The following is a 57,671-nucleotide window of genomic DNA, read 5'->3' as shown; positions in this document are numbered from 1 at the left end:
CTGAGAGCGGTGTTGCCGCTTTGAGGCGCTCCTAACGAAGACCAGGAGAAGCAGGCAAATGGAATTTAAAAGCATATTCAGTGTGACGGGTGCTGATCATTCTGATGAGGACCTCACAACAGCTGCCGGACTGTGTGCCGAGGTCGGCGCGCACCTATCGGTACTCATTATACCGCCTCCATTGCTCTTGATGTCGTCTCCGCCCCCCGAATGGAATACAGGACGTGCACAGGCAATTGCAGTACCGAACTATCGATTTCAGCAAATCGAGAAATTTTCACAGGACGTGACCAGAATGGAAAGACGGTCCGCGGATATCCTCAAAAGGCTGAAAGCTATGTCGCTTTCCTGTGACGTTGACACCGACTATTGCGATCCGGCTAGCCTCGGTGAAGTGGCACGACAGCGGGCGCTCTGCGCTGACCTGACGATCGTTGGAGGAGACCTCCTCAACGATGAGACTCTCGGACCTCCTGTTGTCAACGGCTGCTTGTTCGATAGCGGAAAGCCGGTGCTCATCGTGCCGAAGGGCGTTAAGGCGACGCTGTCGCCTCGACGCGTGCTGGTCGGCTGGGATTCGCGTGTAGAGGCCTCGCGTGCGGTTCGGGAAGCTCTTAGTATCCTATCCGCTGCCAAGGAAGTCTGTGTCGCTATGGTCGATCCAAAGGCGCAAAACAACGGGAAAGGCGCGCAGTCTGGAGCTGACATCGCTGCCTATCTTACTCGGCACGGTGCTCGGGTCTCCGTTGACCTGCTTAAGAGCGCCGGCAAATCGGCGGGCACAGTGCTGACCCAGCACGCGAACGACATCTGTGCTGACATGATGGTTATGGGTGCTTATGGCAGCCGTGGGCTGCGTGAGCGGATTTTCGGCGGTCCGCCGAGCTGGAGCTTTGGGAAGACCACATTGCCGCTGTTTTTGGCTCGCTGATCAGCTCCGTAGGAACACCGATCAGGTCGTAGGACCGCCAACCAGTCCGAAGTCGTCGTCGGTTACCGGTCGGATTGCGGAGACATGGCTGGATCCGCGAACATCTTGCGACGCTTGTCAGAGCCAAACCGGACGCCTCGACTGCTTCACGACGCTCTCGTGAACCAACTCGTGCGAGATCGTCCGCAACGGGCAGTAAAGACGAACGGCTGCAGCAGACCGCAGCCAAGCCACAGGGCGGGTGTACCAGGAGACCCCGCCTCGTGCGCGAACCCTGTTGGAAGGCCCCTTATCAGTACCCGGACGCGCGTCAAATCGGCGGCTGTCCCTGTCAGCCTGCGGTGTGCAAGGGCCGCTGCCGCGGAGCTTCCCCTGCCCGATCGTCGGGCGTGCGACAATGTCGGATTCCAGACGAGCTGGAACTGCGCGAACTCGTTGGTTTGACAGGTCTTTATCCGGCACGCCGCATGCATGGGAGTCTCCGAAAGCATTAAGAGCCGTTATCCATGGTTACGCCCCTCGAAAGAAAGAGCCGCTTCCGTCGTGGCAGGGAAACAGCCACTCCTGGGGTGGAGGCCGGCGCTAGAAGCCGCCGTAAGATCCGGAAGAGCCGCGCGACAGCATCACACACTTTCCTTCTGCTCTTGGGTTCGGATCACGCCGCGCCGCTGTCGATGCCGCCGACATTGAGCCCAAGACCTGGAAGGCGGCACACGCTTTTGCTGTCCTCTCAGTCGGGACCGCGGCTCAAGCATGCCTGTGAGGTTCGCATTGCTCAATGCCCGGCAATCGACGTCAACATGCCGCTGAGTTGGAAAACACTCCTAGAGGAGTAAGGATAAGTGGACCTCTTTTGTATTGGTGTGGGTGCTGGACCATCTAATTTGAGCCTTGCGTGTCAGATACAGGAAGAGATTGCGCAAGGGGCACTGTTCCTGGACCGGGAGGTCGATTTCCGAGGACATCCAGGCAGCGCTTTCGATTGCGCGGAGCTCCAGGTCGGCCACTTCCAGGATCTGGTTACTCTGGTCAATCCGCGATCAGCCTACACATTCGTAAACTACCTCCACGAGAACGGGCGTCTTTACAATTTCCTCAATGCGCAATTTCACGGGGTGCTTAGAGCCGAGTTCGCCCAATATCTCAACTGGGCGTTCCAGAAGAATCCGCTTGTCCGTGGCGGCGAGGCCGTTCGCGAAATCCGCTTTGACGGCGAGTTTCGCGTGCGGACGGACAACGCGGTCCTTGATGCAAGAAACCTCGTCATCGACATAGGCAAGCAGGCGCAAATTCCGCCTCAGTTTCATGGCTGGACTGGACCCAACCTGTTCCACTCATCTGAGTTGGCCCACATCAATCCTGAGGTGCAAAAAAAGCATGTCTGCGTTGTTGGCGGCGGACAGTCGGGAGCCGAGCTGCTACTGCACCTTGTCGGCCGGCCGAAAGAACGGCGGCCCGCGGCGATCACATGGGTCTTGACGCGCGAGATGCCTTTCGACGACCACGCGTTCACAAACGGGCTGTTCACGCCATGCTTCTCGGATCGTTTTGCTGCGATGAGCGAGGTGCATCGACAGCTGTTCCTGCGGCGTTTCGCGCTTGCCTCCGAGGGCATTTCAGAAAGCAAGTTGCGCGCGGTCTATCAGGCGCTCTACCACCACGCCTTTCTCGAGCCACACCAATGCGAGATCACATTGCGGCCAAGTTGCAACGTGTCGCGCTGCATCAATGCCGGAGCAGGGCACAGGCTCACGCTGCAACGCGGCTTGGACAACATCGGAGAAGTAACCGCCGATATCGTCATCCTGGCCACCGGGTACGAGAAACCGCTGCCGGGTTTCCTAGAACCGATCGCAGATCGCCTCGAACAGATCGGCAATGAGCTCGCCATCGGCGAGGATTTTTCGGTGTACTGGGACGGACCGCGAGACCGACGCCTTTTCGTTCAGAACGCCTGCCTTGGACAGCGCGGGCTGGCTGATCCGAACTTTGGGCTGCTGGCCTGGCGAGCGCGCCGCATCCTTGACAGCCTTCTGCGGCGCGCGCCATGCGCCAATCCCGAGCATCTAGGGTTCATCAACCGTCCCTTGACGGAGTGCTGGCCCGACCTCGGAGTCGAACAAATGGGCAGCGGGATATGATTCGTCGATATTGATGATCGGCGGTGGCATTCAGGAAAGATTTCCGCCTCTGGCGGCAAAAGCGGGACGAGCAATATTCCTACGGCGTCAGATCGCTCTGCTCGCGCTTGAGCAAGGTAGCGTCGCGCGACTCCTGCTTGGCGTGAAACAGCAAAGGGCATTCAATCACGATGCAGCTTTACGTGCTGTCGGGCTCAACGCCACGTGGATCGAGCCCAACGCCGCCGTTGGCAACCGCGACGCGAATTATGACGCCGGGCCACATGCGGCGGTGGCTGCAAGGGTACCGAGCCTCTCCCGCACTTTCGACCCCATCGCCGAAGTGCGACTACTCCAGGACGCCGAAGCCGGTCTTATCGCCAGCGGGCCAGCCAAACTCTCACCTTCCTAAACGGCAGCCGCTAAGGTGAGCCGTCGAAAGCCGACATTCAGGTTAACGTCAGCTGGCCGTGTTAGGGCTCGCTTATTCAAGGCGGTACCGGCGCTTGCCGAAGCTAAGAAGGGTTGGCATGCCCTTTGCCGTGCTTGATGTGCGGCAACACGGTGAGAGCTCCGCTGAAGCAAGCGAGAGGGAGCAATGCCCTCGAGACCGTGTCCGATTTTGACTGGAAAATATTCCGCGACAAAAGAGACGAAAGGTGTGGAATGACTTTGGACACCAAGATGGAACTGCGTATGGGGTCCCCGGCTCCTGCGCTGAAAGTGGAGAACTGGCTGCGTGGCGAGCCCCTCACGAGCCTTCGGCCCGGCAAGGTCTACCTCGTTGAATTTTGGGCGACTTGGTGCCGACCATGTGTCCACGCCATGCCCCATTTGATCGAACTGCAGGAGAAATATAAAGACAGCGGATTTGAGATTATCGGAGTCGCAGCTTGCGAAAAGGCTGCAACCGCGGACGAAGCGCGGACCAACGTGGATGCCTGGCTGACCGAGAAGTTCCCGAATCTGAATTATCGGACAGCGTTCGATTGCACTGGCGAAATGAAAAAGCTCTGGCTGGAACCCAGCTCTTCGTTCGGGATTCCCACCTCGTTCGTGGTCGACCGCGACGGCCACATCGCTTATATCGGCCACCCGGCACCTCTCGATGACGTTTTGCCGAAAGTCCTTAACGGCAGCTGGCGCAGCAGCTATGAAGCGAAAGCCGTCGATGCAAAGCGAATCTCGCGTGTGCGCGAATCGTCGCTGAGTCAGCCGATATACGCCAAACTTGGGCCGGCGATGCAGGACGAGGATTGGGCAGCGGCACTATTGGCCATCGAAGAAGGCCTCGCCGTGATGCCAGACTCTTTTGATTTTCGGCGGGTTCATGCGGATATTCTGCTTCACAAGCTGCGCGACATCAAAACCGGCTTGCCGCTTATGCGCGAATTGGTCGAGGACGCGATCAACAAAAAGTTCGAAGCGATGTCTTGGGTGGTGATGGCGCTGAACCAACTCTTCCATCCCACGATCGACAACTCCCATCTTCCGCATGATGATCGCTTTGCGATGGGCAAGGAGCTCTCCGAACAGATCCTGGAACTTAATCCTCCGCAAGGCGATGGAGACTTTAAATTCGGGTGTTACTTTCCGGTCGCTCAGTATTATTACGAGAGCGGCAACAAGGACCGGGCGATCGAGTTGATCGAGGTGGCAATCAAATCGCTGGACCATTCGGAGCCAGTGCCGGACCAAACCAAACAGCGCTACCTCACCTCGTTGCTCCAAGCCCTGGCCAACTACACGGGTGAGCCTGCCTGTCACGCGGGTCTCTGTGTGGCTCCGCAAAACAAGACTTCCGAAACTCAAAACGCTGTCACTTCCTGAGCAAGGATCGCGAAGGGCATGACAATTGGAATTGAACACCGGCAAATCCGCCCGCCCAGGCGCACTTCGCAGCAATAACGTCGATGCCGCAAAAGTGCGCGGCTTGCGGCAGGTGGAATTTCCATTGCGTTTACCTCGGGTCGAACCGCGGCGCAGGCGTTCGCGCCGCGGTGAAAGGTCTCGCATTGGTGGACGTGCTCGAGGTCGGCCACGGGACACTGTTGCGTGGGATCGGCTCGCCCAAGCCATTCCCCGCCCACGCAAGCGCCCGAACCACACATCGCAGAAAAAGAGATCGTCCTTCAAGAGGAGTACTGAAATTGGGGAAAAGCGAAATTCCTCATGAACCGGTTGGCCCTGCTGTCCACGGGGACGACGAGGCCCTTGCTTCCCCGTTCGTCAAATGCCTCCTGCGGCTCATTCGTACTCAGGATTCCTTCGGCTTATGGGAAGGCCATTCGGATGCCGAGCTGCTGGCCGAGTTCATCATCACCAAGCAACAGCAACGTGCGGTACCCTTTGGCGGCGATCCCGATCCTGACGCGCTGTGGAGGCTCGACATGTTTTACACCGCCGTAGCGCTTGCGATCGAGGAGCGCTCCGGCGTGTCGACGTCGCCGACAATAGAAATGAAACCCGTGGGGGCTTCCGGCGGTTGGGCGTTCTGTCGAGACGTCCACCGGTTCGGCTTCGAGACTTTCCGCAAACTTGCTGAGGCCGGTACGAAACTGGTCGACGATGCGACTGCAGCCATTGAAGCCTAGCCCGAGATGGAGCGCATCAAGAAACCATTGTTCCAGGAAGGATCTATGTCAGACCTAGATAGGATGAGGAAAAAAGTCTGAAAGCTCCAGTTGCGTGCAGCTATTGCCAAGATGGCATTGCAGGACCTCGTCGAGGGTCTGCCGGGCAAGTGGGCCGACATACAGGAAGTCGCCGAGAAAACCCAAGCCGTTTATGCCGAGTTGGATGTTGCCAAGAGAGAACTCGCTTCAATGAAGAATTTAGGATGATGCGCACATTCACCACCCGTGACGGCTCCATTTGGATGCCGCCGTACCTGACCTCCATCGATAGCAAATCTGCATCGGCTGCTGCCGTTGTTTCAAGGTCTGCTCGCGCGATGTCATGCATCTTCACGGCGTTGATGATGCGGGTGAAATCCTCGCCCCTGCGATGACGAGGACGACGATTTCGACGGCAAGCTCAATCGCATGATCATGGTTGTCGATGATGCCGGCCGCTGCATAGGCTGCGGAGCCTGCGGCCGCGTCTGCCCCAAGAACTGCCAGACGCATGTTCCGGCCGACGAGCTCGCAACATGATCTGGCGAAAACCAGGGGAGCGGCGTGCACTTCATCTTTTTGTCGGCTCGTGGGGCTGGTCCTGTGCAGCAATGCGTCGATGGTTTACTTCGCTTTGGATTCGCTCCGTGTGGCAGTCGTCACGACGCTGGCCTGTTCGCTGCTGCTTCAGGCCGGCTACTTCGGCCGCGTGCTCTTTCTGATCTGGCAGTCCTCTAGCCGCGCTCGTGGAACTCGCCACAGGGGCCAGCATGCCGATGGTTACAGGAAAGCTCGGGTACCAGTCGTCTGACTCTGATCAACTGCGGAATGCAATTTTCAGCTGTGTCCCGGCTTGGTCGAATGCCCAGCATGTGCTGCTGCTTTGATGCGCGGATGACAGGATCAGTGCTCAGACCCACACCAATTTTGGTCACCCTCTGATGACTGAGCTGATCGTATAGGGAATCTGTGTTCGGCTAACACGCGACCATACCCCTGGGCTGACCGGTGCGTAGCAGGTTCAGGTACTTTTTTGCTGGAGATAGCATGCTGGAAAAATTCGAACGTTATCCGCTCACCTTTGGACCCACGCCGATCGAGAGGCTCGACCGCCTCGGCAAGCATCTGGGCGACAAGGTGGAAATCTACGTCAAACGCGAGGACTGCAACTCCGGTCTCGCGTTCGGCGGAAACAAGCTGCGCAAGCTCGAATACATTGTGCCCGACGCGATCGCGTCAGATGCCGATACGCTCGTCACAATCGGTGGCGTGCAGTCCAACCATACGCGCATGGTCGCTGCGGTCGCCGCCAAGATCGGCATGAAATGCCTCCTGGTCCAGGAGAGCTGGGTCCCACATGATGATGCTGTCTACGACCGGGTCGGCAATATCCTCTTGAGCCGCATCATGGGGGCAGAGGTGCGCCTGGTTGACGAGGGCTTTGACATCGGCATCCGCCGCAGCTGGGAAAAGGCACTTTATGAAGTCAAGGCAAGGGGCGGCAGGCCATATGCGATACCTGCCGGCGCCTCTGTCCACAAATACGGCGGCCTGGGCTATGTGGGGTTCGCTGAGGAGGTGCGTGCCCAGGAAGAGCAGCTTGGGTTTGCCTTCGACTATATCGTCGTCTGTACGGTGACTGGTTCAACCCACGGCGGCATGCTCGTCGGGTTCGCCAAGGATGGTCGACAGCGCAACGTGATCGGTATCGATGCCTCCGCCATGCCCGCCAAGACCAAGGCGCAGGTGCTTGGCATCGCCCAAAATACAGCGAAGCTCGTCCACCTCGGAGCGGAAATTGTCGAGGCAGACGTGGTGTTGTTCATGGACTACGCGTACCCGGGTTATGGCGTTCCATCGGAGGAAACCAAAGAGGCAATCCGTTTGTGCGCGCGGCTCGAGGGCATGATTACGGACCCCGTTTACGAGGGCAAATCGATGCAAGGGATGATCGACCTCGTCCAGAGGGGCTTCTTTCCACAGGGATCGAGGGTCCTCTACGCACATCTAGGCGGCGCACCGGCGATCAACGGGTACGGCTACACCTTTCGCAACGGCTGACGTTCGGCAGTCTGCGATTCCGCGGTCGCGCTCGAACGTGGGTAGGTAGCGTCGTTCGAGCGCTTGGCTGGAGAAGTGGAGGCAGCGACGGGCATCCACTAATTGGTACCATTACGTGCTGTCGGTGCTCAACGCCACGCGCATTGAGCGCATGCCGCCGTTGGCAACCGCGAGGCGAATTTTGACTCCGGGGCAAGAATCCACACGCGGCGGTGGCGGCACGAGGACCAAGCCGGCGAGTTCGCGCTTTCGAACTGGCGCCAAACTGCCACTGCTCGAGGGCCGAGGCCAGTCTAATCACAGGCGAGCCGTCCAAGCTCTCAAGAGTGATAGGGCGAAACCCGACAGCGGCAGAAGACATGTCGGGTTCACGACAATCGGCCGCATTTGGCCTCGTGGAGAATTTCAAAGCATTTCCCGCCGCTTACCGGAGCTGAGGGAATTGGCACCTCCGTTGCAGCTTGATGTGCGGCAACACGGTGAGAGCTTCGCTGAAGCAAGCCAGAGGGAGCGATGCCCTCGAGACCGTGTCCGATTTTGACTGGAAAATATTCCGCGACAAAAGAGACGAAAGGTGTGGAATGACTTTGGACACCAAGATGGAACTGCGTATGGGGTCCCCGGCTCCTGCGATCAAAGTGGAGAACTGGCTGCGTGGCGAGCCCCTCACGAACTTTCGGCCCGGCAAGGTCTACCTCGTTGAGTTTTGGGCGACTTGGTGCGGACCATGTGTCGACGCCATGCCCCATTTGATCGAACTGCAGGAGAAATATGAAGGCAGCGGATTTGAGGCGGTCGGAGTTGCCGCCTGCGAACAGGGTCCTACCGCAGACGAGGCGCGGACCAACGTGGATGCCTGGCTGACCGAGGAGTTCCCGAATCTGAATTATCGTATCGGGTTCGATTACATTGGCGAAATGAACAAGCTCTGGATGGATCCCAGCTCTTCGATTGGGATTCCCACCTCGTTCGTGGTCGACCGCGACGGCCACATCGCTTTTATCGGCCACCCGGCGGAACTCGATGACGTTTTGCCGAAAGTCCTTAACGGCAGCTGGCGCAGCAGCTATGAAGCGAAAGCCGCCGATGCAAAGCGCATCGCGCATAACCAACTTGCAGCGCGCGAAATGTCGCTTACCGGGCCGATATACGCCAAACTTGAGCCGGCGATGCAGGCCGAGGATTGGACGGCGGCGCTCTTGGCCATCGAAGAAGGCCTCGCCTTGATGCCAGACTCTTGTGAGTTCCGGCAGATTCATGCGGATCTTCTGCTTCACAAGCTGCGCGACATCAAGACCGGCATGCCGGTCATGCGAGAATTGGTCGAGGACGCGATCGACAAAACGTCCGACGCGGTGTCGTGGATGGCCTTGGCCCTCAACCAACTCTTCGATCCCACGATGGACAATTCCCATCTTCCGCGCGCGGAGCGCTTTGCGATGGGCAACGAGCTCTCGGAACAGATACTGGCACTCAATCCCCCGAACGGCGATGGCCCGTTTAAATACCTCCGGTACCTCCCGGTAGCTCAGTATTATTACGAGAGCGGCAACAAAGATCGCGCAATCGAGTTGATCGAGGTGGCACTGAAATCGGTGGACCGGCTGGGGCCAATTCCGGACCACACCAAACAGTACTATCTTACCCCATTGCTCGAAGCACTGGCCAACTACACGGGTGAGCCTGCCTGTCACGCGGATCTTTGTGTGGCTCCGCAAAAGAAGGCACCCGAAACTCAAAACGAAGTCACTTCCTGAGCAAGAATCGCGAAGGGACTGACAATTGGAATTGAACACTGGCCAATCCGCCCATCGAAGCTCTCTTCGCAGCAAGTATGTCGATGCAGCAGGGCGGCGGCTTGCGGAAGGTTGGATTTCAATTGCGTTGACCACCGGTCGGATCGCGGCGCAGACGATGTGCGCCGCGAATTCGCGCCGCAGGTCTCGCACTCGTGGACATGTCGAGGTCGGCCACGGGGCACTCTTGGGGTTGGCCCGCCCAAGCCATTCGTCGGCCACGCAAGCGGACCCGGAGTGGGCATCGCAGGAAAAGGAAATCGTACCTCGAAGACGAAGACTGAAATGACGAACAACGAAATTCCTCCGGTTGGCCCTGCTGTCAACAATGACGACGAGGCCCTTGCTTCCCCGTTCGTCAAATGCCTCCTGCGGCTCATTCGTACTCAGGATTCCTTCGGCTTATGGGAAGGCCATTCGGATGCCGAGCTGCTGGCCGAGTTCATCATCACCAAGCAACAGCAACGTGCGGTACCCTTTGGCGGCGATCCCGATCCTGACGCGCTGTGGAGGCTCGACATGTTTACACCGCCGTAGCGCTTGCGATCGAGGAGCGCTCCGGCGTGTCGACGTCGCCAATAATTGGAATGAAGCCCCTGCGGGCTTCCAGCGGTTGGGCGTTCTGTCGAGACGTCCACCGGTTCGGCTTCGAGACTTTCCGCAAACTTGCTGAGGCCGGTACGAAACTGGTCGACGATGCGACTGCAGCCATTGAAGCCTAGCCCGAGATGGAGCGCATCAACAAAACCATTGTTCCAGGAAGGATCTATGTCAGACCTAGATAAGATGAGGAAGAAAGTCCGAAAGCTCCAGTTGCGTGCAGCTATTGCCAAGATGGCATTGCAGGACCTTGTCGAGGGTCTGCCGGGCAAGTGGGCCGACATACAGGAAGTCGCCGAGAAAACCCAAGCCGTTTATGCCGAGTTGGATGTTGCCAAGAGAGAACTCGCTTCAATGAAGAATTTAGGATGATGCGCACATTCACCACCCGTGACGGCTCCATTTGGATGCCGTCGTACCTGACCTCCATCGATAGCAAGACCTGCATCGGCTGCTGCCGTTGTTTCAAGGTCTGCTCGCGCGATGTCATGCATCTTCACGGCGTTGATGATGCGGGTGAAATCCTCGGCCCCTGCGATGACGAGGACGACGATTTCGACGGCAAGCTCAATCGCATGATCATGGTTGTCGATGATGCCGGCCGCTGCATAGGCTGCGGAGCCTGCGGCCGCGTCTGCCCCAAGAACTGCCAGACGCATGTTGCGGCCGACGAGCTCGCAACATGATCTGGCGAAAACCAGGAGAACGGCGTTGCACTTCATCTTTTTGTCGGCTCGTGGGGCTGGTCCTGTGCAGCAATGCGTCGATGGTTTACTTCGCTTTGGATTCGATCCGTGTGGCAGTCGTCACGACGCTGGCCTGTTCGCTGCTGCTTCAGGCCTGCTATTTCGGCTGCGTGCTCTTTTTCGCGGACGTCGATGATCTGTAGAACTGTTCATTCGCTCCGCAGAGGGCCGGCGAATCCAATCTCTTCCTAAGCCCGTTGGCCGTAATCGAAAGACACGGGGCCGGCGAGTTCGTGCTCAGCTGCCACTGTGCTAGCAAGGGAACGGAATCCAATCCCGGAGCAGATGGCCAGAGTTGAGCGAAGACTGCGGTCGGAGCTCCTGCGCTTCCGGGTCTCCAAGGGGACGACTTTGCGAACCGAAGGGACTTTGAACCGTTGACGTGGCCAGCGTGCGGTAGGTTGGGCCAGCGACAGGGATCCCGGCCGGCCGGGAAGCACCGCCCTCTCAATGTGCGTTGACTTCGCTTCCTTTGGCGAAATGTGGGTAACGGCGAGGGCCGCACTCTTCCCGGGCCGTCGACATTCCCGCCCTTTTGGTGCGTGCGCCGTTAGGCGCGACAATTCGGTGCCCGCGTGTAACTGCGCGCATTCGCCGAAGCTTAGACGTGGTGCATTCCCGCTCGCCCGTTTGGCGGACAGTTCCGGCCGTGCTGGTTTTGCCGCCTAACGCCCGCCGCTCGTCACTGCCACACCCCTCTCCGGCAACGGCTCGGCGCATCGCGCAAGCCGGTTTAGCGATCAGGCCAGGCCCTTCGCGAGTTCCAACGCCTGCCGTTCGAAGAGGCGGCGGTAAATGCCACCATCGAGATTGATCAGGGCGGCATGATCGCCGTCCTCCATGATGCGGCCACGGTCGAAGACGAGCAGCCGATCGAGCGAGCGGACCGTCGACAGCCGGTGTGCGATGACGAGTGTGGTTCGGCCCACCATCAACCGATCCACCGCTTGTTGAATGAGCACCTCGGATTCCGAATCGAGGCTCGATGTGGCCTCGTCCAGAATAAGGATCGGCGCGTTCGCGAGGAAGGCGCGCGCGATCGCCACGCGCTGGCGCTCGCCGCCGGAGAGCTTCAAACCCCTTTCGCCGACCAATGTCCCATAGCCCTTCGGCAGGGGCGCGATGAATTCGTGGGCACTTGCCAGTCGTGCCGCTTGCTCGATCTCGGCCTGGCTCGCGCCAGGCCGGCCATAGGCGATGTTCTCGGCAAGCGACCTGTGAAACAGGATCGGCTCCTGCTGCACGATCGCGATCTGCGAACGAAGGGACTCTTGGGTCACCTCCGAGACGTCCTGACCGTCTATCAGGATCCGGCCGCCGCTCAGGTCGTAGAGTCTCTGGATCAGCTTCACGAATGTTGTCTTGCCGGAACCGGAGGGTCCAACCAACCCAACCCTTTCGCCAGCTTCAATCGACAGCGAACATTCGCTATAGAGCGGCAGGGGATGGTTGGCGTAGCGGAAGTGGACGTTCTCGAAATCGATACGGCCGTTCGTGATCCGGATCGGCTTGGCCTCTGGACGATCGGCAACATCCACCTGCTGATTGTGGATGGCCACCAGTTCTTCCATATCATTAACCGAGTGCTGCACGTTGCGGACATGCATGCCGGCATCACGCAGATAGCCCTGCAGGACGATGAAGGACGTGAGAACATATGCTATCTCGCCCGGCGTTGCCTGTCCATGCGACCACAGAAGCAGGGCATATCCGACCACCGCCACCCTGAGCGCAACCAAAGTTACGCCTTGGGTTGAGCCGATGATCGTTCCGCGCACCCAGCTCCGGCGCGCGCGGTGCCGCCATTTCGTCATGATATTTGCAAGCCGCTCGTCTTCGCGAACCTCTGCGCCGAAGCCCTTGACCACAGCGTTGCAACTGACCGCGTCCGCAAGCGCGCCGCTGAGCCTTGTGTCCCATCGGTTGGCAAGGCTCGCCGCTGGCGCGACATAGCCGAGCGACAGCGAAATCGAAAACGCAAGGTAGACGAGAGAGCCGCAAGCAAAGATCACGCCCATGACCGGCCAGTGCCAGCCGAGCAGCACCGTCGAGCCGATCAAGATGACAAACGACGGGAGCAGCGTGACGAGTATCGTGCTGTTGAGGAGGTCGAGCGCCCACATGCCGCGCGTTATCTTGCGCACTGTCGAGCCGGCGAAGCTGTTTGCATGCCAGTCTGTCGAAAAGCGCTGCACATGATGGAACGCTTCGGTCGCGACGTCGGAAATCATTTTCAACACCAGGTCGCTCAGGCCAATGAAGGCGACGTGGCGCATGGCAATGCCACCGAGTGCCAATGCAATCGGTACAGAGAATGCTGCAACAGCTGAATCCGAAGCTGGTGCTGCCGCATTAGCAGCACGAGAAACAGCGTCGATGAGTCGGCCAGAATAGAGCGGCATCAACACGTCAGCCAGCGTGGAGGCGAGCATCGCGGTCATGATGATCGCGAGCCGGGCCGGCTGCCTGTTCCAGAGGCGAACAGTGAAGGCGAAAACGTCGCGACAAGTGGCGCCGCGCCCATGGACGGGGAAACGTCTCATAGTTTCCAAGCGGGCGCATCAACACGCTCGGTCCCAAAGACGATAAAAGACAAAACTGGAATTTCGACCTCCCCCATAACAGCATCAATTTTGGCGGGCAGCTCTTGCCGCCTCACGACGGTGAGTTCAAAAGTCGTGCCAACTGAGCGGGAACATCCGAAGGACAAATTCAGCAGGTTACCGAGCCTGGAGAAAGTCAGCCGCCATCCAGTCGATACGATTGCTACGGCTGCTCAACTCGGGAGATTGGAAAAGAAGGTCGATGTATCGATTGAATTTTGAGCTTGTTCTTGCCTCGATCAAATAAGTACAGTTGCAATGCAGCTTTCTCAGGCCCGGCACTTAGGTGCTGATTTCAAAAGCGCGCCGCGAATACTTTCCTGCCCATATTCCGTCAATCGAATGCTCGACTGTCGGATTGTGCGCTCCCCGACACAGTGCTGTCGGTTCGCCTCCTGGGTACCTCCCCCGTCGATTGACGACCTGAAGGAGAAGCTTCGCTCGCAAGCTGGCACGACTCTTGAGGGTACTCCAGGTGGCGGAAGGAACTCCGGCTCGAGTCCCGTTGACTTCGGATGTTGCGAGGCTGGGTTGGAGCAAACTGTGCACCAATGAGAACGCAATGAAGGAGACATCATGGAACTCCGGCGGATTGCGGTGGAGTTAGACCTATTCCTCAAGATGACTGATGATGTCGCTCAATCCGAACAGTTGTTCGAACTGTTGTCTGCGTTTGCGCTGAATTTCGATTGCCCGTGGATTGCCTATGGGCCGCTCGCATCAGAGAGGGCTTTCAAGCCGAACCGGGAGGGTTCTGTGGTGATGTGGAATTATCCTGCTGAATGGCAGGAGCGCTACTCGAGAATGGGCTATGCCAAAATAGACCCCCTCATCAAGAAAGGTCGAAAGGAGGCGGGACCCTTTCGATGGAGCGAGGTGTATACTGATGAAAACATAACTGAAGATGGACGCCGCGTCTTGGACGAAGCAGCAACATTCGGCTTGAGGTCAGGCGTTACCGTCCCATTACATGGCCCTGGTGGCAGCTTTAGGTTTGTGAGTTTTGCTCAATCCTCGGACTGCGAATTGCAGAATAGAGCGATCACCTACCTGCAAATGGCCGCGCTGCGGTTTCATCGGATGGTTACGAAGTTCGACACTACGACTGCGTCGGAACGAGCTCATAACCTGTCTCCGAGAGAAATAGAGTGCATTGATTTGGTGTCACAAGGAAAATCATCTTGGGAAATAGGAACTATTTTAGGCAGATCACGAAATACGATAGATTTCCATTTAAAAAATGTAATGCGGAAGTTGGATGCGACCAGCAGAACGGTAGCTGTTGTAAAAGCTTTGAACCTTGGGATTATCCAACCGCCGTAGGTGCGCAGCTAGTTCTCCGCCCGTAGTAGCGCGCGTGATAGCCGAGACGCTCCGGCGTGCGCTCGCTCTTCGAAGCACCCAGCGCCTCGTCCATCTCGGCCTCGAGCACCTCCTGCATCACGGCGCGAATCACCTCGTGCAATCCATCCGGCTTCGAAAGCAAAATGTCGTTGACGCTGCTACGGCGGATTTATCTTCAGGCTTGGTCCTGGTGGCGATGCTGAGTTCGCTTCGCTGAGATTGGGCGGTCATGACAGGGTGGTGTTCAATGTCACCGATTCCTGGAAGAAATTACCATCCGTATTAAGCGACTGACGATGAGTGATGTGTGTCCAAAATCTGACAGCTGTCAGAAAACATTTCGGGTTCAATACAGCGGAGCGTCTTAGCCCTGTCGGGCTTTTCGAAGCCTATCTCGCAGTAACTGCGCGCCAGGCGCACTAGCTCGGCCTTTGCTGGTCGATGTGCGGCAATATAGTGTGAGGGCTGACCCGCATGAGAACACGGAACTCGCTCGATGAAGGATGATCGACGGCATCCAGAAAGCTTCTCTCCGGCGGGTTCGAGGGTGCTGCGCGCGCATCTCGGCGACGGGCCAGCGACCAACGGTTGAGGCTACATCTCCGGAGCGAGTGATGCCTCGAAAGATGCAATGCTGTCTCTGGTCCGACGCGCTGGAAGTTTGTGAAGGGTCGGCCCGGCAAATCGGTGAACCGGGCGGCTTAGGCTGCCAAAAAGGGTAGATGTCTGCGTTGCCTCGGTAGATCAGCAGGCGGTATCAGAAAGCCAAAGGCACACGCACACCATCGTGGCGCTTCGCAGGAAGTAGATGGGAGTAATCACCAGTGATTTTACCGGAACTTCGCTCAGCAAACACAGCCGGCAGGGTTTTGGAGATAACGACGACCACGGGATGCGTCGTAGGATGTTCATATTGTCCCCAGGACAAGTTCGCGGTCCGGCAAAGAAAAGTGTCTCATGCGAGTCATCTGGATCTTGAAGATTTCAAGCGGTGTCTGGCCCGCGTACCGACTTCCGTCGACATTGGTTTTGCGGGATACTCCGAACCTTGGCTCAATCCGGACTGTACCGAAATGGTGGAGCACGCCTTCGCCAAAGGCCATGGCATCAGGATTTTTACGACGCTGGTGGGAATGAACGGGCAGGACCTGCAGCGATTGCAAGCCTTGCGCTTGGGCGTATTCGTGGTCCATGTTTTCGATGACGGCACCTACATGAACAGCCGCCTGGTCGGAGACAAGTATCGCGATCTGGTTCGTCAACTCGTCGACGCGGACATCCCCTTGATCCGATTCGTGGCCTTGGGCGAGCCCCACCCAGATATAGCCGACATTATTCCTACCGAAGCCCTGATAAAAGCGCGGCCGGTGAGCAGTAGGGGTGGAAGCGTCGACCCTAAGATCGTTGCACCACGTCAGCCAGTGGTCGGAGCCCTAACCTGCGTGGACGCACGACAGTATCGGAATGTTCTTCTTCCAAACGGCGACGTTACCCTGTGCTCTATGGATTTTGAACGGCGTCACGTATTGGGCAACCTTCTATATGAGGGTTACTCCGCTCTGTTTGAAAAGCCAGTTTTTCGCGAAATCGTCGACCGCATGAATGGAGCAGATGGTTTTCTGCTTTGCAGGATGTGTGAATTCGCCGACCCAAACGACCGGACCTGAGTGCATGCCGGCCGAGAGGGCGTGCCTGGCAGTGCGGATGGCCCCACGACAGATGCACCTGCCCGCGACGCCATCGTGTTTTCACGTTACGCCAGTATGTTCCTGTAGGCGCGGCAGTGGGCCTCGAGCATTTCGGAGACGAGCTCATCGAAAGGTCTTCGCCTTCCAACCGAGCTTGTCGGCCTGCCTAGCTTGAGGTAACGCCGATCACAGGTCAACCATCGGTCGGATGGAAACAGTGTTAGTCGATCCCGATCAGAGCTTGATTGCTTACTCACGGCTCACCTCGTCAACGCCTTCACCCTCCCGGACGATCTCCTTTTCGACTCGCCTGAAGGCAGCAGCCCAGCTGCGGCCGGGGATGGTTGCCGTCGCGGTAGTGGACGTTCTCGAAACCGATGCGGCCCTTCGCCAGCGCGTCTCCCGGTTGCTTCCGCCTGGCCTACGAACGGGCTTTCCGTCAAGGGGGTCCACGGCGGCCCCGCCCTCTTGATCCGGCGGCTCGGGCCAGTCATCGCGCAAGAGATCGGAATCCGCATTCTTCTCAAAGAGAGCGTGGCTTTCGCTGTGTCATCGGTCATCAAATAGTTTCTTGAATCAGGTTGGTGTCCGCAGCCCGAGGTTGAACGGCGAATATTGATGACCGCCGCGAAGCCGCTCGCTCGCTACGGCGCTATTGAGGAGCGCGCTCGCGAGCGGCTTCGCTACCGCCGAGCGACACAACCTCTGGCGACGCGACCCTGCTGATCTCCTTGGACTCATTCATTTGTCCGGAGCGCTATGGGCAGCGAAGGGTGGGTACGTCAACTACCTGATGCCATAGTAGCGATGCTTTCGCGGAAGCTTTAGAAGCCATCCTGTTGCAGCACATTCGAAAGCATCCGAATGGAGGGCAACGCAACCCAACAATATTTGATGAGGATGCCGGCATCACCAGACCAAACCCAGACCAAACAAAGCTGCCTCCGGCATTCTGCTTCAACGTTAAGCGACGAACATCTGCCGCAAACCACTAGCCATTAAACAGCTCTCTTCTTTGAAAGACTATGTGCAGAGGACTTGATATGGACACCGACGCTTTCACGGCTCATGAATCTAACGTTCGTCGTTATTGCCGGGCGTTCCCCACCGTCTTTACGAAGGCCCTTGGGGCGACGATCTGGGACGAGACGGGTAAGCCCTTTATCGATTTCCTGGTGGGTTCCGGCGCACTCAACTACGGGCACAACAATCCGGATATTATGGCGCCAGCGATTGAATATCTCGTCGGTGAGAACATTCTTCTGTCGCTTGATATGCATACGGCGGCAAAGCGTGACTTCATTGAAGGGTTCGTCGATTGGATCCTGAAACCCAGAGGCCTTTCGTACAAGATTCAGTTTCCCGGGCCGACCGGCACGAACGCCAACGAAGCGGCGCTGGCGCTGGCGCGAAAATACACCGGCCGCTCGAGCGTCATGGCCTTTACGAATGCGTTCCACGGCATGTCGCTCGGCTCTCTAGCGGTGTCGGGCTCGGCCTCAACCAGGGAACTGGGAGGCGTCGCTCGCCACGATGTGATCCGTGTTCCCTATGACGGCTATCCGAGCCAAGCTTTCGATTCCGCCAGTTACATCGACAGCGTTTTGAGCGACCCGGGGAGCGGCATAGAAAAGCCTGCCGCAATCATTCTGGAGACCATCCAGGCCGAAGGCGGCATGAACGCCGCATCCGCAGCTTGGCTCACGGAAATTCAGCGCATTTGCCGTACGCACGGCATTGTTTTTATCGTCGACGATATTCAGGCGGGTGCGGGCCGAACTGGCGATTTCTTCTCATTCGAGTCCGCGAAAATCGAACCGGATATTGTGTGTCTTTCCAAGTCCCTAAGCGGTTCAGGTAGTCCGTTGTCCATCGTTCTGATTCGACCCGACTTGGACATATGGAAGCCCGGAGAACATAGCGGGACCTTCAGAGGCAACAATTTCGCCTTCGTGACGGCAGGAGCCATGTGCAAGATGTGGTCGGATAGGAAATTTACTGCAGGTGTCGAGCGGACAGCCGTCAGGCTGCAAACGCACCTCGATCGCCTGGTTGCGAAATTTCCAAGATACATCGAACAGAAGCGCGGCCGCGGTCTGATGGCCGGCCTGAAATGCCGTTCACCGGCAGTTGTCGGCCGCGTGCACGATGTCGCATTCGAAAATGGCCTTCTTATCGAATCCTCGGGGCCAAATCGCGACGTTATCAAAGTCCTCCCACCGATAACCATCACCGATGCCGAACTCGATCGTGGCATCACCATCCTTGAACACGCACTACAGGAGCAAGACAATGCCTAGTCAGATATCTCAAGTGCCAGCCATCTCGCCGGTTTCGATCAAAGAACGGACCGGGTCGATCAACACGGCGGAGATCATCTCGGTCCTGAAAGGTGAGCTCACCGCTCTGCACATCAAGCAAGCTTTCAGCACCGAAGTAGCCGAGGAGATCACTACGAACTTTATTGGAAGCTCTGGTCTCAGAGAGCGTAAAGATGGTGTGCCCGGACAATATGTCGGCGCATCTCACTACAGGAAGGATGCAGCCACCTATTTCGCAGACGCCGAAAACGCGCGGCCGTACGTCGATGCCCTTTTTAAGAATTTGGTTGACCCGGTTCGAGCAGTATTCAGGGCGTTGAAGCGAGAGCTTCACAACCAGGGAATCGAATTGCGGCTAGCCCGTTCCGAACACGGCCAGGCCAATGTTTGTCGCGGCCTCAGTTGGTCGGGCACAGGCACATTTTCCTTGGATCCCCACGACGACGTCGCTCAAGTCTTACGTGCTGGCGATGATTACGAGCTTTCTGCGGTGGCGCACAATACGGTCGCAGCGCTCAACCTCTATCCCAGCATGCCTGAGGAAGGCGGCAATCTGAAGCTCTGGAGCCACAAGCCGACGGTTGCGGACCGGATATCGCAAGGTGTGGAGACCACTGGATATCCCTATTCGGCAGCCTATCTGGAAGCCGTCCCTTGCCGCGAGTTCGAGCTCAAAACCGGGGATATCGCCCTAATCGATGGCGGCTTCGTTCACGGGGTTACCGGTCAATTAGGCGACGGAAAGCGTCGCCTAGTGCTGAATTGCTTTTTCGGATTTGCGCGGCCTGATCTTGTTCTCTGGTGGACGTGACGTTGGACCTCGCAGCGATCGACTGGCTTGGGCCGTGAGTTGGCGTGGCCAGGCGTGTGACTGCTCATGCTGCCGTCATACAAGCCGAACCTCGAACCGATTGAAATGGCCTTCGCCAGACAGTTTGGGCTGATGCCTTTGCAGGCTACAATTCAGGACTCGCCCTATGAAGAAGCAGTTTACTCCTACAAACGATGTAAGCCTCGCGATCTTTGATCGTCTTGAGTCTGAGGTGCGGAGCTACGTCCGTGCGTTCCCAGTTCTGTTCGATCGAGGCGTCGGCACTGCCCTCATAGCTACAGACGGTCGGGAATACATCGACTTCTTGGGAGGCGCGGGAGCCTTGAATTACGGGCACAACAACCCAGCCTTCACGCGGGCGTTGTTGGACTACATTGCGCGCGACGGAATTGTGCACGGGCTCGACCTTGCTACGACCGCCAAGAAGGCCTTCATCGAAGCTTTTGAGCAGTTTATTTTGAAGCCCCGCGGTCTGTCTTATAAATTGCAATTTACTGGCCCCACAGGTACGAACGCGGTCGAGGCGGCTCTGAAGCTAGCTCGCCAAGTGACCGGCAGGTCAAACATCGTTTCGTTTACGAACTCGTTTCACGGAGTCAGCGCTGGGGCGTTGGCGGCAACCGGAAACACGAAGTTCCGAGATGCTGTCGGCTTTCCCCTCGCGCACGTGACATCGTTGCCGTACGAGGGCTATCTCGGCGCTTCAGACACGATCGAGTATTTCGAGAAGCTTCTCGATGATCCTAGCAGTGGTCTCGGCAAACCCGCTGCGGTGATCCTAGAAGCAGTGCAGGGCGAAGGCGGTGTCAATGCTGCTACCGTTGAATGGCTGCAACGGCTGCGTGATCTGACCTCTCGGCACGAGATCCTGATGATCCTCGATGATATTCAGGCTGGTGTCGGTCGCACAGGGAAATTCTTCAGTTTCGAGGCGGCTGAGATCGTGCCGGACATCGTTACCCTGTCAAAGTCGTTGTCTGCAATTGGAACGCCTATGGCCCTTGTCCTCATGAAGCCTGAACTTGATGTCTGGACGCCGGGTGCGCACACCGGCACGTTCAGGGGCAACAACTATGCTTTCGTCACTGCTCGTGCGGCCCTTGAGACTTACTGGTCCGACTCCAAGTTTGAAGATGAGATTGCTCGCAAATCAGCCATCTTGGCTCAAGAACTCAAGTCGATCGCAGACGACTTCCCCAGCCTTGCTCTGAATGTCCGAGGCCGCGGCTTGATGTATGGACTCGTATCACCAAAGCACCACTCATTGCCGGGGCTCATTTCCCGGGAAGCTTTTCGTCGCGGCTTGGTGATCGAGATCGCTGGCTCGTATGGTGAGGTGCTCAAGTTCATGACAGCCCTTACCATAACCGAGGCTGAACTGCGCCGTGGTCTGTCGATCGTACGCGACAGCATTGGCGCGGTGCAGGACAGCATTTCAGCGGAGTAGGCATTCACTCAGTCCCCCCTACCCAGTCTGGGCTTATCAAGCAAAGGAAATTCCGCTTTAGACGTATGCGATTGTATGGAGACGGACAGCAAAAATGGACACTCGGAGAGCTCAAACAATGGACACCGACCGCTTGACGTGATCGAACGACAGTACGGCATGTGCAAATCAATACACACTTCTTGCTCGTTGCAAGATGAAGGACGACGTCCAGGGCCGGTGAAACCGGTATTCTAATATATTATATAAGTAAGATGGTAATATTGCTGGTTTATCACGAGCGAAGACGAACGGTACACAACACATTAGAAATTAACTTGTATAAGAGGTCCGGTATTTCTTATCCTTTCTGATGAAAAATAGAACGGATTTTGTGCGACGTCGAAGTTTGGCGAGACGAGTGTAAGGCGCGTTCGCGAACCTTACACCGTTACGTTCTGAAGGAGTTGAGATCGTGAGTGATATGACAGCCCGAGACGATGAGATAAGCCTAGCCGAACGCGTAACGCAGCATTTGAAACCGCATTTATGGGCAAAGGCCAACCGGCTCCTTATCCGTAAAGCAATCAGCGAATTTGCACACGAGTTGCTAATTGCTCCTCGACTCCAGCGAATGGAAGGCGACTGGGGGAAGTATGTGCTGGAAAGCGAGACCCCTGGGTTGGAGTATTGGTTCCAGGCTCGGCGCCTCCTGCTAGATCACTGGCAAGTGGACGCCGGCTCTCTGGAGAAAAGGATTGAGGGCAGGCCGGCCCCCCTGGATGCGCTTGATTTTGTTATTGAGTTCAGCCGCCATCTTGGCATAAAGGAAGAGATGATGCCGGTTTACCTGCAGGAGATCAGCAGCACGCTGTATGGCAGCGCGTACAAGCAGGCCAAAACAGAGATATCCGCCGCAGAACTGGCTTTTGCCGATTACCAGATCGTTGAGGCTGGCATGACGGAGGGCCACCCGACCTTTATCGCGAATAACGGTCGCATTGGCTTTGACGCGCTCGACTATAGTCGCTATGCGCCGGAGGTGGGCAGTTCGATAAGACTCATATGGCTGGCCGTCCATAAAGAAATGGCAACGTTTAAGTCCATTTCAACGCTCGACTACGACCTTCTCATGCACGAGGAACTCGGTCGACAGGCGCTGGAACAGTTCGACGCAGCGTTGCGTCAAAAGGGACTAAACTCGACCGATTACATCTATATGCCAGCGCATCCTTGGCAATGGTTCAATCGGCTCTCAACTATCTTCGCGGCGGATATCGCCAACCGGCACATTGTCTGCCTAGGCCAGGGGAAGGACATATATCATGCCCAGCAATCGATCCGCACACTTTTCAATATAAGCGATCCGCATAAACGGTACGTGAAAACGGCGCTGTCGATACTTAACATGGGGTTTATGCGCGGCTTGTCACCGACACACATGCTGGCGACGCCCGCCATCAACGAATGGTTGAAGAATTTGCTCGACAGTGACTCCTATTTAGCCGCCAACGGCTTCAGCATCCTTCGCGAGGTCGCGACGATTGGCTATCGCAATCGTTGTTTCAACACCGCCCTCAAGAAGGACTCCCCTTACAAGCAGATGCTTTCTGCGCTGTGGAGGGAAAGCCCCCTTCGGCAGTTGAAAGAAGGGGAACGTCTGATGACAATGGCGTCGCTGCTTCATGTCGATTACAATGGTGAAGCACTCGTGACAGCCCTCATCAATGCCTCGGGGTTAGACGCCGCCGCTTGGCTACGCCGCTATTTTGAATCTTATCTGGCGCCGCTTCTCCACTGCTTTTATGCTTACGATCTAGCGTTTATGGCACATGGAGAAAATATAATTCTAGTTATGAAAGATCACGCTCCGACGCGAGTTATCATGAAAGACATTGGCGAGGAGCTTCGTATTCTAGGCGGAGATCTCAACGTGCCGGAGGAGATTAAGAGGATCTGCATTCAAGTAAATCGCGACATGAAGCACGACTTCATTTTCACCGACGTTTTCGACTGCTTCTTTCGTTACTTGGCTGTAACACTCGAAGAACATCTTGATTTTCCGTCGACACACTTCTGGCAGCTCGTAAGCGAGTCCATCCTTGGCTACCAGACGAAACATCCGGAATATGACGAAAAATACAGGCAGCATGACCTATTCGCTCCAGAATTTCTGCGACGATGTATGAATCGACTGCAGATACAAAAAAACCAGCAAATGGTGGACTTCGGTGATCCGGGAGAATACCTGCACACCGTCGGCACGCTGAAGAACCCACTGGCGGGCATTCGCAAAGTGACCAGTGCAGGTTAAGCTTGAAGGAGGCGCGTATTTTAAATGAACAATGTAGTTAGCCGGTTTTGGGCCAATACCATACCCCCCCCTTGGGGTAAGCAACCCCTTGCGTAAACGCCGCCGCAGCATGTTGCGCGTATCAGGCGCCCGCTCACCAGCGCGTCGCCTGCTTCCATTCTGAAAGGAGGCGCCTAATTTTTTTATCGCCTTCGGGCCGGCTTTCCAGGTGCCGTCAACACTGACACGGTTAGGCGCCCAAAGCTTGATTTGTGTAGACCTCGCTACCTTAAGCATAAACCTCGTCGAACGCCTTCAATCAAGCACTGCGGCCTTGACGCTCATGCTAGGAGATCATGGCCGCGTTGGAGGTAAGTGCGGCTCTAACTTATGGCTAGAAGGGAGCTTCTCATGTACATTCTAGAAACGCCGCGCCTAATCCTAAGGCCACCGTCGCATAGCGACGAGCTTCTTCTACATGAGCTTCATAGCGATCCATTTGTGGTAAATGCCATGTGGGATGGAGTCTATCCGACCCGAGAGCAATCGAAAGCTAAACTACAACAGTTCATCCATCATTGGCAGAGCAATGGTTTCGGCTTATGGATGGTGTTCGTAAAAGGCGAAGGCCAAGTCGGAAAATTCGCAGGCTACTGTGGATTGATGTACAGTGGCCCGTATCTGCCCGAAGATCCCACTAATGTGGAAACCGTATCGTGCCTCCACCTTGCGTCTTCCGGTAAGGGGATCGCCGCAGAGGCCGGCAGGGCAGCGATCCAGTTTGCTTTCGAGAACCTAACGCTCGAGAAGGTCACTTCATTCATTCGCCCAACGAACACGCGTTCGCTTCGGAAAGCACCGAAAGTAGGCCTTCGCTATGTAAGAGACCGGGTCTACAATAACGTAGTTATGCGATATTTTGAAGTGACAGTCTTGACTGCTGTAAAAATCGAAAAAGTCGTCGTTATCTCTTGTTAGTATCATTGTTTCTCGGAAGACGGTGATGCAAGAAACCGTAGGCGAGCGCTGCTCTCGCCCTACGAACTTGCAATCATTCACACCGACGCACCGGCGTGTCCGGAGATGCATGTGCCCTGGAATTGAGAGCTTGTCGGTTCAGAGATAGTTCAGATGGGTCGCTCGGTCTCGCTTCGGGCATGCCCTCGACCGATTTGGCGATCAAATCGCTCCGTTACAGACGGCATGATGTGGAGCTGCCGCGCCGTAAGTGACCATATCTCAGGCGGTAGGAGGAGCGCTTTGCTGAAGAAGCCCATCACACTTGGTACCTTGATGGGGAGTTGCGTGGTTTTCGATTATATCGTCGTGGGTGGTGGCTCCTCTGGATGCGTGATGGCGAGCAGGCTCTCCGCCTATGGCGCTCGCGTGCTGCTCATTGAAGCTGGCCCTGATACGCCGCCGAATGCCATTCCTGACGACATCCAGGATGGCGACCCAACGCGTGCTTACCTTAATCCCGGTTATCGATGGCAGTCACTCCACGCGACAACGGTGCGAGGTGGCCGCAAGCCTGTCCATTACGAACAGGCGCGCGTCATGGGTGGCGGCTCCAGCATCAATGCCCAAGTCGCCAACCGCGGCGGGCCCGGAGATTACGATGAGTGGGCCTCAAGCGGTGCAACGGGCTGGGGTTGGGAAGACGTGCTGCCCTACTTCCGTCGTCTAGAATGCGATTTGGATTTCGGCGGGGAATTTCATGGCACGAACGGCCCCTTGCCAATCAAACGTGTGCGCCAATCAGACTGGTCGGGCTTCATCCGGGCAATCTCCGATGCTTACGATGCTTTGGGGCTTCATTTCAGGCCAGACTTCAATGGTGCATTCGGTGATGGCTATTCAGTTGTCCCATTGACCAACCGCAATGGTCATCGGGTCTCCTCCGCGATGGCGTACTTACCCGAAACCGTCCGCTCTCGCCGCAATCTAACGATTTTATCCGAAACGACAGTTGCGCGGCTGACCTTTTTGGGAACAACGGTAACGGGGGTCGAGACGGAGAACAAATCGGGCGTGCAATCGTATAGCGCTTCTTGCGTTATCCTGTGCGCAGGAGCACTCCATTCACCCGCCATATTGATGCGCTCCGGGATCGGCCCCGCGAAGGAATTAGTACAATTCGGAATCCCTATCGTTGCAGATTTGAAAGGTGTGGGCCAGAATCTTCAGGAACACCCCACGATTTGCGTTTCGGCCTATTTGAAGCCGGCCGATCGCTTGTCACCCGGCGTGAGCGAATATATTCAGATGCACGCCCGCTACTCGTCGGGTTACGAAGGCTGCCCGTCGACCGATATGGCAATATCGACTGTTGCCAAATCATCCTGGCACCCGCTGGGGAGGCGCCTCGGCACTCTCGCCGTGTGGGTCAATCGCAGCTACTCGACGGGAACTGTGGCGCTCAAGGGTAGTTCGCATAAAATAGAGCCGGAGGTCGATTTCAACTGGTTGAGCGACAAGCGGGACGCCGAGCGCCTCAAGCAGGGCTTTCGCTTCATAGTCCGCCTGCTGCAGCAAGATTCGCTGTCCTCTGTGGCGCTGGACCCGTTTCCGTCAGCGTTGAATGCGCGAGCGAAGCTGGTGAGCAAGGTCACAAGCACAAACTATGCACTCACGTCATTTCTGGCGCTGCTCATGGACGCGTCGCCGCGGCTGCGCCGTGGGCTGATTAGGCGCGTCATAACGGATGGGGATAGCATTTCCGATCTCGTCAACGACGAGAAACATCTGGATCGGTATATTCGCCAGAACGTCATCCCAAGTTGGCATCCGACGTCGACCTGCAGGATGGGGGCAGCCGCGGATCCTGGCGCTGTGACCGATCCGTCGGGACGCGTTCATGGTATTTTGGGTTTGAGGATCGCCGACGCTTCCGTCATGCCATTTTGCCCTCGGGCGAACACAAACATTCCGACGATTATGGTGGCTGAGAAATTGGCCGACACAACCTTGAGAGACGGCAGACGGAGCTAAATCGCTGCCTGCTTTGCTGCTCGGCTAGTCGTCTCGTCGAGACGGCGGATAACGTCGACAAGCGCTTCCTCAGCTCATGTGCTCCTTGGTGCCGCCAGGCAGAACGCCGAACCCGATGTAGATGGCTTTTTTGCGAACGAAGTCTTCGTCCCTGAGCTTGACCGCTCGACCCGGATAGCGTCGAAAAAGACTATGGGATAGGAAAATTTCGAGCGGTCGGTTTCTGCCATTCGGCCATCGTCCGGGACGGCGTGTGTGATGGACGAGCTCAGGTAGCTGGCGATACCTCGCGTCATAGAGCTCTTCGAGATGGCCGATCCTGCCATGAAACCCGGAGGTCGGCGCTGGTCTGGATTGAGCCTGGAAGTCATAAAGCAATTCAGAATTGTAAATCGCTCTTAGTATCTTGGCCGTGATAATGTTAAACTAACCGCGACGGATGTAACAATATATACAACTATATTAACATACAAATCGTTGTTATCTTCACCAGGAAGCGCTAGAGATCAATTGCTAAGACGGAATCACCGCCCAGCCATCGGCTTAGCCTTAGAATGGGACATCATGTCGACTTTCGTTATTATTGGAAGAGACGGCGCGTTGCCCACATCCAAGGAACTGTCGACTTTGAGAGCCGCGGCAAACACTAATCAACTTAAGCGCCCAAAAAGGGGATTGACTATGACCACGCTGCCGAAAATTTCACTTTCGAAATTGAGAGACGATGCAACGCGACGTGACGAGCGCCAGCGCCTGCAAATGGCATGCCAGGAATACGGGTTCTTCTACCTTGTCGAGCACGGCATCCCCGGGGAACAGATCGCGCAAGCCATTGAGGCTTCCCGGCGATTCTTCGCATTGCCACAGTCGGTTAAGGAACGCTACGGGCACGCCTTTCAGGACGTGTACCCCACTGCCGCCCGTGGATACAGTCCTTTACACGGCGAAATGCTACATCCTGAGGCCGGCTTCGATCCAAAGGAGGTATTCGACCTCGGAATTGAGAACGAAGGCGACCGGCGTCCGTTCTCCGGCCGCACGCGCCTTCCGGATGAAGCCTTGGCTCCTGGCTTCGCAAGAAACCTGCTTGCTTTGCAGGCTACCGTGCTCGCCGGGATTGTCCCCCAGATCGGGGATGCGCTGGCGGACCTGATAGGTATGGAAGAGGCATGGTTCCAACGCCATTTCAGCACGCCGACGCTTGGGCAACGCGTGATACGGTATCCAGCTCGCGGCGGCACTTGCGCAAAGCACACGGATCATGGCTTCTTCACGCTGCTGCTGCAAGAGGAACTCCCCCTGCGTTCCTTGCAGGTGTGGTTCCGCGGTCGATGGATGCCGGTGCCGAGCCTGCCCGATAGTCTCGTAGTCAATCTGGGCGACCTCCTTCAGGTCTTGAGCGACGGCCGCTTCAAGAGTACGCCCCACCAGGTCGTGCATAGTGGTCCGACTGATCGAATTTCGCTGCCCTTCTTTATTTATCCCGAGATCGACGCTCGCCTGACTTCGCGACAAGGGCAGCAAGTTAGTGTTGTAGAAATGATGCTGCGCAACGTTGAGTCAATATGGGTGACTGGGAATGGCGCCGGACGCGCGCGCGAACTGCAATGATTGTCTGCTTTTCTAAAGCATGCGCAATTATGGCGCCGACGCGGTGCAGATCTCCGTGGTAAGCTGGAAGAACTCTCGCATCCGCTAGATTGTCCCGCCGTCGCGCGTGTAGCGCGGCGGTCGGAAGCCCGCTTCGGGATGAATGCACCTATGGTGTCAGATTGTTTGCATCGTGTGGTCGCAGGGAAAGATCGCACTAGATCTGCACCGCTGTCGCAAACGTGCTGCGGGAAAACCTGAGGGAACTTGATCCCATGATAACGCTCGCCCAACTCGCGCTTGACGTATCGCGAACCGAGCTCCCGGGAACCAGTTCCAGCGCGACCACGACGCCGTCACAGGCGGAAAGATCTTATAACACCCGGCGGTCGCGTGCTGCACGTCTTGCGGGCCGGTGGCAGTTATCGCAAGCCGTCAACCTTTCAGGCCGAACACCTCGCGCCCTGGAGCCCATTCTCAGCCGGAGCCCGCCCCTCATGGAGATTCGTCTCGCAGGCACTGCCGACCGCGATGCATGGCGGTCCCTTTGGTACGCATATTGCGCCGACCAAGGTCTCAATTCATCAGAACAGGCGACAGATAGGATCTGGCGGCGCATCGAGCGCCCAGACGAACCGATTAACGCGCTGATCGCGGTCTCAGCAACTGGCGTTACCATAGGTTTTGCTACCTTTGTCATTCACCCGTATACTCTTAGCGATCGTCCGGTCTGTTTTCTCGCAGATCTCTATGTCGACGAGTCTTCGCGGCGCCAGGGGATTGGCCAAGCCATGCTCACGAATCTGGCCTCCTACGGTCGCGACCAAGGCTGGCTGAGAATCTATTGGAATACGGACAGATCAAATTATCATGCGCGGGCGCTCTATGACAAGATCGGTAAATTGAGTCCATACCTTACCTACTACTATGACCTGTAGACTTGCTCTGAGGTCGTAACGAAAGCGCATTGACCTGCCCCAGTCTTTTAAACAGTGGCGAGTAGACTAGAGGTGCAGCCATTTATGTTGCGCACATGGGCTTGCAGCGGAATGTATTTTCGGCGCGATGATCCATTGATCAGGCAAGGACCGTGTTCGAGGTAAACTCCGTGCGGTGGTCTGCGACGATCATGCCGGGCTTGCCGCGCTGGGCGATCAGGTCGTCAGTTCGCGAGCAACGCGGCGACCAGAGATCTGTGTCCGGAATCGCGTAAGGCATTCGCGCGTCACGTCGTCGACGAGTTGATCGGCCGCAGGAGAACTGGTCGTACAGCGACCAGCGTGCGTTCGGCTTCGCCTCGACACGGATCGGCCCCGCATGCCGACCGCCGCTCGCCGTCCGCACTTCAACAAGGTAGGCGACATCTCGTCGACCGGCAAGATCTATTCCGGACGTCCGCGCTGTCGTTATGACAAGCCATATTCTAATTTAGATCTCAAAAATCTTCCGGGGAGCAGTGGTCAGTACCTCGACGCCGGAGTCTGTGACACGGAACGTTTCGCTGATGACGTATCCAAAATCCTCCTCGATCCAATTACCTAACATCAGGTGAAAGGTCATGTTTGGTAGCAACTCTGTCATATCGCCATCCTTAAGGCTTGCGGTCGGCTCCAACCAACCAATGCCGTGTGCATAGCCGCAACGCGTCTCCTTTTTGAGGCCCCGCTTCTCGATGCTGCGATTGAAGGCGTTGGCAACATCGCTGCAAGTCGCTCCTGGCCGTATCGCATCAAGAGCGACCTCAAGGCCGGCGACTTGGATCTCATGCACGCGACGTAGACGATCGGAGGGTGAGCCGATCGTGTAAGTGCGCATAAGCCCAGCACAGTAACCATATCGCGCACCGCCGATTTCGAGATTCACCTGCGATCCATAGCGAAAAACGTCCTCGCTCCACGGAATGTGGCACGTTCCCGTTCGCGGTGATGAACACAAACTTATTCCCTCGATCCCGCTTCCTGGCTTACCGTTTGCGCCGCGCACCAACGTTGCCACAATTTCCGCGCACGCGTCTGCTTCACGCACCCCGGGGCGTATTACCTCAGCAGCGCGTCGAATCGCGGCGTCTGAGATTGCCGCCGCCTCCCGCATTACAGCTATCTCGAGATCTGACTTGATGAGCCTTTTCCAAGTGACCGCCTTAGTAGCATCGACGATCGTGGCACCAGGCAGGCGCATCCTAAACTTTTTCGCCGATTGCGATGGAAGGCAGCATAGCTCGATTCCTATGCCTCGACTCGCGAGGCCGACGTCCTCCAAGTAATCGACTACCGCGTCATAGCCATCCTTGTCAGGATTTCCAATATACGCTTCGGGGTATGCGACGATTTTGTCGCGCTCCATAAAACATTGATGAATGGCTGCCGGCGCATCACAGCGGCGCAGAATGAACGTCGGTTCCTCTTCTCGTATCGAAACCACAACGGCCTGAGGAACATAGGCTGATAGCGCGGTGTACCCCGTGAGATAGGTAATGTTATGTTGGTCGGAAACGACGAGCGCGTCGATATCGCACCGACCCATTTCGAACTTCACCGAGCCGAGCCGGCGAAGGTATTCACTTCTAGGGAATGCCTGGGGTCCCTTGGATATATTCATAAGTTTGAACTCCAGCTATGCTTTTGACAACAAGGCGAGCTATTGCGGGTAAGAGTTCTTATGCTGGCGACGGATCACCTCTCAGTTGGGGGGGAGTCGTGGGGCTGCAGATCGCTCCTGTTCGCCCGACGGCGGTGTGATAGACCAAGCGATTAAGTCGACAGCTCGTTGGAGTATCGCTTCGGTCTGAGCAAGGCTGGGTGAAACGGCGACGACATGTCCTATCCAGTCTCGAAAATCGCCTTTCCTGAAGATCGGCGCGTTGGGTTCAACATACAATTTGATTTCAGCGACACCTGGTACCGCGATCGCCTGACTGCCGCCATCGATCCAATCGAGGGTGCCGTCGCAATCAGCAACTAGGAACCGCGCGGCTGCGGTCTGCAAATGCCTTCTGCGCAAATCCCATTCCTCGCCGACGACAAGCTTGATGTGCTCGGTGACCAGATCGACACCGCTCGCCAGTTGGACCAGTTCAGGCTCAAGCGCACCAGCAAGACGCGGATTCACTTCGATTACAACCGGGCCATGATTAGTCAACCGGAGCTCGATGTTCGTTGGCCCCCAATTAAGGCCAAGAGCTTGCAAGCACCTCAGCGAAACATCAACGATACGGTCATGATCGTCTTCCGCAAGCGGGGCCGGGAAGGTCGTTTCACGGAAGACGAAATGCGGTGGGGGGCCGAAATCAACGGCGACAATCCCAATAACCTCATTGCCCATTATCTCCACGCTATAAAAAGGGCCGCGCGCGAATTCCTCAACCAATATCCTCGGCGAAGACGGCCAGATGTGCTTCCCACCCAACAGATAGGTCGTGTGGTCAGCTAACTCATCGGCGTTGCGGCACAATCGGACACCGATGCTACCGCTGCCGATTGCCGGCTTAACAATTACGGGAAAGCCGATCTCCGCGACAGCGCTTTCTACTTCTGCCACATTCAGCGCCATGCGATAAGCGGGTATCGGAACTCCGGCTTCCGCAAGTAGCTGGCGCTGAGAGAATTTGTCACAGCATCGTTCAATCAATTCGGGGTTGGGTCCCGGTAAGTCGAAATGCCGACATAGTTTGCCAACGGTTGCATAGACCGACTCGTCGATGCCCGAGAAGCCCGTGATACCAGCGATGTCATTGGTCTCACGCAGCCTGGAACATTCGCGAATCAAGGTATCAAGATTGGTTGTATCGACACGGATTGCCTCGCTTCTTTCCGCCGCAAGATACTCGTACTGTGTTGGATCAACTGATAGTGTAATTGGATGAAAGCCAAGACGCCGGGCCGCGTGGATGTATCGTATTCCATTACCTCTTGCATGGCCTTCAACCAGGATGAGAGCTTTCCTTGACATTGGCTGTTCTCCACTCTGCGTTTTTGTCGATAGGTCGTTTTGCCATCGTGGACCTCAGACTTAAAGACAACGATCCAAGGCCAAACATTCCGTGAAATTGGTCGCCTCTACCCGCAGCCGCTGGCTGAAGCTGAAGTTGCCTTTGGCGCAGCAAAATCGTCTTCCCAGATCTGGGCAGAACCGATTGGGCTTGATGGCAACTGACCGAATAGTGGCCGAGTGGGATAATGCACTGTATCGCGTACCAGAGTACTGGGGACGAGTACGCCCTTGACCGGGACCCGGCGCCACGAGCTGTCACCGAAAGGCCCTACTAGGGAGTGAGTTTTAGCGCGTTATCGCCGGGAGAGCCCTCGCGAATCGAGAACGTTATCCTTCCATCGTCGTCTATTGCACCCTCGTAGAACATGTGGTCGCAGATAGAATTATCCCGGTGGAAAGTCAGCACTCGCGGCTTGATCTCCACCATCTGATGCTCCTCGATGTATGCGGAGGAGCAAACGATTATTTCGTCCCCGACCTGACAGGTGCGAGCAGCGGCTCCGTTCAGCACGCAGCAACGAGAACCCCGCTCTCCATAAATCACGTAAGTGCTGATTCGAGCGCCCGATGATTTATTCCAGATTTCAACGAATTCCATTGGAAGGATGCCGGCTTCGTCGCAGTGATCTGGATCCAAAGTTATTGAGCCCCGGTAGTTCAAATTCGCGTCGGTCACAGTTATTCCATGAAGCTTGGCGGCAACAAATTTTCTCATCTACATTTCCTCTCGGCGGTGGGACACTGCGTCGACAAGCGATTGCTGTGTCTTGGTTTCAGGATGGATGGATGGACGTTCTGCGATTTGTCGTATTGTGGTTCTTAGGACAAAATTGATTACTCTGGCGTGGCCAGCACGAGACAGTCAGGCGAAGGCTGGTTGTGGTGGGCGGAGGCATTGCCGGCCGGCTGTCCCCCATTGGTAATGCCATCCGATACAGTTCCGACATGTTCCGTTCCTTTAATTAGTTGTGATTTCAGGTGACTGTGCCAATCGGCCCGTTCAACTGGATCGCACACAAAGTTGCAAACCTCGTGCCAAACTGGCTAATCAGGCCGGAAACAGAAATGCGTGATCTCTTTCAGCTATTTAGGTGAGCAGACCACGGATCGGATCAAGAAGGCACGTCGCGGACGCGACAAAATGTTGAGTGTAGGACGGGTTGAGGTGGCGCCCTTCTGCTGGTGGTCGTGCGGCCGATCTGGGCATCGTTGACTTCTGGCGGCGGGGATGTCGAGGACGCTCGGGTATTGGCTGTTCGGATCTTAGACGCGTGCAGCCTCATGCCTCGAATGCGGCCGTTTTACTTGTCCCAGTCGAGGCCTGCCTAAATGTTTGATCTCAGGTTTTGATGGGGCATCCTTATCTTCCGAATCAAAGGATGCACTATGGGCCAGGTTCTTCATGGGAGCGCCACGACGACAGAGGCGGTCCGTCGGGCGCCCGCTGATCAAGGGTTTGTTTTCAGCGATGGGATGGTCGCGGGGCTTACGCTCCTAAGGACGACCTTAAGAGCCCAGCCTCGCTACCGTGCCATGATCGCGCAAGGCGGCCCTCGCCGGAGGCGTACCCGAGGATCGCCCCTGACCAACAAGGAAAAGCCGGATCGACGCGGTCATGTATCCTCTAAGAGTTGTCATGACGCTTACCTCCTTCAGGTTGTGTGCGTCAAGTTCTGCAAAATGGGGCGGCCACGATGCTGGTCATGCGGCTTGGCGTAGAGCGAGCTTCTTGTGCTCGCGCAGATCGTCCATGTTGATGTAGCGGTTGGCCTCCATCCAGTTCTCGTTGGTCTCGCAGCCAGCGCCCTGACGAGGCGCAGGCAGCTTTCATTGGGGAAGATGCGCATGACATTGGTGCGCCGGCGGATTTCCTCATTGTGCCGTTCAAGCATGTTGGTGCTCTTGAGATGCTTGTGATGCTGGCGCGGCAGGCAAAAGAAGGTCAGCGTGCGCTCGATGGTCTCCTCCACCCAACTCGTCAGTCGCGGATAGCGGCCCGACCATTTGGACAGCCATGCGGCGAGATCGGCCTTGGCCTCGGCGAGATCGCGCCGGTCATTAGAGCCAGCGCAAGTCCTGCAGGCAGTCGGCGCCGTGCTTTCTCGGCAGGTGATCGAGCGCGTTCCTGAGGAAGTGGACGTAGCAGCGCTGCCAGGCGGCTTCGGGGATCACCTCGCCGATCGCCGCGACCAGGCCGGCATGATTGGCGGAGACAACCAGCTCGACGCCCTTGGGGCTGCGCGCCTTCAGCGCGACGAGGAAATCCCTCCAGGCCGAGCGGCTTTCGCGATTGGCCATCTCGACGGCCAGGATCTGGCGCCGGCCGTCCCAGTCGATGCCGACAGCGATCAGCACCGCCTGGCTCATGACGACGCCGGCCTCACGCACCTTCTCTTAGCGCGCATCGAGGATGAGGTAAGGAAACGGCTCTTGAAGGGGGCGCCTGGCAAAGGCAGCGAGGCTCTCGTCCAGCCGCTTGTTGATGGCCGAGATCGACGAGGCCGAGAACGCATGGCCGCACAGCTCTTCCGTGATCGCCTTGACCTTGCGGGTCGACACGCCCTGCACATACATCTCCGCAAGCGTCGCCACCAAGGCCCGCTCCGAACGCTGGTAACGCTCGAGAAGCTCGGTCGAGAAGCGGCCGGCCCGGTCCTGCGGAACCCGCAGCTCAAGCTTGCCGACCCGCGTGACAAGGGTGCGGCCGTAATAACCCGAGCGGTAGCCGAGCCGCTCAGGTGTGCGCTCGCTCTTCGAAGCCCCCAGCGCCTCGTCCATCTCGGCCTCGAGTACCTCCTGCATCACCGCACGGATCACTTCGTGAAGTCCGTCCGGGTCCGAAAGCAGAATGTCTTTGATGGCAGCGCTGCCGGTCTTACTTTCAATCTTGGTCATGGTGGCGTTCCTTCGCGGGAATCGGTGACGTGAACAATCACCAGCCTGCCATGACCGCCCTCTCTCAGCGAATTTGCAGAACTGTCAGCACACACCCTCCTTCATCACAAACCCAACCGAACAACTGGGCAGGTGTTCCAAAAAACGCCGAGTTCCAATAAGGACTCAGGTCCTGGTCCGCTATTGTCACCCCTTCCAAGTCGATGTGTTCGTCACAAATCTTGCGCAATTGAGAAAGGTCGCCCGGGCGTACAACTCTGATTTCCACAGTATTCTCCTGCTTCTCGTTCCGGCACACGTCAGGGGATTTGCTTGCGCAGTTGCCTGATGTGGCAGGTGAGCCAGCCCGCATATTGGCCGTCGTATTGTGGGCCGCGACGCTCACATGTGCGCACCCGATGAAGTGTAGATGTGTTTGTTTCAGGCAATGAGGCGCGTCTTGTGAGCACCGCCACGGTGGACCTGAAATCGCCTCACAGACGCTTGCCCACTGAACACGTCCCCGCCATGACCGGGGACGTGTTAAGGCACATTGCCTTCAGCCTCTGCAGAGGTCAGCGGTCTTGCTGCCGTCCGCAGGTTGTCTTTGCCGTAGCCGTATTTGCCGAATACTGCCATCATTTCGCCAGAGCCAACATAGTCCTGCATACGGCATTGAACGCGTCGACCGCAGCCTGCTCGTTGAGCTCGAAGGCGATAGCAGGATAGTTGGCTGGCGCGATGAACGAATCGGCCAGCTCAAGGCTGTGGTCCTTCTTAACAAGTCCAGTCGCTGTAAAGTAGTCGAGGGCACCGGCGGCGGCGCGACAGCCTGTCCGCCGGCGGTCCGGCGACCTGCATGATTTTGTCGTCGGCGATGCCTGACTTTTTCGCGTCCTGGACCGCGGTGTAGCCTGTATCACTGACGAAGGTGAGTCCCTTGTCACGCACATCCTCATAAGAATGCAGCCCTTCCGGGTTGCCCTTAGGCACCAGCAGTGCGCCTCTCTCCGTAGCGATCGGTTCGCTGAACAGCACGTTGCGGCAGCGCTCCGGCTTGATCCACATGCCGGCCGTGATGAAGTCGAAGCGGCTAGCCTGCAGGCCGGGGACAAGTGAGCCCCATTCGGTTACGACCGGCTCGATTCTATTCTCGTGTTTTTGCGCGACGCACGCAAATGCCAGACAATCCGATCCCCAAATTAATTCCCAGCACCGCAGGTTATTTGGTGTCCGCTTTTTCAACGAGACGCTCCATGAGCGTGCTGTAGGCGACAAAACCGGTGTGAGACCAGAAGGTCTTGCGGCCAGGATTGGTCTCCAGCACGTCGAGGAAAATCCTTGATTTGTTGTGGAAACGAGACCGAATAAGCAGCTCAAGGGTCCTGCAGCCAATCTCCGAACGTCGGTGTTGGCAGCTGACGTAGAATTGCCTCAAAAAGACGCGTTGCCCACTCGGCTCCGCATTGTCTGGCTCCAAACGATGAGTGGCGAGGCCCACAATCTCGCCGTTCTGGCTGAAGAGGTCGACCATCCAAATTTCGCGATTCACCAACTGAATAAACCGCTCCTTGAGTTCTGAAACCGTCATCGGGGTTTCGATGCTTCTCGGCCTCGATCAACTCGCGGTTCAACATTGCCAACTTGTCGAAATCTTCGGCGGCAGCTCTGCGAATCTCAATTGTCTCTGAAGCACTGTGATCCTCTCCTGACCCATGCGACCCACGCAGCGGGCTAGGCAATGCGCTCCTACATGTCCGTGGTGGGTAAAGCCCGTCCGCAGCCAAAAATCCTATGATTAGAGTTGTTCTCGATGACCTCCGATACGGATTCTCTCGCCGGGCTTATTTCGATTTGGTCGAGGTCATTGAATCCTGCATCGCCCGACAGCCGCGCCGTCGGTAGGGATCAGCAAGCGTTCAATTTCCAGATGGTGGCTGCGAGAGGCGGATACCAACGTTTCTCGTCTGAACGTAGCCGTCCAGCGCTTCCTGACCCTTCTCCCTGCCGTAGCCGGACTGGTTTATCCCACCGAACGGTGTTTCCACCCCGCCCACATACCACCCATTCACGTACACTTGACCGGCCCAAAGGCGGTCGGCGGTCCAGAGGGCCCGGTCAATATCCCGCGTGAACACGCCCGCTGCCAGACCGTGAACGGTGTCGTTCGCGAGATTGACGGCCATTCCCGGATTATCGAACGTGGTAACGGCAAGAACAGGACCGAATACTTCTTGCTGGAAGAGATTGCTGTCTCGCGCGACATCGGCAAACACCGTGGCCGCCATAAAGTAACCGCTCCGCTCCGAAAGCGCAGTCCCGCCGGTTACGAGTCGCGCGCCCTGCGAGAGGGCCGTCTGGCAGGCCCGCTCAACTCCTTGTCGTTGGTTTCGGGAGATCAACGGGGTGATGTCGCAGTTTTCGCGTCCTGGACCGACCGACAGTCCTTCGACGCAGACCCTCACTCTTTCCACCAGTTTGTCTGCAATAGAACGTTCCACAATAAGACGTGTAAGGTTGTTGCAATTCTGGCCTGCATTCAGAAAGGTCCCGACGCGTACCGCTTCCACAACGCAGTCGAGGTCGGCATCGGAATACACAACTGCAGCCGACTTTCCGCCCAGTTCCATTATGCAGGGCACGATCCGATCCGCTGCCGTCTTGAGCACCGTCCGCCCAGTAGTAATCGAGCCCGTGAAGACGATGTGGCGAACGTCGGGATGTTCGATCAGCGCCTGGCCTGCCGTTTGGCCGTATCCAGTGAGCACGTTGACCGCTCCGGCAGGCAGCCCCGCTGTCTCACAGGCACGCGCAAGTTCAACTCCGGAAAGGGGAGCTAGTTCCGGCGACTTCACCACGACTGAGTTGCCGGTTGCGATGGCGCAGGCCAGCGAGCGGGCCGTCAGTTCAAGTGGACCATTCCACGGAACGATCTGGGCGGACACGCCGAAGGGACTTCTGACTGTGTAGTTGACCAGGTTGGCCCCGCGCGGGATCGAGCGCCCTTCAAGTTTGTCGGCCAAGCCACCATAGTATCGCAGGTATCTGATGGCGGTCTGAACCTCGCCATCGGCAAGTTCCAATGCCTTCCCCGTCTCCGCGCAGTTAATGGCTGCGATCTCGTCGAAACGCGCTTCAAGGGCGTCGGCAACGCGAAACAACATGCGACCGCGATCATACGGATGCATGTCTATCAGCACGCGGTCGCGAAAAACGCGGTGAGCAGCAGTAACGGCAAGCTCGATGTCTTGGGGTCCTGCTTCAGCTACGACAGCAATCGTTTCGGCGCTCGCCGGGTCATCGACCTCGATGCGTGTGCCGGACACAGAATCCCGCCACTCGCCATCGATATAATTTTTGACTACGTCGTTGCTGGCCATCCAGTCCTCTTTCTTATCGCTCGATTTTCTTCGAATTGGCGCAGCGACAGTGGTCGGCGCCGCAGGAAGAACGGCAACCGTGGTATCGGTCCGGCAGTGAAAGCCCTAGTCTGCCGTTCAGCCGCTCCGAGTTCGCCCACTGCCACATGCCACGGAACGGCCTTCCCGTTCCGTGACTGCGAGCGGCCCGATTTTGGACCTGCTAGTGGCCCGGTGCTTTGTCGGCTAGCGAGCCGCGCCTCCACCGTCGAGGGTAGTCGCTACTGCGCCAATGCTGTCGCGAATGATGGACAGACCACGCCGAAGGTCAGCCTCGGCGATGGTGAGGGCAGTCATGAACTTAAGCACCTCACCGTATGAGCCGGCGATCTCGATCACCAAGCCCCGACGAAAAGCCTCCTGGGAGACCAGACCTGGCAAGGAGTGGTGCTTCGGTGAAACGAGTCCGTACATCAGACCGCGGCCTCGCACGCTCAGGCCGAGGGTGGGGAATTCCTCGGTAATCGCGTTGAGTTCTTGGACCAAGATCGCAGACTTGCGAGCGATCTCATCCTCGAACTTGGAGTCGGACCAGTAAGCTTCGAGGGCCGCACGAGCAGTGACGAAAGCATAGTTGTTGCCTCTGAAGGTCCCGGTGTGTGCGCCCGGGGCCCAGACATCAAGTTCAGGCTTGATGAGAATAAGGGCCATTGGGGTTCCGATCGCCGACAAAGATTTGGACAGGGTAACGATGTCCGGCACAATTGCAGCCGCTTCGAAACTGAAGAAACTGCCCGCGCGACCGACCCCGGCCTGGATGTCATCGAGGATCATCAAGATTCCGTGCCGCGACGTTAGCTCGCGCAGCCGTTGCAGCCAAGTAACGCTCGCAGCATTGATGCCGCCTTCACCTTGGATCCCTTCCAGGATCACCGCGGCAGGTTTGTCGAGGCCACTGTTGGGGTCATTGAGAAGCTTTTCGAAGTAATCGATTGTGTCAACTGACGCCCCCAGGTAGCCTTCGTATGGCAACGATGTCACATGGGCGAGGGGAAACCCGGCAGCGGCCCGGTGCTCCTTGTTTCCCATCGCTGCCAATGCTCCAGCGCTTTCCCCATGGAACGAGTTGGTAAACGAGACGATGTTCGATCTCCCGGTCACCTGGCGAGCCAGTTTTAGACTCGCTTCGACCGCGTTCGTACCTGTGGGGCCGGGAAACTGTAATTTGTATGTCAGACCACGAGGCTTGAGAATGTATCGCTCGAAAGCTTCGATGAAGGCTTTCTTGGCCGTCGTGGCAAGGTCCAGCCCATGCACAATTCCGTCGCGCTCGATATAATCCAGCAGCGCCTTCTTGATGACGGGGTTGTTGTGCCCATAATTCAAAACGCCTGCACCGGCGAAAAAGTCGAGATATTCCCGACCGTCTGCAGCGATGAGAGTGGTCCCGACTCCGCGATCGAATAGGGCGGGGAAGGCGCGGACGTAGCTGCGCACCTCAGACTCCAGGCGATTGAAAACCGCGAGACCTGCATCCATTTCAGGTGCGAATTGCTTGCTCATAGGCGAACTCCTCAATCTGAAGCCTGCAAAGCCAGGCCTCTTCTGCTTTATGAAGTGGCGTGTAGGTGCCGTTGTGAGACAATAGCGCGCTACATTGGGCGCCTTGCGCAAATTCTGAGCGGCGGGATGCAGTAATTATGCGAAATTGCCGGCAGGTTGCATAAGGCCGGCGGTTTGTGTGGCTGCGGTGACGATTTTTCCCAACCACCTCAAGACGGCTGCATTTGATGCAGCAACCGGGGCAGGCGAACCTAGCGCTCGATTCCCTATACACAGATGAGACTCTTGGCAGCGTGAGCCAACGAATGGAAGCCGAAGCGCGGAAATAGAGGTCCCCCCTATCATCATCGTCCAGTCGGCTTAGCGTTTAAGTTCCGAGACGTTTCCTCGGCCGAACTGGGCGCAAGGCCTCGGCTTTTGACCGTCGGCTGCCATTGTCAGTTGGGCGATGGTGGACAGCACTCTTCGGCCAATGGCTATAACTGACGTCGAGGACGATAGCCGACTTTGGTCCCATGCCTGGCCTGATCGTTTGGGCTTCCGTCTGCGCGGGGTTGAGGCTACAGTCGAGTGCATATCGCAGTTTTTCTGCGCAAATTGCAGCTATTCCGGAGAATGACCATGGAATTGGATCGGATAGATCTGAAAATCTTAAGCGCTGTTCAGCGCAACAATCGCCAAACAACGGAAGAATTGGGCCAACTGGCCGGTATATCGCCCACGGCCTGTCAGCGGCGATTGAAGCAGTTGCGACAAATTGGCGTAATTGAGGCTGATGTTGCAATCGTGTCGCCTGAGGCGGTGGGCAGGTCCCTGATGATGCTGGTCTTGGTCGACATTGAGCGCTATCGTTCCGACGTCATCGATCGCTTCAAGCAGTCTCTACAGAAGGCGCCTGAAGTAATGAGCGCGTATGCGGTCACCGGTAACGCCGATTTCGTTCTCCTTCTCTCCGTGCGTGACTTGGCAGAGTACGACGCATTCTCGAGGCGTTTCTTCTTTGATAGCCCGGCTGTTAGAAATTACAGCACGATGATTGTGATGGATCGCACGAAGGTAACCTTGGCGGTGCCAATCGATGTATAGAACGCGCAATCTTACGCGCATTCAACAACTGGTTGATCCGATTCACCGATGACTGGCGCAAGGGTCAGCCGCCTTGCCCGCCGGCCATGATTGGGACGGGAGTTTTCGTACCGCTAAAGCGGCGATGGAGCGCAAGGCGAAGCATCATTCTGCTCCTTACAACGGCCTCGTCAGCGCGATGCTGCAAAAGCACTTCTGGACCTACCGGGCTGCATTCTGATGTATCTCGCGATAGGTTTGTCCCCTTCAGTCGCGATGCGCTTTGTCCACTTAAGTCACGACGCTCCGGCATCGCCTTCAGCCCTGATGGACTGCTGGCAAGGTCATGTTTAAACGTTCCGCCCCGTTGGGAGGCCGCCATAATGCGAATCTCTTAAGAATGCGCTGATTTCCTGCGTCCTGCAAGATAATTGCGCGTTTTTGCTTGCTCGCCGTCTGCTAGATTTTTGCCCGACTCAGACATTTGCGAGTTTGCGTGGTTTTCGATTATATCGTCGTGGGTGGTGGCTCCTCTGGATGCGTGATGGCGAGCAGGCTCTCCGCCTATGGCGCTCGCGTGCTGCTCATTGAAGCTGGCCCTGATACGCCGCCGAATGCCATTCCTGACGACATCCAGGATGGCGACCCAACGCGTGCTTACCTTAATCCCGGTTATCGATGGCAGTCACTCCACGCGACAACGGTGCGAGGTGGCCGCAAGCCTGTCCATTACGAACAGGCGCGCGTCATGGGTGGCGGCTCCAGCATCAATGCCCAAGTCGCCAACCGCGGCGGGCCCGGAGATTACGATGAGTGGGCCTCAAGCGGTGCAACGGGCTGGGGTTGGGAAGACGTGCTGCCCTACTTCCGTCGTCTAGAATGCGATTTGGATTTCGGCGGGGAATTTCATGGCACGAACGGCCCCTTGCCAATCAAACGTGTGCGCCAATCAGACTGGTCGGGCTTCATCCGGGCAATCTCCGATGCTTACGATGCTTTGGGGCTTCATTTCAGGCCAGACTTCAATGGTGCATTCGGTGATGGCTATTCAGTTGTCCCATTGACCAACCGCAATGGTCATCGGGTCTCCTCCGCGATGGCGTACTTACCCGAAACCGTCCGCTCTCGCCGCAATCTAACGATTTTATCCGAAACGACAGTTGCGCGGCTGACCTTTTTGGGAACAACGGTAACGGGGGTCGAGACGGAGAACAAATCGGGCGTGCAATCGTATAGCGCTTCTTGCGTTATCCTGTGCGCAGGAGCACTCCATTCACCCGCCATATTGATGCGCTCCGGGATCGGCCCCGCGAAGGAATTAGTACAATTCGGAATCCCTATCGTTGCAGATTTGAAAGGTGTGGGCCAGAATCTTCAGGAACACCCCACGATTTGCGTTTCGGCCTATTTGAAGCCGGCCGATCGCTTGTCACCCGGCGTGAGCGAATATATTCAGATGCACGCCCGCTACTCGTCGGGTTACGAAGGCTGCCCGTCGACCGATATGGCAATATCGACTGTTGCCAAATCATCCTGGCACCCGCTGGGGAGGCGCCTCGGCACTCTCGCCGTGTGGGTCAATCGCAGCTACTCGACGGGAACTGTGGCGCTCAAGGGTAGTTCGCATAAAATAGAGCCGGAGGTCGATTTCAACTGGTTGAGCGACAAGCGGGACGCCGAGCGCCTCAAGCAGGGCTTTCGCTTCATAGTCCGCCTGCTGCAGCAAGATTCGCTGTCCTCTGTGGCGCTGGACCCGTTTCCGTCAGCGTTGAATGCGCGAGCGAAGCTGGTGAGCAAGGTCACAAGCACAAACTATGCACTCACGTCATTTCTGGCGCTGCTCATGGACGCGTCGCCGCGGCTGCGCCGTGGGCTGATTAGGCGCGTCATAACGGATGGGGATAGCATTTCCGATCTCGTCAACGACGAGAAACATCTGGATCGGTATATTCGCCAGAACGTCATCCCAAGTTGGCATCCGACGTCGACCTGCAGGATGGGGGCAGCCGCGGATCCTGGCGCTGTGACCGATCCGTCGGGACGCGTTCATGGTATTTTGGGTTTGAGGATCGCCGACGCTTCCGTCATGCCATTTTGCCCTCGGGCGAACACAAACATTCCGACGATTATGGTGGCTGAGAAATTGGCCGACACAACCTTGAGAGACGGCAGACGGAGCTAGGCCAGGCGGCATGTACATTCTGCCGGAGCGCTGCCGCAATGTGGTGTTCACCGAGCCGCTTGCTAAGTTCACCGAAGCCCTGCTCATGCCGAATGGCAATCCCAAAAGACCAGCACTCCTTTGACGATATTCGTGATAAGGGCCTAACGCTGGTCACCACCGCCGGTTCCGACACGGTCACGACCGCCAAAGACGCGGGCATTCCGGAGGATCGTGTCATGCAGGTCGCCGGCCAGGCCGAATTCTTGCAGGCAGTGAAGGTCGGCCGCGCGGCGGCGGGGTCGCTAAACTACTTCACGGTAAGGAGCTCGCTGACAAGGTCGACAGCGTTGAAATGGCAGATCCGTTCACCCCGCCGGCTGGGAAGGCCGGCTACCCAAGTCTCGCCTTCCTGCCCAATCAGCAGGCGGTCGATGCCTTCAACGAGGTATTGAATACTTATATCGGCTCCGACCAAATGATGCAGTCGGTCAAAATACGGCTACACCAAAATCAATCTGCCGGACGGCACCAAGACCGGCGACCTGTGCAAGGGTTGAAATCTTGCGGGGAATGCCACCCATGCACCTAAAAGGCTCCCGGCCGCAGTGGCTGGGCGACGACAGAGCAAAGTGACAAGACGCGAGGCTCCGGGGTGCCGATTTCCGGTATTCAGACGAGATAGTTCGGCAACGTGGCATGTGAGGCTGCTACGCTCAGGAGTGAGCAATGGCAGTCCATCTCGCATGTCGCAATGCCGACCTGATGCCCCTCCTTTTGCCGAGGAACCGATGATCACCAAGCATCGCGTATCGGTTGATGGTGTCGAGACATCGTACTGCGAGAACGGAGCTGGTAGGCCGATTGTTTTCCTGCAGGGGGCGGGCTTCCGTGCAGAGGCTAAGAGTTCCTTTGTTCGGCAGCTGAACGGGCTATCCGATCAATTTACGGTAGTAGCGATTGATCAACTCCATTTTGGGGGAACGGATTATCCTGCTGACTGCAAATACATTAACCGGCTCGGTCGTGTGAATCATGTAATTAGCTTCCTCCAACAACTGGGTTTGAAGCAGATCACGCTAGTCGGCCATTCAGAAGGATCATTCGTCGACGCGCGGGTCGCGATCGTGCGTCCCGATCTTGTTTCTAAGCTTGTCCTGCTGACCGCTAACTCCGTGTCGCCGGCGTTCGGAGATGACCGTGACGAAGCTTGGCTGGAGGCCTGCCGGCAGGCTTACGGCTGTTCCGGCCCGATGCCGAGCGAAGAGGAATACATCACCGCACGGCGGAAAAGCTGCCGCGCCCACGGGCAGGATGTGGAATGCGCCGAGCGAGAAGCCTATCGGCGGGCCGCGGCTCGGGGACAATGGGAGATCTGGCAGAGATTGCCGGAAGACGAGACAAACCTGCATCGTTATCCACTGCTGCAGCAGAAGTATATCTTCCCCTACCTTGATCAGCTTCAGGCCCAGACGTTGATCATCTGGTCCAAGAACGACCCTACCGCGACGCCGGAGCAAGGGATCAACCTGGCGAAGCTGATCAGGAATTCAGATTTCCATCTGCTCAATAATGCCGGCGATTCCGTCCAGGTTGATCCGGAGCGAAGCCGTGAACAGACTCATCCGTCAATGGCACGAATGATCAACTGTGACGGGAACAATGCTCGGGCCAGCGTCTCCGAGGCGAATCTCTCAGCGGCGTGTCGCATACGACGAACTTGTGCCCTGCCATGGCAACAAGGGCATAGCCCAGGCGGTGGCGCCCATCCAACCGGGCAGGGCAGGAGTCATGCAAGACGTGGTGTGCCTCAGTTGGCCATACCACAGCTCGCGATTGTTCACTTCCAACGAACCACGGGGATGACGGAAATGTGCGTATGCACCCAAAAATCACCGAATTTCTGCGAATAACTTGCATTTCTCGCACAAAGCACCACAGCTGCGCTGCTACGCTCACGAAGCATGCACAAGTGGCGTAGCAAAGGATCGACTGGAGGAATCTATACCTAAGTGGGGACCCTGCAGCTCACACGATGATGGGAACCGCCGGACTACAAGCTCAACAAATGATGCAATGGTCTTTTCCCGAGGCATATCGGGAGACCATCGGCGATGCGAAAACGGAGGACTAACCAGTGGTCAAGTGGAAACTCGACGAATGCTTTAAGGCTGCAATCTTGAAGAGGATTGCCGCGCTCGGCCTGGCGGCGATGACAATCTCGTCCTTTGCCGGTTCGGCCTCGGCGGAGTCGCTGCTCGATAAGATTAAGAACGGAGAAACGATCCGTCTTGGCTTCACCAATGAGCCTCCCAGTGCCTATCCTGGTGCGAACAACGAGCCGCTTGGCCTGGTCAATGTGATGACACTGGACGTTCTGAGAAAGATGGGAACGACCAAAATCGAGCCGGTCGTAACCGATTGGGGTTCCCTTGTCCCGGGCCTCCAGGCTGGTCGCTTTGACATCATCACGGGCGGCATGTGGATTAAGCCGGAGCGGTGCCGCAACGTCCTGTTCAGCGAACCGATCGCATCGAGCAATGATTCGATGATCGTGCCGAAGGGCAATCCGGAAGCGCTGCATTCCCTCCATGACGCTCAGAAGAAGGGGCTTACCCTGGCCATCATGACGGGTACCACCGCAGTCGAGCAGGCGAAGAAATTAGGTTTCCCTGACGACAAGGTTATGCAGGTCGCCGGACCGCCCGAGGTCGTACAGGCTGTAAAGGCCGGCCGCGCCGCTGCCGGCTCGCTCTATAGTCTGAACGCGACGACTCTTGCCGAGCAGGATCCCAGCATTGAGGTGGCTGACCCGTATACCCCGCCGGGACCGAATGAACATCCCGCCATAGCCTTCCCGCTCAGCGAACAGGCTGCGGTAGACGCGTTCAATGCTGTGTTGAAAGACTATATTGGCTCTGACGAAATGATGGCCGCGGTCGGCAAATATGGTTACACCAAACGCGATCTCCCGGATGGCAGCAAGACCGCTGATCTTTGCAAGGGCTGAAGCTATGCGTCTGACCGCTCCCCGGCCCTTGGCCGGTAGGCGGTCAGTGGGGAGGGCATATGAGTAAGGTCGATCTCAGCTTTATCTTTGCCGTGCTCACCAAGGGCGTCATGACTACGGTCATCGTCACTCTTGGCGCCTGCGTCGTAGCGATCGTCCTTGGGCTTTTCGTGGGCCTGACCCGAGTCTCTCCCCGTCGGCAGTTGCGCTGGTTCAGTATCGCCTACATCGAATTCTTCCGCGGGACGTCCATGCTGGTTCAGCTCTACTGGTGGTTCTTTGTATTGCCGATTTTCGGTATTTTCCTGTCGCCGTGGACTGTCGGAATTTTGGGGATCGGAATGAATGCCTCTGGCTACGCAGCCGAGTATGTCCGCGCCGCCATTCAGGCCGTTGATAGGGGCCAGTATGAGGCATCTACAGCGCTCAATTTTTCGCGGCTCACCATGATGCGGCGTATTATCCTCCCACAGGCAATGCGCGCCATGCTGCCGACCTGGGGTAACATGCTCATCGATGTGCTTAAGGGTAGCTCGCTCGTCTTCTTCATCACCATTCCCGAATTTACTAGCGCCGCCAAGCAGGCGGCCGACGCAACTGGCGATTATATGCTGTTCTTTGCGGTTGCACTATTCGGTTATTACATCATCGCGCGCGCCCTCATCACTCCTTTCGTGCGCTGGCTGGAACGCCGCGTCTCGCGCGGTTTCGTTCGGGAGCAGGTGGCTTGAAGATCTGGGATTGGTCTTACGTATGGGAGGCTTTCCCATATCTCTATCAGGGAGCGATCGTCACCATTGAGGCTACGCTGCTCGGGTTTGCGATCGCGCTGATATTGGGTCTTGTCTTCGCGATGATTCGCCAGTCGCCAAACCGCTACGTCTCGACCACCATGGCGGAGATCGTGGAGTTTATCCGTTCAACGCCCTTGCTGCTGCAGTTGTTCTTTGTCTATTTCGTTGGTCCGCAGATCGGAATCTTCATTCCTGCCTGGACGGCGGGAGTTGGCGTGCTGGGGATCCACTATGCAGCCTATTGTTCCGAAGTCTTCCGCGGCGGCATCGAGAATGTGGATGGCGGCCAGTGGGAGGCCTGTACGGCACTAAACCTTTCGCGAACGCGGACCTGGCGAACAATCATTCTGCCGCAGGCGATCCCGCCCATGGTGCCAGCTCTGGGCAATTACTTCATCGGCATGTTCAAGGACACGCCGGTCCTGGCGGCAATCTCGATCTTCGAGATGCTGCAGCAGGCGAAAAATTTCGGGGGCAATAACTATCGATACATAGAAGCGATCACTATGTGCGGCTTCTTCTACTACGTGTTCAGCTTGGTTGCTTCCGCTATCGTGCAGTCGGTCCGCGTCTGGCTCAACCGCCGCTACCATCTGCAATAGGGAGGCCTTATACTATGAGCGAATTTGTGCTTCGCTTCGAGGACGATCTCACGAAGCGCCCTAGGGCATCAGCCAGGCGGGACGAGCTTGACCTCGATATCAGGCGCAGCGAAAAAGTCATGAACGAACCCATAGTTCGCTTCGAGAACGTCACAAAGCGCTACGGCGCGTTGACGGTGCTGGACGAACTCAATCTCGAGATCGCACGCAACGAGAAGGTGTCCATCATTGGTCCGTCCGGCTCGGGCAAGACCACCGTTCTGCGCATGCTGATGACGCTTGAGCACATCAACGGGGGGGTGATATGGGTCGACGGTGAACCGTTGACGCATACGCAGAAGAACGGCCAAATAGTGCCGGCGAGCGAGCGTCATCTCCGTCGCGTGCGTGCCAAGATCGGTATGGTGTTCCAGCACTTTAACCTGTTCCCGCATATGACTGCTCTGCAGAACTGCATGGAGGCGCCGATCTCCGTCCTTGGGCTCTCGAAGAAGGAGGCGGAGGCCCGAGCGGCAGAGCTGCTCGACTTGGTGGGCCTCGGCGACAAGAAGAACCATTTCCCGATCCAGCTTTCCGGGGGCCAGAAGCAACGCGTGGCGATCGCTCGGGCGTTGGCCATGCGGCCCAAGGTGATGCTGTTTGACGAGGTGACATCAGCGCTTGACCCGGAACTGGTTGGAGAGGTGCTCAACGTCATCCGCAAGCTCAGCGCCGAACATGACCTCACAATGCTGATGGTCACGCACCAGATGGGCTTTGCCAAGGAGTTCTCCGATCGCGTGTGCTTCTTTTCTGGCGGTAAGATTGTCGAGCAAGGCCCGCCCAGCCAGCTTTTAGGCAATCCGCAAAACGAGCGAACGCAGCAGTTTCTCAATGCGGTGCTGGAGACGAGGTGAGTTGCGGGTTGTGCCGCTAGTTGAGTTATCCCGTGGGTGGCTTCCGGGCAGGAACTGGTCCGTTCGGAGCAGGCTGCCCTGCGACGAACCTACGCGCGGTTTTTCAGGGCCGGGTTGATGTCGAGGTTACTGCCCCAGTTCATTCAGGACTGCATAACTAGGATCGTCCGGTCCAAGCCCCAGATTGGTCGAGTTAGGTAAATAGCGCTGCCCGTTCGGCAGTTGCGAGCTTGAAGATCTGATGTGCGTTCAATCTGCCATTCAGGGCATCTGGGCTCTGGAAAGTGCCCTAACACGATTGTCTGACGGCGGACGCAAACCCGGTATCCTACAGGCCCGGGGAGGGTCGCACAAGCGTTCTGCGGTTTCCCAGTTTTTACGGCTTTCATGCGAATGCACCAAAACAATGCCGACTTACTGCGCCTGGAAAGGCATGTTTCTCTGAAACAGCCGTTTCGACGCTGTTAAATTCGTGCATTCAGAGAGAACCTGTATCGCGCAGGTGATGGGCATTTGCTGCCGAAATCACCATCTTAGCTGCTTCCAGAAGAAGGATGCTTCCGTGACAACTCAACAAAGGGCCCTCGGAATTATTGGGCTGGAGATCGGACTTCCGCCTCGTGAATTTCCGCCACCGCAACCGGAGTCGGTCTTCAACCCGGCAACTTTCGACTTCCCAATTATAATAGAGACCGCGGCCGGGGCTTTGGAGGAGAGGGTCATTCCCGGTGATGCTTCTCTCGAGCCGGCCTACATTGCAGCTGCCAGGCGGTTGGTCGAGCGCGGAGCAGTCGCGATAACCGGGGACTGCGGGTTCAGTATCCGGTACCAGGCTGCAGTGGCCGCGTCTGTCGAAGTCCCGGTGGCCATGTCGAGCCTGCTACTGGCGCCCACGCTACTCCGGCAGCTTCCAGCTGACGCAAAGCTCGCCGTTGTGGCCGCAGACTCAAGACACTGCGGCAAAGAGCTGCTGGGCATAGATTCATCCGCAGAGGCAAGAGTAGTCATCGGCGGCATTGAAGGTGACGCGTGGCCGGCTGGTGTTGTTGAAATGGAGTCGGAGGTTGCAGCCTGTGTCGCGCGACTTGGCGCCGCACATCCGGGGATTGCCGCCCTCCTATTTGAATGTACATTGTTCCCGATGGTGACGTCAGCAATCCGTCGTAGGACAGGACTGCCCATCTATGACGCCGCGACCCTTTATCGGATGACATTCGCGTCCGTGGCTTGACCGCTTGGAGGCCACTATCCCAAAATATGAGCTCATGTCTGGTATGAGTTGCGGCTCGTTATTGTAACACACGTCCGCATCTTGTCGAATACTCTGTCGAGACTGGATCCTCGATTTCCGAGGTCAGGACGCGGTGCCTGAGATGCAGGTTGGATTTTTGGAACTCGTGCTGGTCGACCGTGATCCAGACGCTAAGCGGCGACCGACTTCGGCCGGAGTTGAAGCAGGGCGATCAAGGGCCACAAAAATCACTTCAGCCACCTGAGCAGGAGGGAGAAGTTGTATCCGGCGGCGGCCAGGACGGCGTTGAGGGCGTCGCCCTGCTGGCCGGCGAGGTAGTTGCGGCCCATGCGGTGTTCGTTCTTGATGTGGCCGATATGACGCTTGCCAGCGTGTGGCCGTCATAGGGATTGCCGGGCAGCGCTTTTGCATGCAGGGCGAACTGGCCGCCCTTGGAGCGCTTCAGCGTGGTGGCCACCGACACCTTCACACCGAACTCGTAGGGCATATGCGCCTTGCCCTTGCCAATGCATTCCACCTCGTGCGCGTGCAGGCTGTAGATCTTGCGGCCGCGCTGGCGCTGGCGTTGCTAGAGAACGGTGGCGGCCTGGTAGAACGGCCATTTGAAGAGCGCGTCCAGCCCCGCATCGCCGGCGATCTGGCGAGAAATGTCGCGAATGGTCCGGCCGAGATAGGTCTTGAGCCTGCGCAGCGCCTTGTTGGCCCGCTTGAACTGCTTGGCGTGGGCATAGCGCTGGTGGCTGATCAGCGCCAGCTGATAGCTCTGGCGCAAATGGAGCTCCTTCCCTCTTGGCCAGCCGCACCAGCCGTTCGCGCGCCCGGTTGATGAGCTTGGCGTCGGTCGGGAACATGACGTTCTTCGGCTGCACGGTTGTGTCGACGATCACCTGGCGCGTGTCGGCCGGCTTCATCGCCCCGGTCTTGACCGCAAGGCTGAGGCTCTCCTGCAACAGCGCCACGATCCGCTCCTCGCCCATGCGGCTGCGCCAGCGCGTCATCGACGAGAGGTCGAACGGCAGCGTATGGCAAAAGAACGTCTCGCCGGTGAGATACTGGAAGTAAGGGTTCTCCACCCAGCGCTCGCACAGCACCTCATCCGACAGGTTGAAGGTGTGCTTGAGGATCGCCAGCCCCGCCATCAGCCGGGTCGGCAGCGGCGGCATGCCGGGGCCGTCCGAATAGACGGCGCCGAAACGCTCCTCCAGCACCGGCCGGTCGATCGCCTGCTTCATGTTGATGATCTGATCGAGCCTGGAGCGGAACAGGTCCTGCTCTCCCGTCTCGCGTGGCTTGGACATTCGCCGTCCCCTCGATTCGCCGCCGCCGAACCGAGTGAATCACGCTCCGCAGCACAAGGGAATCGCAAAACCGAATTGCAGGAAAACAGCGTCCAAATACCGCTAATCCTGCAATTCAAAAGACGCTATCCGCCTCAATCAAAAGGCCAGATCAATGGCTTGCGGATAGTTCACGGTCGACGAGCTGGCGGCCACGCATCAGGCTGGAGATCCATCAGCGTTTACATCGTTTTTCAACGGGCGGCTCAAGCTCCGTGTTGTTGCGCGGCGCGCAGCTTGTCGAACGCCTCTTAGACCGTCGTGTGCCGGAAGAGGATATCCTCTGGAATTTCGGCATCGACATTCCGACATCACACATCCGTGATAAAGGCGTTTGCGGCTCGACGGGACCCTCCAACCCGAGGTCGCGAACAGAACCTGAATGACTGCCTCGTTTGCTATATGCGAATTGTCCGTGGGCGCCGCCAGGAGCTGGAACCGGCCAATCGACTTTAATTCTGGCTAGCTGTGCCCAGAATCGAGAAAAACGCCGGATTCATGCAGGCACAGCGGCCAATTTGCAGGAACCACCCCCCTGGGCACTGCTACTTATCTGGAATGAGGGGACTGTGGAGCTTCCGTCAAAAGGAAGCCAGATGTTCCGGGTTGAGGCCGTAGATCATCGTGGTCGTGTGAACATGAAGTGATGATAAAGCCGGCAAACAGGGAGGATAAAATGAGCCAATACTCATATAATCGTCGTGCGCTTATGAAGGCAATGCTGGCGATTTCGGCGACCCCTTGGGGGATTAACTCGAGGGCGTTCGCCTCGTCGTGCGACGATCGCATCCTGCGAATCGGCGGACTGGGTGGAGGCCCTGATTCGATGAACCCCTTCGCCACTTGGGGCTCCTTTTGGCCCTTGGCTATTTGCTATGATTTCTTGGTCTGCATAGACGCCCAGCGATACGACGATCGAAAGGGCTTTGCCCAATCTTGGTCCGTCGCCGACGACAACCTCACTTGGACCTTCAAGATCTGGCCCGGCATGAAGTGGTCGGACGGCCAGCCTGCTACCGCTAGGGACGCGGCGTTCACTTATAGTTATTTGCACGATTCCATAGGCAAGCCCGACGAGCTAAACGTCGGGTGGAACAGCACCAGCGGTCTTGAGAACGTCGAGTCCATCAAAGCGTTCGACGACGAGACTTTGCAGATCGTGACCAAGTTCCCCGCGACCTGGCCAATAGACAATATCATAATGATCGTTCCCGAGCACATTTGGAAGGACATCAGCTATGCTGACGCACGCGTAACCTTCCGCAACGATCCGCCTTTGGTGGGTACGGGACCTATGATCGTTTCGGAGTTTCACCAGGGCCAGTTTACACGCCTGACGCCGAACCCCTATTTCCGTACGGGGAAGCCCCAAATCGCGGGGGTGATCCTGCGGTCCTTCGATGCCGCCGATCCGATTGCGCAAGGTCTTAAGAGCGGGGAACTCGATTATGGCAACTACCTGACGTCCGCCCAGTGGGCTGATCTCTCGAAGGATCCCGACATTGTAGTCGGTGAATCCCGCATAGCTCAGAAAACCTATCTCGCCTTCAACACCGCTTCGGGAGATGGCGCAGGTAGCACCAAGGCTCTGCAGGATCCGGCGTTTCGCGATGCGCTCGGCTACGCGATCGATCAGAAGGCCATCGTCGATCGAGCCATGCGCGGACACGCCGACCCTGGTGTCGGACTCGCAATGCCGGTGGCGGCCGATTACTATTCAGATCTGAACGACATCAGGCGCCACTTCGATCTCGCCGAAGCCAACCGCCGGCTTGACGCCGCAGGGTACCGGGACACGAACGGCGATGGCATTCGGGAGGACAAGGACGGGAAGAGTTTCCAGCTAGAGCTGGTGTCTGGACCTTCAGCAAATATAGAGATGCCGGTCGCGGCAGTGCAGTTTATCGCTGGCTGGTTGGAGCAAATCGGTATCCCTGTATCGGTGACTCGGCTCGACTCCGGTGCGCTGAGCGCCCGCGCCGCAGCTCCGGCGAAAGGCGGCGGAGGGTGGGATCTGCTCATTTCCGATACCTGGCAAGGCCCAACACCTAAAGACCTGCTCATCTTCGGCAGCAGCAATTCCATCGGCATCAAGAACAAGGCGTACTGGACGAATGCGGAGTTCGACAAACTGTTCGCGGAGGTGCAGGTCACCGTTGACCTCAAGAAAAACCAAAAGCTGGTCGACCAGGCAGCGCGACTAATTTATACTGAAGCGCCTTACATCGTACTATGTTACCCCACCCTGCTCGAAGCCCACCGGAGGGATTGCTTCGAGGGTTGGGGAAAGCAAGGCATCATGTCGATGGACAGCTACTTCCCATTCGATCGCTTGAAGCCGGTGCCCGCGCCGTGAACGGAGGGGGAGGGAGCCGTCACATCCTGCGCATCATCGTCAGGGCCTCTATAACCCTCCTGATGGTGGCAGTCCTGAACTTCATCCTATTCCGAGTTATTCCAGGTGACCCTGCATCTCTTTTGCTTGGCGGGGCGCGCGTCAGCGTCACCGCCGAGCAGATTGAGGCGCAGAACCAACGTTGGGGCCTTGACCGGCCGCTGTTCCCGGACCAGGCGGTCGACTACCTGTCGGCAACACTCCGCGGCGATTTCGGCTACAGCTTCAAGTTCAGGGGCAGGCATGTCGCAGACCTGATAGCGGAACGCCTGCCGGACACCATAGTCCTAGTCGGGGTTGCTCAGATAATGGCAATCGTTATTGGGGTGATGCTTGGGATCTACGCAGGCTGGCGCCGGGGAGGAGCCGGCGACCGTATCGCAACCGGAGCCTCTCTGGCGCTCTATTCTACGCCGGCTTTCTGGCTCGGCATGATCCTGGTGGTAATCTTCAGCACGGCATTGGGTTGGCTCCCGGGCTATGGTGCATACTCGCCCGGCCTGATCACGGGCTCTCTTGGTTCGTTCCTCGACTACCTGCAACATCTCACGCTTCCCGCCACTGCGGTGGCGCTTGGGCTAATCGGCCAGTACGTCGTCGTCGCTCGTGCCGCAATGAGTGACGTACTCACCGAGGATTACATGGTAACCGCACGGGCGAAAGGGCTGACCAACGGTCAAATGCTGATGCGTCATGCATTTCGCAATGCAATGCTACCGGTCGTGACCTTGATCACCCTCAATATTGGCTATGTGGTCGCCGGGGCCATCACTGTCGAAGCCGTTTTCGCCTGGCCGGGTATCGGCGGGCTGACGGTGGAAGCACTCAACGCACGGGACTACCCAGTCCTTCAAGGCATATTCCTGTTGCTTGGCGTTTCAATTGTTCTCGCAAACCTCGTAGCCGATCTTGCCTACAGCCTTCTAGATCCGAGGGTCCGACAATGAGCGACAATATTGTTCGATATTGCCCGCGAGGCCGGGCGCGCGCAATAAAAGGCTTTCTGCGTCAATTTCTCAGCTATGGCGGTGCTCAGGTGGGCCTCGTATGTCTGGTATTCTTTCTTGTTGTGGGAGCGGTCCCCAATATTCTGGCGGGACCGCTCCAGACTGCGATCAATGCAACTGGCGATTTCCTCGCACCCCCATCAGGCGAGCATCTGCTCGGCACGGACGAAATCGGGCGGGACGTGCTCAATCTGGTCCTCCATGGTGCCCGGATCTCGCTTACGATTGCGCTACTCGCGACTGTGATCAGCCTCGTCGTTGGGACTACAATCGGTACGACCGCTGGCTACTATGGTGGCAGGGTCGACGTCTGGCTGATGCGCTTGACAGACTTCTTTTTTGTCATGCCGTCCTTCGTGCTGGCGCTGGTCATTACACCCGTGGTTCTCGAGGTGATGGGGCGCGGTGGAGAAATCCTGGGCTTCCGTCCTTCTCTTTTCGTGATCATTGTCGTTATAGGCATGACAAGCTGGTCCTTTGTTGCACGTATCGTCCGGAGTCAGACACTGTCGCTTAAGGAGCGACCATTCATTGATCGTGCGCGCGTTGCGGGTAGCAGTAATTTCGGCATCATGGTGCGGCACATCCTCCCCAATCTCGTGCCGCAAATCGCAGCCAATGGTGCGCTGGTGGTCGCCAGCGCAATCTATGTCGAGACATCGCTCTCATTCCTTGGACTCGGGGACCCGTTGCAGCCTTCATGGGGCACTTTGCTTTCGCTCGCTCAGCGCGCCGGCGCGGCCAGTGCTGGAGCCTGGTGGTACCTCGGCGCCCCAGGACTGTGCGTACTCACGGTTTCGCTTAGCTTCGTCCTGATTGGCAGTGCCCTTGACGACACGTTCAATCCACGGCGGAGGGTGATCCCATGACCAGCTCCTCCCAGGACAAAACACCGCTTCTGGAAATAGACCGGCTCTCTGTCGATTATGGGCTCAAGGGCGTTTCATTGCGAGCAATCGACGGCGTAAGCTTCGCGCTCCGAGCCGGAGAGGCCGTGGGCCTCGTCGGAGAATCGGGCAGTGGCAAGACCACGACCGCGATGGCGATCGCTGGTCTACTATCACCCAACGCGCGGGTCAGCGGCGGCCAAGTGCGCTATCGTGGCAACCGACTGCCGATCGACGATGATGCGGCGATGCGGCCACATCGCTGGAGCGAAACGTCCGTTGTCTTCCAGGGCGCGATGAACGCACTTAATCCTGTTCACCGCATTATCAAGCAGATCGCCGAGCCATGCATGCTGAAGCTCGGCATGTCGCGGGGCGAGGCGACCAAGCGGGGAAGTGAGTTGCTTCAACTGGTCGGCATCCCGGCGGATCGTGGTTCCGCCTACCCTCACGAGTTGTCGGGCGGAATGCGACAAAGGGTGATGATTGCCATGGCGCTCGCGTGTCGACCTTCGATTATCATTGGTGACGAGCCCACCACAGCGCTCGACGTCATCACTCAGGCTCAGATCCTTAACCTGCTAGGCGACTTGCGATCGCAGTTGAGCCTCGCCCTGATTTTGATCACCCACGACCTTTCTGTGGTGGCTAAGTGTTGTGATCGCGTAATGATCATGTACGCGGGCCGCATCGTCGAGGATGGCACTGTCGCCGAGATTTTCGCCCAGCCCAAACATCCCTACACCCGACAGCTGATCGAATCGATCCCGAACCCAGCGAGCGGCAAAAAGATGATCCGGCCAATACCGGGTGATCCTCCCAACTTGGTGAATCGACCCTCGGGCTGCGCTTTCCATCCGCGTTGCCCGTCGGTCATGGGGGGGTGCGCGACCGAAGTCCCCAGCCTCAATAAGTTCGGGCGGGGACGTGTCGCCTGTCACCTTCACCGGTCCTTGACGCAAGAAGACAAGGTCGCTGTTCATGCCTGACACTGCCGGCATCCTGCGTCTCGAGAGCCTGCAAGTTCATTTTCCTATCCAGGGCGGTCTGTTCGACCGTGTCCTGGGCCGATCTGTCGGCGCCATGCGCGCGGTAGACGGGATCGACCTCAACGTCGGGCGGGGCGAGATCGTCGCCCTGGTCGGCGAATCGGGAAGCGGCAAGACCACTGTGGGCCGCGTCATCACCAAGCTTGCCAAGCCGACTGGCGGCAGAATGCTGTTCGAAGGCCGCGACATGAGGTCGGTAGAGGGCTTCTCGGCTCTACGTCCGTACCGGCGTCGCGTGCAAATGATCTTCCAGGACGCTTATCAGGCCCTCAATCCGCGACACACCGTGTTCGACATCGTGGCGGAGCCGTTGCAGTCCCTGCGGCTGGTCGGTAACGCCACTCAACTCGCCGACCGGGTGAGTGAAGCGCTTGCGGCCGCTGGGCTCAATCCTCCCGGCGATTTCTTCGCCCGCTTCCCGCACGAGCTATCCGGCGGGCAGCGCCAGCGCGTCGTGATTGCAGGAGCGCTTGCCGTCCGGCCGGAACTCATCGTTGCTGATGAACCTGTATCGATGCTCGATGTCTCGATACGCGCTCAGATTCTTCAGGTCCTGGTTGACTTGCGCGACAGGCACAACATGGCGCTGCTGTTCATCACCCACGATTTGCCCCTTGCCTGGCTGATCGCCGACCGGATTGCGGTCTTGTATCTTGGAAAATTGGTCGAGATTGGTAGCGCCGACGAGATCACATTCAACCCTCGCCATCCGTATACCGTCGCCTTGCGCAACGCCACACCGCAGATTGGCGGCAACGCAGGTCGCGCCGAGTTGCCGGCCCTGCAGGGCGAGGTTCCAAGTGCCGCGCGCGTGCCGAAGGGCTGCCGTTTCCATCCTCGTTGCCCGCTTGCCTTCGACCGTTGCAAAGCTGAGGAGCCGCCGGCGATCGAAGTTGGACCACAGCACCTGTCAGCCTGCTGGCTCGCTAAGTGAAAGGCATGCAATCAGCGCCACCCCAATGAGCGTATTCCATCTGGTATTGCACAGGCAGGTGGGCTGGAACACCACCATGCAGATAGAATGCTGAGACCCGTCGAAATTGGCCACTCCATCTTGAATCAGTCTCAATGTCTGGGAGGCACTCTGAAGTGTGTAATGAACTAGGCCCGATTAAACCGCCAACGCCGCGATACGAAGTGGTTTTGCAGACCGGCTTGCGCGTTCCAATGCGGGACGGCGTTGAGCTCGCCACGGACCTGTATCGGCCTATTGGTTACACTGGGGAACTCGGGTCAATCCTTATCCGAACTCCATACGGTAAGACGCCCTATCGCTGTCCGGTTGAGCCTCGCCACAAAGTGGCAAGAATGTTTGCTGGACAAGGGTTCGCTGTACTTGTGCAGGAGCGTCGTGGCGTCTTCGATTCCGGCGGCGTATACGCTAGGGAACATATAGGGGACGACGGTTATGACACGCTGTCCTGGATTTCGCAGCAGCCATGGTCGAATGGACGCGTGGGCACATATGGGTGC

Annotated in this window: 45 protein-coding genes and 7 pseudogenes; 38 read left to right on the top strand and 14 right to left on the bottom strand. The window is 57.3% G+C overall.

Going from position 1 to position 57,671, the window contains the following annotated elements:
• Nucleotides 1–58: 58 nt before the first annotated feature.
• The 14 genes and pseudogenes from FJV83_RS34925 to FJV83_RS34860 all read left to right on the top strand — a co-directional run bounded on the left by FJV83_RS34925 (nucleotide 59) and on the right by FJV83_RS34860 (nucleotide 11,012).
• Nucleotides 59–931: a universal stress protein gene (locus FJV83_RS34925; RefSeq protein ID WP_063169369.1), complete on the top strand. Its 873-nt coding sequence runs from the start codon at nucleotides 59–61 to the stop codon at nucleotides 929–931.
• A gap of 842 nt (nucleotides 932–1,773) precedes the next feature.
• Complete coding sequence (locus FJV83_RS34920; RefSeq protein WP_063169368.1) at nucleotides 1,774–3,072, top strand: SidA/IucD/PvdA family monooxygenase; 1,299 nt, start codon at nucleotides 1,774–1,776, stop codon at nucleotides 3,070–3,072.
• Between the two features lie 13 nt (nucleotides 3,073–3,085).
• Complete coding sequence (locus FJV83_RS34915) at nucleotides 3,086–3,463, top strand: hypothetical protein (protein ID WP_024505270.1); 378 nt, start codon at nucleotides 3,086–3,088, stop codon at nucleotides 3,461–3,463.
• A 254-nt stretch (nucleotides 3,464–3,717) separates the two neighbouring features.
• A complete protein-coding gene (locus FJV83_RS34910; protein WP_245438181.1) occupies nucleotides 3,718–4,881 on the top strand; it encodes a TlpA disulfide reductase family protein in 1,164 nt (387 codons plus the stop codon).
• 320 nt (nucleotides 4,882–5,201) lie between these two features.
• Complete coding sequence (locus FJV83_RS34905) at nucleotides 5,202–5,645, top strand: DUF269 domain-containing protein (protein WP_224571203.1); 444 nt, start codon at nucleotides 5,202–5,204, stop codon at nucleotides 5,643–5,645.
• Between the two features lie 90 nt (nucleotides 5,646–5,735).
• Nucleotides 5,736–5,894: a CCE_0567 family metalloprotein gene (locus tag FJV83_RS34900; RefSeq protein WP_224571204.1), complete on the top strand. Its 159-nt coding sequence runs from the start codon at nucleotides 5,736–5,738 to the stop codon at nucleotides 5,892–5,894.
• Nucleotides 5,891–6,206 (top strand): annotated as a pseudogene (gene fdxB / locus FJV83_RS34895) (ferredoxin III, nif-specific). Before FJV83_RS34900 ends, fdxB (FJV83_RS34895) begins: the two are co-directional and overlap by 4 nt.
• Nucleotides 6,178–6,477 carry an exopolysaccharide production repressor protein gene (locus FJV83_RS37810; RefSeq protein WP_082826585.1) on the top strand — a complete coding sequence of 100 codons (300 nt, stop codon included), beginning with the start codon at nucleotides 6,178–6,180 and terminating at the stop codon, nucleotides 6,475–6,477. Before fdxB (FJV83_RS34895) ends, FJV83_RS37810 begins: the two are co-directional and overlap by 29 nt.
• A gap of 236 nt (nucleotides 6,478–6,713) precedes the next feature.
• The gene (locus tag FJV83_RS34885; protein ID WP_024505903.1) at nucleotides 6,714–7,727 is read left to right on the top strand and encodes a 1-aminocyclopropane-1-carboxylate deaminase; all 1,014 of its coding nucleotides are present in this window, start codon (nucleotides 6,714–6,716) and stop codon (nucleotides 7,725–7,727) included.
• A 599-nt stretch (nucleotides 7,728–8,326) separates the two neighbouring features.
• The gene (locus FJV83_RS34880) at nucleotides 8,327–9,484 is read left to right on the top strand and encodes a TlpA disulfide reductase family protein (RefSeq protein WP_063170386.1); all 1,158 of its coding nucleotides are present in this window, start codon (nucleotides 8,327–8,329) and stop codon (nucleotides 9,482–9,484) included.
• A 324-nt stretch (nucleotides 9,485–9,808) separates the two neighbouring features.
• A pseudogene (locus FJV83_RS34875) lies at nucleotides 9,809–10,245 on the top strand (DUF269 domain-containing protein).
• A 46-nt stretch (nucleotides 10,246–10,291) separates the two neighbouring features.
• Nucleotides 10,292–10,495 (top strand): CCE_0567 family metalloprotein, encoded by a 204-nt coding sequence (locus FJV83_RS34870; RefSeq protein WP_063169367.1) that lies wholly within the window; start codon nucleotides 10,292–10,294, stop codon nucleotides 10,493–10,495.
• Nucleotides 10,492–10,809, top strand: a complete 318-nt coding sequence (gene fdxB / locus FJV83_RS34865; protein ID WP_174800308.1) for a ferredoxin III, nif-specific — start codon at nucleotides 10,492–10,494, stop codon at nucleotides 10,807–10,809. Before FJV83_RS34870 ends, fdxB (FJV83_RS34865) begins: the two co-directional genes overlap by 4 nt.
• The gene (locus FJV83_RS34860; protein WP_082826584.1) at nucleotides 10,806–11,012 is read left to right on the top strand and encodes an exopolysaccharide production repressor protein; all 207 of its coding nucleotides are present in this window, start codon (nucleotides 10,806–10,808) and stop codon (nucleotides 11,010–11,012) included. Before fdxB (FJV83_RS34865) ends, FJV83_RS34860 begins: the two co-directional genes overlap by 4 nt.
• Before the next feature lie 597 nt (nucleotides 11,013–11,609).
• On the opposite strand, the gene FJV83_RS34855 is transcribed toward FJV83_RS34860, so the two are convergent.
• The gene (locus FJV83_RS34855) at nucleotides 11,610–13,412 is read right to left on the bottom strand and encodes an ABC transporter ATP-binding protein (protein ID WP_063169366.1); all 1,803 of its coding nucleotides are present in this window, start codon (nucleotides 13,410–13,412) and stop codon (nucleotides 11,610–11,612) included.
• On the opposite strand from FJV83_RS34855, the gene FJV83_RS36695 reads away from it, so the two are divergent.
• Together FJV83_RS36695 and FJV83_RS34850 are read left to right on the top strand one after the other, a co-directional pair.
• Entirely contained in the window at nucleotides 13,392–13,694 is a 303-nt protein-coding gene (locus tag FJV83_RS36695) for a hypothetical protein (RefSeq protein ID WP_127262113.1), read from the top strand. The two genes, FJV83_RS34855 and FJV83_RS36695, sit on opposite strands and share 21 nt — an antisense overlap.
• 354 nt (nucleotides 13,695–14,048) lie before the next feature.
• On the top strand, nucleotides 14,049–14,795 hold the full coding sequence (locus FJV83_RS34850) for a LuxR family transcriptional regulator (protein ID WP_063169365.1): 747 nt from the start codon (nucleotides 14,049–14,051) through the stop codon (nucleotides 14,793–14,795).
• 16 nt (nucleotides 14,796–14,811) lie between these two features.
• On the opposite strand, the pseudogene FJV83_RS34845 reads toward FJV83_RS34850, so the two are convergent.
• Nucleotides 14,812–15,047, bottom strand: a pseudogene (locus FJV83_RS34845) (transposase); the annotation flags it as partial.
• 719 nt (nucleotides 15,048–15,766) lie between these two features.
• Between FJV83_RS34845 and FJV83_RS34840 the strand changes: the two are divergent.
• The 7 genes from FJV83_RS34840 (at nucleotide 15,767) to FJV83_RS34810 (ending at nucleotide 26,367) form a co-directional block, all read left to right on the top strand.
• Entirely contained in the window at nucleotides 15,767–16,483 is a 717-nt protein-coding gene (locus FJV83_RS34840; RefSeq protein ID WP_224571099.1) for an SPASM domain-containing protein, read from the top strand.
• 1,064 nt (nucleotides 16,484–17,547) lie between these two features.
• Entirely contained in the window at nucleotides 17,548–18,804 is a 1,257-nt protein-coding gene (gene ectB, locus FJV83_RS34835) for a diaminobutyrate--2-oxoglutarate transaminase (protein ID WP_063169362.1), read from the top strand.
• Nucleotides 18,797–19,636, top strand: a complete 840-nt coding sequence (locus FJV83_RS34830) for a hypothetical protein (RefSeq protein ID WP_063169361.1) — start codon at nucleotides 18,797–18,799, stop codon at nucleotides 19,634–19,636. Before ectB (FJV83_RS34835) ends, FJV83_RS34830 begins: the two co-directional genes overlap by 8 nt.
• Before the next feature lie 166 nt (nucleotides 19,637–19,802).
• Nucleotides 19,803–21,104, top strand: a complete 1,302-nt coding sequence (gene ectB / locus FJV83_RS34825) for a diaminobutyrate--2-oxoglutarate transaminase (RefSeq protein WP_063169360.1) — start codon at nucleotides 19,803–19,805, stop codon at nucleotides 21,102–21,104.
• A 463-nt stretch (nucleotides 21,105–21,567) separates the two neighbouring features.
• Nucleotides 21,568–23,397 carry an IucA/IucC family siderophore biosynthesis protein gene (locus FJV83_RS34820; protein ID WP_063169359.1) on the top strand — a complete coding sequence of 610 codons (1,830 nt, stop codon included), beginning with the start codon at nucleotides 21,568–21,570 and terminating at the stop codon, nucleotides 23,395–23,397.
• Nucleotides 23,398–23,787: 390 nt separating this feature from the next.
• On the top strand, nucleotides 23,788–24,354 hold the full coding sequence (locus FJV83_RS34815) for a GNAT family N-acetyltransferase (RefSeq protein WP_158515808.1): 567 nt from the start codon (nucleotides 23,788–23,790) through the stop codon (nucleotides 24,352–24,354).
• A gap of 282 nt (nucleotides 24,355–24,636) precedes the next feature.
• Nucleotides 24,637–26,367: a GMC family oxidoreductase N-terminal domain-containing protein gene (locus tag FJV83_RS34810; RefSeq protein WP_224571100.1), complete on the top strand. Its 1,731-nt coding sequence runs from the start codon at nucleotides 24,637–24,639 to the stop codon at nucleotides 26,365–26,367.
• An 81-nt stretch (nucleotides 26,368–26,448) separates the two neighbouring features.
• On the opposite strand, the pseudogene FJV83_RS37375 reads toward FJV83_RS34810, so the two are convergent.
• A pseudogene (locus FJV83_RS37375) lies at nucleotides 26,449–26,592 on the bottom strand (transposase); the annotation flags it as partial.
• Nucleotides 26,593–27,048: 456 nt separating this feature from the next.
• Between FJV83_RS37375 and FJV83_RS34805 the strand changes: the two are divergent.
• On the top strand, nucleotides 27,049–27,978 hold the full coding sequence (locus FJV83_RS34805) for a 2-oxoglutarate and iron-dependent oxygenase domain-containing protein (protein WP_063170383.1): 930 nt from the start codon (nucleotides 27,049–27,051) through the stop codon (nucleotides 27,976–27,978).
• A 476-nt stretch (nucleotides 27,979–28,454) separates the two neighbouring features.
• Entirely contained in the window at nucleotides 28,455–28,895 is a 441-nt protein-coding gene (locus FJV83_RS34800; protein ID WP_158515807.1) for a GNAT family N-acetyltransferase, read from the top strand.
• Nucleotides 28,896–29,037: 142 nt separating this feature from the next.
• On the opposite strand, the pseudogene FJV83_RS34795 reads toward FJV83_RS34800, so the two are convergent.
• The 10 genes and pseudogenes from FJV83_RS34795 to ectB (FJV83_RS34750) form a co-directional block, all read right to left on the bottom strand.
• Nucleotides 29,038–29,268: pseudogene (locus FJV83_RS34795) on the bottom strand (IS3 family transposase); the annotation flags it as partial.
• A 117-nt stretch (nucleotides 29,269–29,385) separates the two neighbouring features.
• Nucleotides 29,386–30,555 (bottom strand): Xaa-Pro peptidase family protein, encoded by a 1,170-nt coding sequence (locus FJV83_RS34790; RefSeq protein WP_063169356.1) that lies wholly within the window; start codon nucleotides 30,553–30,555, stop codon nucleotides 29,386–29,388.
• An 81-nt stretch (nucleotides 30,556–30,636) separates the two neighbouring features.
• Complete coding sequence (locus FJV83_RS34785) at nucleotides 30,637–31,905, bottom strand: acetyl-CoA carboxylase biotin carboxylase subunit family protein (protein ID WP_082826583.1); 1,269 nt, start codon at nucleotides 31,903–31,905, stop codon at nucleotides 30,637–30,639.
• A 313-nt stretch (nucleotides 31,906–32,218) separates the two neighbouring features.
• Nucleotides 32,219–32,662, bottom strand: a complete 444-nt coding sequence (gene panD / locus FJV83_RS34780) for an aspartate 1-decarboxylase (protein WP_063169354.1) — start codon at nucleotides 32,660–32,662, stop codon at nucleotides 32,219–32,221.
• A gap of 986 nt (nucleotides 32,663–33,648) precedes the next feature.
• Nucleotides 33,649–34,842: pseudogene (locus tag FJV83_RS34775) on the bottom strand (IS256 family transposase).
• A 64-nt stretch (nucleotides 34,843–34,906) separates the two neighbouring features.
• Nucleotides 34,907–35,110: a hypothetical protein gene (locus tag FJV83_RS34770; protein WP_141245431.1), complete on the bottom strand. Its 204-nt coding sequence runs from the start codon at nucleotides 35,108–35,110 to the stop codon at nucleotides 34,907–34,909.
• 488 nt (nucleotides 35,111–35,598) lie between these two features.
• The gene (locus FJV83_RS37370; RefSeq protein ID WP_224571101.1) at nucleotides 35,599–36,066 is read right to left on the bottom strand and encodes a transporter substrate-binding domain-containing protein; all 468 of its coding nucleotides are present in this window, start codon (nucleotides 36,064–36,066) and stop codon (nucleotides 35,599–35,601) included.
• Nucleotides 36,044–36,412, bottom strand: coding sequence for a GNAT family N-acetyltransferase (locus tag FJV83_RS34760; protein WP_063169352.1), 369 nt, complete (start codon nucleotides 36,410–36,412; stop codon nucleotides 36,044–36,046). The genes FJV83_RS37370 and FJV83_RS34760 overlap by 23 nt, the downstream gene beginning before the upstream one ends.
• Before the next feature lie 328 nt (nucleotides 36,413–36,740).
• A complete protein-coding gene (locus FJV83_RS34755) occupies nucleotides 36,741–38,201 on the bottom strand; it encodes an aldehyde dehydrogenase family protein (RefSeq protein ID WP_063169351.1) in 1,461 nt (486 codons plus the stop codon).
• Between the two features lie 225 nt (nucleotides 38,202–38,426).
• Nucleotides 38,427–39,743, bottom strand: coding sequence for a diaminobutyrate--2-oxoglutarate transaminase (ectB, locus tag FJV83_RS34750; RefSeq protein ID WP_063169350.1), 1,317 nt, complete (start codon nucleotides 39,741–39,743; stop codon nucleotides 38,427–38,429).
• A gap of 621 nt (nucleotides 39,744–40,364) precedes the next feature.
• Between ectB (FJV83_RS34750) and FJV83_RS34745 the strand changes: the two genes are divergently transcribed.
• The 8 genes from FJV83_RS34745 to FJV83_RS36690 all read left to right on the top strand — a co-directional run bounded on the left by FJV83_RS34745 (nucleotide 40,365) and on the right by FJV83_RS36690 (nucleotide 49,502).
• A complete protein-coding gene (locus tag FJV83_RS34745) occupies nucleotides 40,365–40,829 on the top strand; it encodes an Lrp/AsnC family transcriptional regulator (RefSeq protein WP_063169349.1) in 465 nt (154 codons plus the stop codon).
• A 475-nt stretch (nucleotides 40,830–41,304) separates the two neighbouring features.
• Nucleotides 41,305–42,990 carry a GMC family oxidoreductase N-terminal domain-containing protein gene (locus FJV83_RS34740; RefSeq protein ID WP_063169348.1) on the top strand — a complete coding sequence of 562 codons (1,686 nt, stop codon included), beginning with the start codon at nucleotides 41,305–41,307 and terminating at the stop codon, nucleotides 42,988–42,990.
• A 770-nt stretch (nucleotides 42,991–43,760) separates the two neighbouring features.
• The gene (locus tag FJV83_RS34730; protein WP_063169347.1) at nucleotides 43,761–44,882 is read left to right on the top strand and encodes an alpha/beta hydrolase; all 1,122 of its coding nucleotides are present in this window, start codon (nucleotides 43,761–43,763) and stop codon (nucleotides 44,880–44,882) included.
• Nucleotides 44,883–45,106: 224 nt separating this feature from the next.
• Entirely contained in the window at nucleotides 45,107–45,979 is an 873-nt protein-coding gene (gene ehuB, locus FJV83_RS34725; protein WP_082826582.1) for an ectoine/hydroxyectoine ABC transporter substrate-binding protein EhuB, read from the top strand.
• A 59-nt stretch (nucleotides 45,980–46,038) separates the two neighbouring features.
• The gene (gene ehuC, locus FJV83_RS34720; protein ID WP_063169346.1) at nucleotides 46,039–46,710 is read left to right on the top strand and encodes an ectoine/hydroxyectoine ABC transporter permease subunit EhuC; all 672 of its coding nucleotides are present in this window, start codon (nucleotides 46,039–46,041) and stop codon (nucleotides 46,708–46,710) included.
• Nucleotides 46,707–47,375 carry an ectoine/hydroxyectoine ABC transporter permease subunit EhuD gene (gene ehuD, locus FJV83_RS34715; protein ID WP_063169345.1) on the top strand — a complete coding sequence of 223 codons (669 nt, stop codon included), beginning with the start codon at nucleotides 46,707–46,709 and terminating at the stop codon, nucleotides 47,373–47,375. The genes ehuC and ehuD overlap by 4 nt, the downstream gene beginning before the upstream one ends.
• A 119-nt stretch (nucleotides 47,376–47,494) precedes the next feature.
• Complete coding sequence (gene ehuA / locus FJV83_RS34710; RefSeq protein WP_063170381.1) at nucleotides 47,495–48,271, top strand: ectoine/hydroxyectoine ABC transporter ATP-binding protein EhuA; 777 nt, start codon at nucleotides 47,495–47,497, stop codon at nucleotides 48,269–48,271.
• A 562-nt stretch (nucleotides 48,272–48,833) separates the two neighbouring features.
• Nucleotides 48,834–49,502, top strand: coding sequence for a hypothetical protein (locus FJV83_RS36690; protein ID WP_176477193.1), 669 nt, complete (start codon nucleotides 48,834–48,836; stop codon nucleotides 49,500–49,502).
• Nucleotides 49,503–49,750: 248 nt separating this feature from the next.
• Here FJV83_RS36690 and FJV83_RS34700 read toward each other — a convergent pair.
• A pseudogene (locus FJV83_RS34700) lies at nucleotides 49,751–50,821 on the bottom strand (IS5 family transposase).
• A gap of 715 nt (nucleotides 50,822–51,536) precedes the next feature.
• On the opposite strand from FJV83_RS34700, the gene FJV83_RS34695 reads away from it, so the two are divergent.
• Genes FJV83_RS34695 through FJV83_RS34675 form a run of 5 tightly spaced genes read left to right on the top strand, consistent with a single transcriptional unit; the run spans nucleotide 51,537 to nucleotide 57,132 of the window.
• Nucleotides 51,537–53,216 (top strand): ABC transporter substrate-binding protein, encoded by a 1,680-nt coding sequence (locus tag FJV83_RS34695; RefSeq protein ID WP_063170379.1) that lies wholly within the window; start codon nucleotides 51,537–51,539, stop codon nucleotides 53,214–53,216.
• Nucleotides 53,213–54,202 carry an ABC transporter permease gene (locus tag FJV83_RS34690; protein WP_063169344.1) on the top strand — a complete coding sequence of 330 codons (990 nt, stop codon included), beginning with the start codon at nucleotides 53,213–53,215 and terminating at the stop codon, nucleotides 54,200–54,202. Before FJV83_RS34695 ends, FJV83_RS34690 begins: the two co-directional genes overlap by 4 nt.
• Nucleotides 54,199–55,131 carry an ABC transporter permease gene (locus FJV83_RS34685; protein ID WP_063169343.1) on the top strand — a complete coding sequence of 311 codons (933 nt, stop codon included), beginning with the start codon at nucleotides 54,199–54,201 and terminating at the stop codon, nucleotides 55,129–55,131. Before FJV83_RS34690 ends, FJV83_RS34685 begins: the two co-directional genes overlap by 4 nt.
• Nucleotides 55,128–56,138, top strand: a complete 1,011-nt coding sequence (locus tag FJV83_RS34680) for an ABC transporter ATP-binding protein (RefSeq protein WP_063169342.1) — start codon at nucleotides 55,128–55,130, stop codon at nucleotides 56,136–56,138. Before FJV83_RS34685 ends, FJV83_RS34680 begins: the two co-directional genes overlap by 4 nt.
• Nucleotides 56,131–57,132: an ABC transporter ATP-binding protein gene (locus tag FJV83_RS34675; protein ID WP_063169341.1), complete on the top strand. Its 1,002-nt coding sequence runs from the start codon at nucleotides 56,131–56,133 to the stop codon at nucleotides 57,130–57,132. The genes FJV83_RS34680 and FJV83_RS34675 overlap by 8 nt, the downstream gene beginning before the upstream one ends.
• The last annotated feature ends 539 nt before the right edge of the window (nucleotides 57,133–57,671 follow it).

The sequence above is a fragment of the Mesorhizobium sp. WSM4307 genome, from assembly GCF_007003945.1.
GTDB lineage: Bacteria > Pseudomonadota > Alphaproteobacteria > Rhizobiales > Rhizobiaceae > Mesorhizobium.
Note: the sequence above shows the minus strand (reverse complement) of the source record. Positions and strands in the feature narration are given on the sequence as shown.

Coding starts and splice junctions, on each gene's coding strand:
- FJV83_RS34925 (WP_063169369.1), top strand. CDS start 59: ATGGAATTTAAAAGCATATTCAGTGTGACGGGTGCTGATCATTCTGAT.
- FJV83_RS34915 (WP_024505270.1), top strand. CDS start 3,086: ATGATCGGCGGTGGCATTCAGGAAAGATTTCCGCCTCTGGCGGCAAAA.
- FJV83_RS34910 (WP_245438181.1), top strand. CDS start 3,718: ATGACTTTGGACACCAAGATGGAACTGCGTATGGGGTCCCCGGCTCCT.
- FJV83_RS37810 (WP_082826585.1), top strand. CDS start 6,178: ATGTTCCGGCCGACGAGCTCGCAACATGATCTGGCGAAAACCAGGGGA.
- FJV83_RS34885 (WP_024505903.1), top strand. CDS start 6,714: ATGCTGGAAAAATTCGAACGTTATCCGCTCACCTTTGGACCCACGCCG.
- FJV83_RS34880 (WP_063170386.1), top strand. CDS start 8,327: ATGGAACTGCGTATGGGGTCCCCGGCTCCTGCGATCAAAGTGGAGAAC.
- FJV83_RS34870 (WP_063169367.1), top strand. CDS start 10,292: ATGTCAGACCTAGATAAGATGAGGAAGAAAGTCCGAAAGCTCCAGTTG.
- fdxB (WP_174800308.1), top strand. CDS start 10,492: ATGATGCGCACATTCACCACCCGTGACGGCTCCATTTGGATGCCGTCG.
- FJV83_RS34860 (WP_082826584.1), top strand. CDS start 10,806: ATGATCTGGCGAAAACCAGGAGAACGGCGTTGCACTTCATCTTTTTGT.
- FJV83_RS36695 (WP_127262113.1), top strand. CDS start 13,392: ATGGACGGGGAAACGTCTCATAGTTTCCAAGCGGGCGCATCAACACGC.
- FJV83_RS34855 (WP_063169366.1), bottom strand. CDS start 13,412: ATGAGACGTTTCCCCGTCCATGGGCGCGGCGCCACTTGTCGCGACGTT.
- FJV83_RS34850 (WP_063169365.1), top strand. CDS start 14,049: ATGGAACTCCGGCGGATTGCGGTGGAGTTAGACCTATTCCTCAAGATG.
- ectB (WP_063169362.1), top strand. CDS start 17,548: ATGGACACCGACGCTTTCACGGCTCATGAATCTAACGTTCGTCGTTAT.
- FJV83_RS34830 (WP_063169361.1), top strand. CDS start 18,797: ATGCCTAGTCAGATATCTCAAGTGCCAGCCATCTCGCCGGTTTCGATC.
- ectB (WP_063169360.1), top strand. CDS start 19,803: ATGAAGAAGCAGTTTACTCCTACAAACGATGTAAGCCTCGCGATCTTT.
- FJV83_RS34820 (WP_063169359.1), top strand. CDS start 21,568: ATGACAGCCCGAGACGATGAGATAAGCCTAGCCGAACGCGTAACGCAG.
- FJV83_RS34815 (WP_158515808.1), top strand. CDS start 23,788: ATGTACATTCTAGAAACGCCGCGCCTAATCCTAAGGCCACCGTCGCAT.
- FJV83_RS34805 (WP_063170383.1), top strand. CDS start 27,049: ATGACCACGCTGCCGAAAATTTCACTTTCGAAATTGAGAGACGATGCA.
- FJV83_RS34800 (WP_158515807.1), top strand. CDS start 28,455: ATGGAGATTCGTCTCGCAGGCACTGCCGACCGCGATGCATGGCGGTCC.
- FJV83_RS34790 (WP_063169356.1), bottom strand. CDS start 30,555: ATGAATATATCCAAGGGACCCCAGGCATTCCCTAGAAGTGAATACCTT.
- FJV83_RS34785 (WP_082826583.1), bottom strand. CDS start 31,905: ATGTCAAGGAAAGCTCTCATCCTGGTTGAAGGCCATGCAAGAGGTAAT.
- panD (WP_063169354.1), bottom strand. CDS start 32,662: ATGAGAAAATTTGTTGCCGCCAAGCTTCATGGAATAACTGTGACCGAC.
- FJV83_RS34760 (WP_063169352.1), bottom strand. CDS start 36,412: ATGACGGTTTCAGAACTCAAGGAGCGGTTTATTCAGTTGGTGAATCGC.
- FJV83_RS34755 (WP_063169351.1), bottom strand. CDS start 38,201: ATGGCCAGCAACGACGTAGTCAAAAATTATATCGATGGCGAGTGGCGG.
- ectB (WP_063169350.1), bottom strand. CDS start 39,743: ATGAGCAAGCAATTCGCACCTGAAATGGATGCAGGTCTCGCGGTTTTC.
- FJV83_RS34745 (WP_063169349.1), top strand. CDS start 40,365: ATGGAATTGGATCGGATAGATCTGAAAATCTTAAGCGCTGTTCAGCGC.
- FJV83_RS34730 (WP_063169347.1), top strand. CDS start 43,761: ATGATCACCAAGCATCGCGTATCGGTTGATGGTGTCGAGACATCGTAC.
- ehuC (WP_063169346.1), top strand. CDS start 46,039: ATGAGTAAGGTCGATCTCAGCTTTATCTTTGCCGTGCTCACCAAGGGC.
- ehuA (WP_063170381.1), top strand. CDS start 47,495: ATGAACGAACCCATAGTTCGCTTCGAGAACGTCACAAAGCGCTACGGC.
- FJV83_RS34695 (WP_063170379.1), top strand. CDS start 51,537: ATGAGCCAATACTCATATAATCGTCGTGCGCTTATGAAGGCAATGCTG.
- FJV83_RS34685 (WP_063169343.1), top strand. CDS start 54,199: ATGAGCGACAATATTGTTCGATATTGCCCGCGAGGCCGGGCGCGCGCA.
- FJV83_RS34680 (WP_063169342.1), top strand. CDS start 55,128: ATGACCAGCTCCTCCCAGGACAAAACACCGCTTCTGGAAATAGACCGG.
- FJV83_RS34675 (WP_063169341.1), top strand. CDS start 56,131: ATGCCTGACACTGCCGGCATCCTGCGTCTCGAGAGCCTGCAAGTTCAT.